Source organism: Psychrobacter sp. M4 (genome assembly GCF_055699795.1).
This window is the reverse complement of sequence record NZ_CM146740.1, coordinates 1-57,671: the sequence shown is the minus strand read 5'-3', so window position 1 is coordinate 57,671 and position 57,671 is coordinate 1. Positions and strand designations below refer to the sequence as shown.

The window sequence follows — 57,671 nt, the reverse complement described above, 5'->3', positions numbered from 1 at the left end:
CAGCAAATTTCATTCTTCTTCAGGTCGTTTTGACCATAGCTACTGATCTGATTACCGTTCTTATCAAGAGGGCGGTAGCATTCTCATTTATAATAAGCTTTTTTATTTAATCAACCAAAACCCATTTGTATGGTACAAAAGGAAAAACATTGAGCGATACCAGTACTACCAAGGATAAAGGGCGCGATCTTACCGAAGGGTCAATTGCCAAAACCATGCTCTTGTTTGCTTTGCCAACTCTTGGCTCATCAATACTACAGTCGTTAAACGGCTCGATTAATGCCGTTTGGGTCGGTCGGTTTTTGGGTGAAGAAGCGCTTGCTGCGACGGCAAACGGTAACATCTTGATGTTTATCATGATCTCCTTTGTTTTCGGATTCGGTATGGCGGCTACTATTTTGATTGGTCAGGCCATGGGCAGCCGCAATAACACTATGGTCAAAAGAACAATGGGAACGGCTCTAGGCAGTATTATTCCGATAAGTGTATTATTGTCGGCAATAGGATGGATATTTGCGCCGACGCTACTGGATTTGCTGGGTACCCCGCCAAGTGCTTTGAGCCTTGCGCTGACCTACCTGCGCATGATTTTCATTGCCATGCCCGTCACCCTAACGTTTACGCTGCTAATGATGGCGCTGCGCGGGACAGGCGATTCTACAACGCCGCTTTGGTTTATCGCTGTATCGGTCGGTATCGATCTGATTTTGACGCCGCTGCTTATTTTGGGTGTAGGACCTTTTCCCGAATGGGGTATATTCGGCTCAGCCTTTGCTACCGCCGCTGCAAACACTATAGCGCTGATTGGCATGATCGCGACCTTGTACTGGCGCGGCTCGGTACTGACCCTTAGTATGCCGGAGCTGCGCTTTTTGCGTGCTGACCTAAACATACTGAAATCGATGTTTTCAAAGGGTCTGCCGATGGGTCTACAGATGATCGTCATCTCTACGGCAGCGCTGACTATGCTCTCCTTAATAAACCGTGAGGGCGTACAGACGACTGCTGCTTATAGCGCAACTCAGCAGCTTTGGACCTACGTGCAGATGCCAGCTATGGCGCTAAGTGCCGCCGCCAGCGCAATGGTTGCCCAAAATATCGGTGCCAATCAATGGAGCCGCGTTGCCGGAATCACCCGCTGGGGGCTTATTTTTAACCTGATATTGACAGGGGTACTGATCGGGTTGTTGACCATCTTTGATAAAACCATACTAAGCCTTTTTCTGGGTAGTGACAGTCCAGCAGTACCGATCGGGCGGCATATTCAGGTCATGGCGACCTGGGGCTTTATCTTTTTTGGTATAGCGCAAGTGCTGTTCGGTACTATGCGGGCTAATGGTTATGTCATTTGGCCGCTAGTTGTTATGGCGATCTCGATGTATCCGGTGCGTCTTGGCTTTGCATTTGGGCTTTATCCTGTGCTTGGCTCTGATGCGCTTTGGCTGTCGTTTCCAGCAGGCATGGTAGCCACTGCTGTTATGGGGGCGGGGTTATATTTGCACGGCGGCTGGCGCAAAGGCAAAAACATGGTTCCAGAGGAAGCCGCGCAGGGGTGCGAGGGCTACCGTATACAGGTAGGCACCTCATCGTCATGTCGTGATATCGCACCGACGACTTCTTGGAAGCCTGTGCGTGAAAGCGCATAAACAAAGACAGCATACGCAAACATGTTAGAGTTGTTAAGAATGAGGTGCTTATTCAACTCAGCAAATTTAATGGAGTTAATCGTACTTTTTGGGTTTGCTATTACTACTAGTAAAACCTTTAGTATTTATTATTTAATAAAAATTTTACCGCTGCCTCAGCATGAATAGCGGTAGTATCAAAGACCGGAATCGGACTGTCTTCTTGCCTAATAAGCAATCCGATCTCGGTACAGCCTAAGATAACCCCTTCGCATCCTTGTTTGGCTAATTGCTCAATCACCTCTTTATAATACTGCCGTGAGCTATCAAACAACTTTCCTTGGCATAGCTCATCATAAATAATGCGATGCACCTCTGCACGCGCGCCATCTTCTGGTATTAATACTTGCAGTCCTGCATCAATAAGGCGCTGCTTATAAAAATCCTCAGTCATCGTAAACTGGGTGCCCAATAAGCCAATCTTGGTCAAACCTTGCGCTTTGACCGCTTCAGCTGTGGCATCAGCGATATGAATAAGCGGTAAGCCCGTTGTCGCTATTACGTCTCCTGCGACTTTATGCATAGTATTGGTCGCGATAAGCAAACCTTGCGCGCCTGCTGCTTGCAGACGCTTACCACTACTGGCAAGTGTCTTACCCATTTCGTCCCATGCGCCTTTAGCTTGTAGCGCCTCAATCGGAGCAAAGTCTAAACTATGGATCAATAAATCTGCTGAATGCAAGTGACCTAACTGCTCTTTTACGCCTTCGTTTATCAAGCGATAATAGCTCTCGGTACTCTCCCAGCTCATGCCACCAATGATGCCTAAGGTCTGTTGTTCAAATTCCTGTTGAATCCTACTTGATTGAAAAACTTGCGGCCGTGTTGTCATTTTAAACTCTTTTTATTATTAAGAGATACTGAACGTAATGATTGATTATAAGCATTTTACTAATCTATCAATATGTCCTATATTGAGTGTCAATAAAAACGCTAAATATAATAAAAATCACACTACCTAAGTAGGCGTTTATCGTATAATTAATTTATGCAGGATTAGATAACCTTATGGAAAACGTCTCTATTTTGAAAATACGTATTAATAAAAAGTACTATCGACTGGTCTTTACTTTTTTAATGGCGCTGATCATGTCGCTCATTATCTCAGCTGCGCTTATACTGATTAAATCCGGCTATAGTGCCAATTTCTTGTCAGAGCTGATGCACTCTTGGGGACTAGCCTTTGCCTTTGCATGGCCTAGCGCTTACATCTGCGCTTACTTTGTACAAGAGCATGTGCTTAGTCGTATTGACTTTTATTAGACTACAAGGCGTCATCAACTTTATTCTTTAAACAAGCTACCCTATGATCCAAAGTGCCTTCTAACACGGGTTCGATCCGAGCGCATTCTTCGTCAGCTAGCGGACAGCGGGTACGAAACACGCAACCGGATGGCGGATTGATGGGACTGGGCAAATCACCTTCCAACAGCTGAATGGTTTTGTTGCGTTCAGCGATAGGATCAGGCAGCGGTACCGCAGACATTAGCGCTTGGGTATAAGGATGGGTCGGATTGCTGTATACGGCCTTGTCTACTCCCAGCTCTACCGCGTGACCTAAATACATCACTAGCACCCGATCGGCAATGTGTTTGACTACCGATAAATCATGGGCGATAAAGATAAGCGCGAGGCCCATCTCTTGTTGAATGTCTTGTAGTAAATTAATGACCTGCGCCTGAATAGAGACGTCAAGAGCAGAGACGGGTTCATCGCAGATGATGATTTTGGGTCTTAATATCAATGCGCGAGCGATACCGATACGCTGACACTGACCCCCTGAGAACTCATGTGGATAGCGGTTAATTTGGTTGGATAGCAGTCCAACCTTTTTCATAATAGTGCGTACTTCATCTTGCACTTCCGTTTTTTTCATCTTGGGATAATACGTGCGTAGCGGTTCTGCGATGATATCGCCTACGGTCATGCGCGGATTTAAAGAGGCCAACGGATCTTGGAAGATCATTTGAATGTCTTTGCGTTTGAGTTTCATGGTCTTTTTAGAAGCGCCGACCATCTCCGCATCATTAAACTTGATGCTACCAGAATTGGCGCGCACCAGACCGATAATGGTTCGAGCCAGCGTAGATTTGCCGCAGCCAGATTCGCCAACCACGCCTAAAGTTTCACCAGCAAACAGCTCAAATGATACGCCATCGACCGCTTTTAGGGTGTCCGGCTTTTGCCAAAAATAGCTGCCTTTACGTTTAATATTAAAGCTCGTATGTACATCTTGCACTTGTAGTAGTGGCGCTTGCTTGGAAGCTAAATTGGAAGTTTGATTAGGAGCTTGGCTACTAGTATTAACTGATTCTACATTTGCTGTGTTCATGCCCTAGCTCTCCATTTTTGATAAATTTGCTGGCGCGTCTACTTGCATCTCAGGCTGCCAATGGCAAGCACGCTGACGCTCGTTGGGTAAAAACTCAAGCGGCGGCGGCACATCGCGGCAGATCTCCATAGCATGCGGACAGCGCTCATGAAACGGGCATCCGGTAGGCAGATTGAGCAGATTGGGCGGACTACCTGGAATAGTAGCCAGCTTACCGCCTTCATCATCCAAACGTGGAATCGCTTTGAGCAAACCGATAGTATAAGGATGGGTGGGCGTATAAAAAATCTCTTCAGTCTCCCCGTATGCCATAGTGCGACCTGCGTACATGACTAGCACCCGATCACAGATACCAGCAACCACCCCTAAATCATGGGTAATCATCACGATCGTAGTACCAAAGTCGCGCTTGAGCTCGTTGAGTAGCACCATAATCTGCGCTTGTACGGTGACATCAAGCGCAGTCGTTGGCTCATCAGCGATCAACAGCTTGGGACGACAGAGTAGCGCCATCGCGATCATTACCCGCTGGCGCATACCGCCTGAGAACTCATGCGGATACATACCGATACGCTTTTTGGCTTCGGGAATCTTTACCGCATCGAGCATTTTTACCGATTCATTCCAAGCTTCTTTTTTACTCATGCCTTTATGGAGGATGAGCACCTCGGCGAGCTGATCGCCTATTTTCATATAAGGATTGAGTGAGGTCATCGGATCTTGAAAGATCATGGCAATCTGTTCAGCGCGAATTTTGTTCAATGCTTTTTGCGATAATCCTAGCAGCTCTTTACCTTCAAAGCGTACCGAACCTTCGGTGCGGCCATTTTTGGCCAGTAGTCCCATGATAGCAAAGGCGGTTTGCGACTTGCCAGAGCCGGACTCGCCAACGATACCCAGAGTCTCACCATCATGTAGGTTAAAATTCAAACCGTTAACCGCAGTGACCAGACCATCTTCGGTAGTGAACTTTACCGATAAATCTTTGACCGCTAATAGACTGTTCTCTTGCCTAGACTGGTGATCAAGCGGCGAATCAGCGTTATTCTCATGGACAGTAGAATCTATTTTCTCTGGCGGACTGTTTTTGAGCGCCTCAGCATCTACTGCGTTTCTAGCTTTATTTTTAGCTTCTTTCTCAGCTTTGTTAGCAATGTCTTGTGCCATGATGTTCTCCTAGCGTTTTGGCCTAGCGGTCTTTAGGGTCAAACGCATCACGCAGACCATCGCCAATAAAGTTAAAACAAAATAAAGTAATGACCAAAAAGGCGGAGGGTATCAAAATCTGCCAAGGCGCGACCTGCATGGTTTGCGAGCCTTCTTGTAATAATGCGCCCCAACTGGTCATCGGCTCTTGCACGCCTAGTCCTAAAAAGCTTAAAAACGACTCAAATAAAATCATTGTCGGCACCAACAAGGAAGCGTAAACCACCACCACGCCAAGTACATTTGGCACGATATGACGCATGATGATATTAAATCCTGACACTCCGCCGACATGCGCCGCTTCGATAAACTCTTTACTCTTCAGGCTCAGCGTTTGCCCGCGGACAATACGAGCGACATCTAACCAAGAAACTAGACCAATAGCAACAAAGATCAAAATTAGATTACGACCAAATATGGTCACCAGTAAAATCACAAAGAACATAAACGGAAAAGCGCTTAGGATCTCCAAAAAGCGCATCATAATCATATCGACTCTGCCGCCAAGATAGCCTGACGTTGCACCGTACACTGTACCTACTAGTACCGCCACGGTCGCGCCAGCTATGCCCACTAGTAGTGATATGCGTCCGCCCACTGCTGTGCGCACCAGTAAATCGCGACCAAGGGAATCAGTACCAAAATAGTGCTTATTTTCAATGGAGGGCGCGGCTTGCATAAAGCTCCAATCGGTTTCAGCATAGCCAAAAGGCGCTAGCATCGGCACAAATATCACAAAAGCACCCACTAGCAATAGGATAAAAAAGCTGGTTACCGCTGCCTTGTTTTGATAAAAACGTCGCCACGCATCTTGCCAGAGGCTACGACCTTTGATCTCTTTGGCGGGCAAATCTAGCATCTCGGTTGGTTGGTCTACGATGAGGCTCATAGTCGTCCTTTTAATCATCTACAATGCAAAATATACTTTAATTAATCATGCGTTTTAGCAATATTAATACTGAATTTTGGGGTCAATAACCGCATATAAAATATCGACAATAGCGTTAAAAGCAATGGTCAATACGCCGACCAAAATCGTCAGACTTAGCACCACGCCATAATCACGGTTCAGCGCGCCATTGACGAATAGCTGCCCAATACCAGGCAAACCAAAGATGGTTTCAATAACAATAGAGCCGGTGATAATACCGACGAAAGCAGGGCCCAAATAAGAAATAACCGGTAATAATGCAGGTCTTAACGCATGTTTCATAACGATTTGACGCATAGGCAGACCTTTGGATCTAGCCGTACGAATATACTGACTGTTCATCACCTCAATCATCGAACCGCGCATGATCCGGGCAATACTGGCTACATAAGCTAGTGCCAAAGCGGTGACAGGCAAGATCAGGTTTTGCAGGGCACCATCATTCCAGCCGCCTGCTGGCAGCCACTGCAAAAAGATGGCGAAAATAAGAACCAATAGCGGCGCTTTGACAAAGCTTGGAATCACGACTCCGGTCATGGCAAAAGCCATGAGCACATAATCAAGCCATGAGTTTTGTTTAAGCGCGGCAATGATACCAAAGATTAGACCCAGTACTAATGCCAATACAAAAGCGTAAAAACCAAGCTCTATTGAGACCGGTAGTGACTGCGACAACAGCTCATTAACCGTATAGTCTTTATATTTAAATGACGGGCCAAAATCGCCAATTGCCAACTGTTTTAGGTAGTTGATATATTGTAGCCACATCGGATCGTTGAGGTTATATTTGGCTTCGATGTTCGCCATTACTGCTGGTGATAAGCTACGCTCGCCGCTAAAAGGGCTACCGGGAGCTAAACGCATCATAAAAAAAGACACGGTAATCAATACAAACATAGTCGGAATGGCTTCTAAGATGCGCCGGAAGATGAGCTTTAGCATAATGCCTCTTTATAAAAACATCTATGATAACGATACTGGTTTATAAAATATCTGTTTTAAAATCCATGCTGGTAAGTTTTTAACTCAAAACACAGTTTAAAAGAAATAGGCGCTATGAATGAGAATAATCCTTTTCATAGTGCCTATTTATAAGACTATTTACCAGCTAGTGCTTAGCAATAGAGATGTCTTTGCCCTGCCAGTTGTCCAAAGGATCGTTTTCTGAGAATCCTATAACGTAAGGCTTGACCAGACGCGGACTGACATAGTGATAGATATTTATTAAGGGCATGTCATTATCAAGCTGAACCTCGGCTTGTTGGTATAAGTCGCTACGCTGCGCATCGGTCACGCCCGGTTTTATCGTTTGCGCTATGAGATTATCAAAGTTAGCGCTTGAATATTTGCCATGGTTATTGCTGTTGCCAGATTTAACAATACTTAAGAAGCTTGATGGTTCATTGTAATCACCGCACCAGCCGGCGCGAGCCAATTGATAGTTGCCATTGCGGCGCGTATCAAGGTAGGTTTTCCACTCTTTATTGGTCAAAGTCACATCGACAAAACCAAGCGCTTGCTCCCATAATGAAGTGGCAGCAATGGCGACCTTTTTATGATTATCATTGGTGTTATATAGCAGCTCAAAGCTTAGTGGATTATTCTCATCGTAGCCCGCTTCGTTTAGCAGTTTTTTGGCCTCGGCGATGCGCTCCTCCTGACTCCAAGTTGACCACTCCGGCGTGTTTTCGACGTCACCATTAGTAGCCGGCGGCGTTAACTGATAAGCAGCAGTTTGTCCTTGGCTCATCACTTTGTCCACGATGGTATCGCGATCTAATGCCAAAGCTAAAGCCCGGCGCACTTTAGGATCATCAAAAGGCGGCTTAACGGTATTAAACTCATAATAATAAGTACAAAGTAGAGGTGAGACTCTTAGCTCCTCGCCATGATCTGCTTGCAGGGAGCCAAACTGCTCGGTTGGAATCTCGTTTGCGGTGACGTCAACCTCGCCAGCCTGATAACGCGCTACATCGGTAACGCTAGAGGGGATCGGTAGGATGGTAATCGTCTCAAGCGTGGTGTTGGCATTATCGTAATACTCAGGGTTGCGCGATAGTACCAGTTCGTCGTTGATCTGCCATTTACTGACTTTATAAGGGCCATTGACCACAATATTGGCAGGATCGGTCCACTTGTCACCAAACTCCTCAACCGTCCCTTGGTGCACCGGTTTGACTGAGGTATGAATCATCATATCTGGAAAATAAGGAACCGCATCTGTTAGAGTCACTTGCAACGTCTTATCATCAATAGCCTCTACGCCAAGGGTCTCTATACCAGCTGCACCCTCAACGATTTGATCAGCGCCAGCTACTTTGGCATCGACCAAATAGCTTGAATAGGGGGATGCGGTATTGGGATCAACTAAGCGGCGCATACTATAGACAAAATCCTGCGCCGTAACCGGATCGCCATTTGACCAATTGGCATCGCGCAGTTTAAACGTCCAAACTTTATTGTCCTCGCTTTCCCACTCTGTTGCCATTCCCGGAATGGTCTTGCCATCAGCATCGGTACTGGTCAACCCTTCAAACATCTGGCGATCAATATTAGATTCAGGTACGCCCGATACTTTATGCGGATCAAGCGATTCAGGTTCAGCACCATTATTGATGACCAGCTCTTGAGTGTCGGCAAGTACGTTAGGATCAATATCAGCAGCGGCGCTGGCATTACTGTTGCTAGTGGTGTTATCACTACAGCCCGTCATAAATATAGCAAGAGCAAGGGTAGTAGGTAGAAATAAAGCGGTACGAAAGGCGGCAGAGTGACGTGTCATATCATATCCTGACTAGTAATGTTGGCAGATTAACTAAATCTTAGTAAATCCATTTAAGTTAAATATCCATATGTCGATGCTGTGAGCGTAGTACGCGGAAAACATCGGATAAAAAATAGTAATTGAGTACCCAATAAAAACTTATAGTAATACTATACTGTAAATTCACATAAGCTCATCCTACCACTATATTAATTTTTGTAAAATTAGATGTACTAATGAATTTCTGATTTAATAAGTGTACTCCTACCTCAGAAAATTAGTTAAGATAATCTATAAACACTTGTTAGATAAAAATATTATGAGCCAAGCGCGGCATACTATCGAGCAGCTTATCGATCAAAGCATAGTTCCTATAAAACATGCAGATGCAGCATTTACTCAACTAGAAGTCTATCCTAACAGGCACACTTGGCTAGACTTTTTTGACAAAGCTTCGCTGCTTGTTGGTACCACGGCGCTAGTATCATCGCTAATTTTTTTTATCGCTTATAACTGGCTATATATAGGCAAGATGAGTAAGTTTGCCTTAGTCGAGAGCGCGCTGGTTATTACCATCGCGCTCTATGTAGCATTGTCTTTTCGGCGACGCTTTACCTTGATTCGCCAATTATTATTGCTAATTGCTAGTATGATTACTGGCAGTTTACTGGCGTTATTTGGGCAGGTCTATCAAACTGGCGCAGATACGTGGCAGCTGTTTTTTGGCTGGGCATTATTAATCATACCCTGGGTCGTTATCGCTCGCTTCCCAGCGCTATGGCTATTGTGGCTCGGACTAATTAATGCCTTTTTAATACTGTACTTAACTCTCGCAGACCTGTCATTTGTCAGCGCTTATCAAGACGTTCTTCGAGTCGCAATCCTGGCGACAATCAATTTTATAGCGTTTATTTTATGGCTAATTAGTACTGAGAAAAAACAATTTTCGATTGGCACGATAGACAAACCAAGCAATTCTAGTTGGCACTGGAGCACTTATATCGTCGGTTTGCTTAGTACTTATTTTGCTACTCATCTTGCCATCGTCACAGTGTTTGACGATAGTAATGCTCTAGCTATGCTCCTCTCCTTATTACTCTGGATAGGCTGGTGCGTATTTATATACTGGCGTTTTTATCGACGGCAAGTCGATGTGTTGATGCTGACCTATCTTTGCTTCTCTGTTATCACTGTGATTATGTTTTGGATGAGTCAGCGGTTACTAGCCTATGCTTGGGAGGCGAGCGGCTTGTTACTATTAGCGTTGTCGCTCATTGTCATGAGCTCAGCGGCTGTGGTTTGGCTACGAAAAGCGGCAAACCTTGAGCGCGTGGATGACCAAAATCATACGATGGAACAAGGCGCTCCCGCTGCGCGCATCAATAATACCCAGCAGCAGACGCTCATAGCCCTCCAACAGACCGGCTTGATAGATACCGATGCAAATTTTGATAGAGTTACACCCAGCATTGATACGCCTTGGTATTTGCAGCTGTTTTTTGGGTTTAGTGGTATGCTGGCCAGTTTGCTTTTTGTGGGCTTTTTGACCTTGATATTAGAACAAACGGGCACTCTTGATAGCTCGGTAGCCCTATTTATCACTAGTGCCATATTAAGCGCTGCTGGCTGGTTTATGTTTAGCAAAAAGCATATACACCAAAGCTCTTTTTGGAACACGCTAGCATTTACTATAAGTGCGGCGGGACAATTGTATGCAGCGTTCGCTCTGTTTAGTAGCGAGATGAATACTCCTTTGGACACTTGGCTGTGGTTACTTTTCCAAGTACTGATGACTGTTATCATGCCAAACATAGTATATCGCTTAGTAAGTACTATTATAGCCTTGGGCTGCGCTGTTTATTTGTTTAGTTATTATCAAATTCCTGAGATTATTTTGGGGTTTTTGGTCCTAATAATGACGCTAGCAAATGTGCAGCGCTATGGGATAATCCAGCGCTTGCCTGCTAGTTGGCGCTCATCGGCTCTAGATCTTGGTCAAGCGCTCACTTATGCCAGTGCAGGTTTGCTCGCTATCTTCTCAGTGTATGTGGTCAAAGCTGAATCTAGTCGCGACTTTGTCAGCTATGTGTTTATTTATAATTACCTGTTTTCGCAAGCACTACTGGTACTGACTAGCCTTTACGCTACCTATCTGATTTTACAGCGCTATAACGTCCCCTTATTCTCAAAGACCAGCTTCATTGTCATTTGTGCCGTCGTTATATTAGGCGTCATATTTTTATATGCAGCTGGGTTTTTGGCAATTAGCCTTATCATTATTATCGCCACTGCCAATAGTCAGCGCGTGCTCTTAGGTTTTGGTGTTTTTGCCTTCGTCAGCTATGTGTTTTGGTATTACTACCAGCTTGATACGTCATTATTAATAAAATCGGCCTCTATGCTTATTATTGGCACAAGCTTACTTTTAATACGTTGGTTACTCATTAAACGCTATTTTGCTGATAGTTTAAGCAACAACCCTGCCGCTACTAGTCATCAGGAGCGGCTACTATGAGCACTATAAAGGATAAATTATTAACAAAAGCTCCTTTGTCTACAGCTGTCCCTTGGTGGCAAAAACGGGCGTTTACTATCAGTGTTGCACTATTGGGTTTGGCATTAATTATAGTTACCATGACTATTAATGTCGCAACATATGAATCCCATCTTGCTACTGGCGAGACAATACTTTTAGAGCTGGCGCCCGTTGATCCGCGCGGTTTTATGCAAGGCGATTATATGGCACTACGCTATGCGCTAGAAGATGAGGTATTTGCCGCTTTAAACCAAGATCGTGGTCGCCGCCCTAACAATGCAGAGGGCTATATCATAGTGGCGCGAGATAAAAACAATGTTGGACAATTCGTGCGTTTAGCTGACCCTAAGCTCGATAGTTTGGCTACTATTAATTTAGCAGCTAACGAGATGGTGATCTATTATCGCATTCGCAATAATACGATGATGCTTGCAACCAATGCTTTCTTCTTCCAAGAAGGTCTTGCCGAGGCTTTTGAAGCGGCAGAATATGGACGGTTTCGGGTTAATGATAAAGGGGAGCCATTATTAACGAATATGGTGGATGGTGAGTTTAATATTATTAAAGGCGTAAGTATTGACGATGCAAAAAGATTAGACAACTTAGAGAATAGGGGTCGCCTAGGTAGTGGTATGTGAGAGCAGCTGTTTGGTAAAAGTAAAGATTAGTGACTGTATAATTCTATACCGCCCCCAACTAAAGCAACTCATAACATGACTTAACCAAAGTTGCCTTGTTAGTAATAAGAACAACTTGCTAAGGTAATCCTGAATTGTTTTATAAATAAAAAAATAAAGGAGATTCTTATGCAAGCCTATCTACTCCACGAAGCTGGTGGCGTTGATAATCTTATCTTGAGCGAGATTGATACCCCTACGCCCAAAGCCGATGAGGTCCTCATCGAGACCAAAGCCATCAGTATCAACCCTGTCGATGTCAAAATACGCGAGATGCCCAAACTACTTGACCAAGTCTACGGTACTGATAGACCGCTGATTTTAGGCTGGGATATCGCCGGCGTAGTCACCGCAGTAGGTCAAGAGGTCACTGATTTTAAAGAAGGCGACAAAGTATTTGGACTGATCAACTTTCCCGGTCACGGCAATGCTTACGCCGAATATCTGACGGCGCCAGCAGAGCAGCTTGCCAAGATTCCCGATAATATCTCTTTTGAAGAAGCGGGCGCGACGACGCTTGCCGCTTTGACCGCTTTGCAAGTACTGGAGCCTAGAATAAAGCCTGGCGATAAAGTGCTGATACATGCAGGCTCCGGCGGCGTTGGCCATTTTGCCGTGCAGATTGCCAAAGACATTGGTGCGTATGTTATCTCCACCTCCTCAGCTGACAATAGAGATTTTGTGTTATCACTAGGCGCGGATGAGCATATCGATTATAAAACCCAAGACTTTGAGGAGATCGTCTCCGATCTTGACTTTGTCTTGGATGCTATCGGCGGTGAGGTACTGGAGAAATCCTTGCGAGTGACTAAAGATGGCAAATCTATCATCTCTTTGCCTACCCCTGAATTCTCAGACAAAGCTAAAGAGTACGCCCAGCAGCATAATATCGATGTCTCGTTTTTCAATGTAACCTCGAATGGCGATGATATGCATACTTTAAAGAAAATGCTCGAGGAAGGCACGCTAAAAACGCATGTATCCAAGACTTTCCCCTTTACAGAATTAGCGGACGCACATCGTCAAGTGGAATCCAATCGCACGGTGGGTAAAACTATCGTTAAAGTATAAGTGTACCTATAAAGATAACCAAACTGCTACTGCCAGCCATTAAGAGAAATTGATAAGGTTGTTTTGGTTAGCTATTTTTCTAAAAAACAACTTTTCTAAAAACAACATAATAAAGGAAAAAATTATGCGCAGCGCCCTTTATCATCACTTTGGTGAACCCTCCAATGTATTAAGCCTAGGCGATAGTCCTATTCCAGAGCCTAGTATCAATGAGGTGCGAATCAAGACCATTTTAGCGCCCATTCACAATCACGATTTGTCAACCGTACGCGGCACCTACGGTTACAAGCCTAGCTTGCCTGCGATCGGCGGCTCTGAGGCGGTCGGTATTATCGATGCCGTAGGTAAAAAGGTTAAAAAGTTAAAAGTTGGCGATCGCGTCTCGGTCGCCAATGTGCACAATACGTGGGCGGATTATTTTATCGCGCCCAAGCATTTGGTCTTCCCTATTCCTGATAGCTTAGATGACGAGGTGGCGGCCCAGCTTATTGCTATGCCGCTAAGCTCTCTGATGCTCCTGGAGTTTTTGGATCTTAGGTACGGTGAATGGGTCATGCACAACGCTGCCAATGGCGCGGTGGGTAAAAACCTGGCCATCCTCGCCGCCGAGCGCGGTATCAATACCATTAGTATCGTACGCCGTAAGGACGCCAAGGCTGAGATGGAAAGGCTAGGAATCAAAAATACCGTATCGACTGACGATGACGACTGGCAAGATCAAATTAAAGATATCGTTGGCAATCAGCCCATTAAAGGCGCGATCGACTCTATCGGCGGCGAGGCTAGTGGCGAGCTGTTATCCCTGTTAGGCACGGGCGGCACTATAGTCGCGTTTAGTGCGCTATCAGGAAAGCCTATGGCGCTCAACTCAGGCCAGCTGATCTTTAAAGAAGCCGCTGCCAAAGGTTTTTGGGGCACAAAGACCAGCACTAGTATGGACGTCGATCGCAAACAGCGCTTGATCAATGAGCTTACCTCACGCGCTACGAGTGGTAAACTACAACTGCCAGTTGAGGGCATTTATGACTTGTCAGAGGTGACCAAAGCGGTCTCCAAAGAAGTGCAATCCGGTAAAAACGGCAAGGTTCTATTAAAGCTTTGATGGACTATTAAATTTTTCAAACTAAACCAATTTAAATTATTAAAAAATAACTAATAAAGGAATACCTTATGCGTAGCGCCACTTATGATCATTTTGGCAAACCTACTGAAGTATTGAGCCTTGGTGATAACCCTGTTCCAGAACCCAAAGCTAACGAAGTGCGAGTCAAAACCACCCTCGCCTCCATTCATAACCATGATTTGCTTACTATTCGTGGTCAATATGGCTTTAAACCCAAAATGCCTGCGATAGCCGGCTCTGAGGCGGTTGGCATTATTGACGCTATAGGCGATGAGGTCAAAGATTTAGAAGTCGGACAACGCGTCGCCGCTGCTAGCGTGCAGGCGACGTGGGCAGAATATTTCGTCGCCCCAAAAGATATGGTATTTGCTATTCCTGAGAGCTTAGACGACGAGATGGCCGCGCAGCTCATTGCTATGCCGCTAAGCGCGCTGATGATGATTGAGTTTTTAGAATTACAACCGGGTCAGTGGGTCATTCATAATGCCGCTAATGGCGCCGTCGGTAAATCCCTTGCCATGCTAGCAGCAGCGCGCGGTATTAAAACCATTAACGTCGTACGTAGTCAGGACGCTCTAAAAGAGCTTGCAGACTTAGGCATCAAAAACAATGTCAGTACCTCGGATGACGACTGGAAAGAGCAAGTTCGTCATATCGTTGGCGATGAAAAGATCAGTGCCGCCGTGGATTCGGTTGGCGGTGAGAACAGCGGCGAGCTGTTATCCTTGCTAGGCCACTATGGTACTTTGGCCTCTTTTGGTTTGATGTCGGGTAAACCTATGGTCATCAACCCTACCGATATGATTTTCAAACAGGCGCTGATGAAAGGCTTTTGGGGCAGCAAGCTTAGCCAAGAGATGAGCGTCGAGCACAAAAAGCGTCTGATTAATGAGCTGATTGATAGAGCCGTTAATGGTCAATTAAAACTTCCTGTCGAAGGGGTTTTTGACTTAGCGGATATTACCCAAGCGGTCTCTGGAAAGTTGCAAGCTGGTAAGAATGGCAAGGTATTACTAAAGCCTTAGTTTACTGTCAATATAGGTTATTATTAATTAGGCTATTATCAACATAGGTGATTTATTATGGCTAAAAACGCCCTACAAGCACAGCTGCTAAAAGCTGGATTGGTTGACGATAAAAAAGCCAAGAAGATAAACAAGCAAGCCAAGCACGCTAAGCGGGTTGGCGATGATACAGAAGCGCTAGCGGCCAAAGAAGCGGTAGCAAAAGCGCAAGCGGCTAGAGTAGAAAAAGACCAACAGCTTAATCAAGAAAAACAGCGGCAGCTAGAAGAAAAAACCCTAAAAGCCAATATCATTCAAATGATTAAGCAGCATCAGATTACCGATACCAAAGGCGACGTTACTTATCAGTTTGTCGATGATAGCAAGATTAAAAAAATCTACATCACCCAAAAGCTTTATGATCAAATCGTCGCCGGTCACGTGGTTATTGCACGTCTAGAAGACGGTTATGCCCTACTACCTTATCCTTTGGCAGATCGCATCAATGAAAAGCAAGAAGGCTTTATCGTTGAATCCAACGACAAATCAGAGTCGGAGCTGGCAGAGGACGACCCTTACGCCGCTTATGTGATCCCTGATGACTTGATGTGGTAGTTTGGTTTTAGTTTAGCTCCTTTTATCCACCTAAAAAATAAACAAAGGAAACTCCTATGCGTACTGCAAATTATAATAAATTCGGCAAGCCATCAGAAGTCCTCAGCGTGAGCGACACCCCTACCCCAGAACCCAAAGATAATGAAGTGCGGATAAAAACAATTCTATCTTCTATTCACAACCATGACCTAGTAACTATCAAAGGCGAATATGGCAACAAGCCTGATTTGCCCGCTACTGGCGGCTCTGAAGCTGTAGGCACGATCGACGCTTTAGGTAGTGACGTTAAAGGCTTTGAAAAAGGTCAACGCGTCGTGGTCTCAGGCGTACAAGGCACATGGGCTGAGTATTTTATCGCCCCTGCGCAAAGCCTGATTCCAATACCGGACGCTATCGACGATGAAATTGCCGCTCAGTTAATTGCTATGCCGATGAGTGCTTTACTGCTTATTGAGTTTTTAAACATTAAGCCGGGTCAATGGATCATCCAAAACGCAGCTAACGGTGCGGTCGGGGAATCGATGGCGATGCTTGCCGCTGAGCGTAATATTAATACTATTAACTTGGTGCGCAGTAAAGAGTCGGAGCAGGAGCTTATCGATCTTGGTATCACTGGAAACAACGTCATCACTGATAATGATGACTGGAAAGACCAAGTCAAAAAAATCGTTGGTGACAGCAAGATCAGCGGCGCAGTTGATGCTGTTGGCGGACGCTCGGGTGGCGATTTAGTATCACTACTAGGCAAACACGGGGTAATGGCAGCGCTTGGCAGTATGTCTGGTAAGCCGCTCACGCTCAATCCTAGCGATCTGATCTTTAATCTATCTCAGGTAAAAGGCTTTTGGGCAGGCGACATGATGCAAGATATGAGTAAGGATAAGATGCAGCGTTTGACCCAAGAATTAATTGAGAGCGCAGCTAATGGCAAGTTAAATCTTCCTACTGGTGGCGTTTACGACTTAGACGATATTCAAAAAGCGGTCTCTGATGACGTGCAGTCAGACAAAAAAGGCAAGATATTAATTAAGCCTTAAGAGGTTTGCATAAAAATAAATTTAATTAAAAGGGAATAATATAATGTCTAATGATAAAACGTTTAAAGCACTAGTGGTCGAAGAAACTAGCGACGGCGAGTTTAAGAAAAGTATTCAGGAGCGCAGCGTTAGCGATTTACCTGATAACGATCTGCTTATCGAAGTACACTACTCATCGCTGAACTACAAAGACGCAATGTCGGCATCAGGTAATAAAAGAATTACCAAAAATTACCCACATACTCCAGGTATTGATGCTGCAGGCGTCGTAGTCAGCGACAAATCTGGTACCTTTGAAAAAGGCCAAGAAGTGGTAATCTTTGGCTATGATTTGGGCATGGATACCGATGGCGGTCTGGGTCAGATGATCTCTATTCCTGCCGATTGGGCAGTAGCTCGTCCAGAAGCTTTGAGCTTAAAAGAGGCGATGATCTACGGTACAGGCGGTCTAACGGCAGCCTTAAGCGTGCAAAAGCTACAAAAAATGGGCGCAAAACCTGAAGACGGTCCGGTAGCAGTGACAGGTGCATCGGGCGGTGTGGGTAGTATAAGCATCGCAATTTTAAGTCATTTGGGTTTTGAGGTTATCGCCTTCTCAAGCAAAAGCGAGCAAGCCGATCATCTAAAGGAGCTTGGCGCAAATGAAGTACGTAACCCTGATACCATCAATGAAGTCGGCGAGAGACCCGTCGGTCGCGAGCTGTGGGCTAACGCTATTGATACGATCGGCGGCGACTATTTGGCTAACTTGCTCAAACAAACTAAAGCGGGCGGCGCGGTCACCTCTTGTGGTTTGGCGGCGTCCCCTGAGCTTTCTATGACCGTGATACCATTTATCACCCGCGCGGTGTCACTGCTTGGTATCGATTCGGTCTATATTCCACTGGAAGATAAAAAAGCGATTTGGGAGCGCGTCTCGACCGATATGAAACTGCCTAATCTTAAGCAGTACTGTGAAGAGATTACCCTTGAGCAAACGCCTGAGTACCTAGATCGTTTTATGGCAAAAAAGGCTACAGGGCGTTATGTGGTAAATGTGAAGGGTTAGGGTTTTTCGTTTAGCAGTTAGGTAATAATTAATTAGCTAAATTTAATCCTCATTTGGAATAAAGCAAATTAACGATCATTTTACGGTATAAATTAAGCTTAATGTTACGTTCTATAGTAAACAATGGAGCACTGTATGAAACCGACAGTTGATAGTTGGCCTGATATTCCTTATCAAGATTGGAAAGAGACCTGTACGCTATTGCATCTATGCTGCCAGATCGTTGGCAAATACCGATTATCGCATACCCCGTGGATTAATCATTCATGGCATACGACATTGTATGTCACGCCGCAAGGTTTATCGACAGGATCTGTTCCAGATGGTGATCGCTATGTCACTTTGACACTTGATTTTTGTGATCATACACTACGTGCGATATCTGACGATGGACGCTCAGAGGAATTTGCTCTCAAAGACATGAGCGTTGCCGACTTCTATGCGCAAACTAAAATGATTGTCGAAGCTGTAGGCGGGACTTTTGATATTCATGAACAGCCGAACGAGTTAGAAGACTCAATTCCTTTTGCTCAAGATACGAAAACTCGACCTTATAACTCTAATGCTGTTGCCAACTTTCACACAGCGCTAATCCAGATTGATCGAGTGTTTACTCAGTTTCGCTCTGCATTTATCGGTAAGGTGTCACCCTCGCATCTGTTCTGGGGATCGTTCGATCTGGCGGTCACTCGGTTTTCGGGTCGTCTTGCACCTCTGCACCCGGCAGGTATTCCGAACTTGCCAGACAAAGTTGCGCAAGAGGCTTATAGCCATGAGGTATCCTCTGCAGGATTTTGGCCAGGTGGGAGCGGTGTGGATGAGGCAATGTTCTATTCCTACACCTATCCAGGACTAGACGGTTTTGCTGATCAAAAAGTAGAACCAGCAGAAGCAAGGTTTGATAAAGACCTTGGAGAGTTTTTGCTCCCTTATGATGTTGTGAGAACGAGCGACGATCCAGATGCCACGCTTATGGCGTTTCTACAATCAACTTATGAGGCTGCTGCCAATCTCGGTGATTGGGATCGGGAGGCGCTGGAATGTGCTTTAGGCAAACCTAACACTCCTCGCAACGTTCATTAAGTTTGCGATTTGGGAGCGCGTCTCGACCGATATAAAACTGCCTAATCTTGAGCAGTACTGTGAAGAGATTACCCTTGAGCAAACGCCTGAGTACTTAGATCGCTTTATGGCGAGTCAAACGGTTGGGCGTTATGTGGTGAATGTGCGGGGTTAAATTCTGATATAAATAGGTGATGAAGTATCTATTTAATATCCCATAAGCAATGGTAGTGTTCTACATGTGTAAGACGCTATCATTGCTTTTTTCAAATTCGACTAGCGATAAAATTTCATATTTATGTGAGGTTATATGTCAGATAGAGAAAGCATTGAGTACGATACAATGCAGGAAGCTATAGCTGAAGAGTTATGGTGGGACGAAGCCAGTAAAGAGTCTGCTCTAGAGCAATGTATTTACTGGTTTGTTGAAGGCGAAAGTGAAGAAACTGCTTTCCGAATATTACTTGAGGAAGGGTTAGATATCAACTTCTTAGAATATGGGATCATAATTGCCAATTATAATGGAATAGGTAACTTGAGAAATGTGACCCGTCTCATGAACTTAACCCTAAGTCATGAGCGTCCAATAATTTTCACATACGATGATGATGATCCATCTTTAGTACCCAATTCAAGTAATTTACCAAATAATATTCACTTATTCAAAATACCTTTTCAACCGGTTGTTACATTTTCTAATGGTTATAGAGGTGGTTCATTTGAAGAGTCTTTTGAAGCAAGTACTTTTATTGATGCATGTTTTGAGACAACATTATTAAAAGCTAACCCTCAAATTATTAAACAAGATTTTATTAATATATTTGACTCAAACAAACCATTCTATTCACAAATAGTTAAATTTCTGAAGCAAAAAGGGCGTACAAGCTCAGTTCCTAAAAAAACTGAAATTGCAGAAGAAATGGCTATAACTTGCACACCTGAGCCGGAAACCTATACCAAGTTGGCGCAGTTAATTAAAGATATTCGTTCAAAGCATCCAGTAAGAGTAAAAATTTAATACACAACTCTACTTACATTAGAGATAAATATTTATTATTTAAAAAAACACCCAACCAAGTTGAGTGTTTTATAGAGCTATAGCGAGACCATTTGATTATTGATAAGTTGTATATCAATTCAAAAAATTTGAGTAGCGAGGAAAACGAATGATAGCACTATAAAAAGTAGGCTGAACGAGGTTGACGACGCTAATCAGATTTTTGGTTTGATAGCTTTTATTAAGGGCTACTCCCACTCAATAGTAGCTGGCGGCTTGCTCGACACGTCATAAGTCACGCGTGACACGTCTTTGATCTCATTCATAATACGATTACTCACCGTCTCAATCAGCTCGTAGGGCAGATGGGCAAAGCGCGCGGTCATAAAGTCCACCGTTTCAACCGCACGTAGCGCAATCACCCACGCATAGCGGCGTCCGTCCCCGACCACGCCCACCGATTTGATCGGCTGAAATACTGCAAAGGCCTGTGCGGTTTTGTCATACCAGCCTGAGCGCTCAAGCTCTTGCATAAAGATAGCATCAGCTTGGCGCAAGATATCGGCGTATTCTTTTTTGACTTCGCCTAAGATGCGCACGCCCAAACCCGGCCCTGGGAACGGATGACGATAAATCATTTTCTCTGGCAGGCCCAAAGTGATACCAAGCTTACGCACTTCATCTTTGAATAAATCCCGTAATGGCTCAATGAGCTTAAACGCTAAATCATCCGGCAGACCGCCGACGTTATGGTGGCTCTTGATCACATGGGCTTTGCCTTGATGCGACTTCGCCGATTCGATGACATCGGGATAAATCGTGCCTTGCGCTAAGAATTCGATCTCCTTACCATCGCTCTCCTTGCTCACTTGACGCGCGCTATCGGCGAAGACGTCGATAAAGGTTTTACCGATGATTTTACGTTTGGCTTCTGGATCTGACTCGCCAGCTAAAGCATCTAGGAACAAATCTTCAGCATCAACGCGAATCACTTTAACGCCCATGTTTTCCGCGAACACTTGCATGACCTGATCGCCTTCGTGCAATCGCAATAGGCCGGTATCGACAAACACGCAGGTGAGCTGATCGCCAATCGCTTTATGCAGTAGCGCTGCGACCACCGAGCTATCAACTCCGCCTGATAGCCCAAGCAAGACTTGCTTATCACCGATTTGCTCTTTTAATTGTGCCACGCGCATATCGACGATATTGTCCGGCGTCCACTCGCCGGCGCAGTCGCAGATCTGATGCACGAAGCGGCCGAGCAGCGCCTGACCTTGTAAGGTATGCGTAACCTCTGGGTGAAACTGCAGACCATAATAATGCTTATCATCGTCAGCCATAATCGCAATCGGGCAACTTGGAGTGCTGGCGATAACCTCGAAGCCTTTAGGTGCCTCAACTACCTTATCGCCGTGACTCATCCACACATTAAGGGCGGCGGTTTCATTTTCAGTAGTGCTATCTTCTATACCCTCAGTTAATTCTGAGTGCCCATTCACGTTAATCGTCGCCGCGCCAAACTCGTGTACGTCACTGGCATGTACCTTACCGCCAAAACGATCCGCCATCGCTTGCATCCCGTAGCAAATGCCTAAAACGGGTACGCCCAAATCGAACACTGCATCATTAATACGCGGACTGTCGTCAGCATGCACGCTCTCAGGACCACCCGATAAGATGATACCTTTCGCGCCAAAATCGTTGATACGATCGCTGTCGATATCATAGGGGAACATCTCACAGAATACCCCCGAATCGCGCACACGGCGTGCGATGAGCTGGCTATACTGCGAGCCAAAATCGAGGATTAGGATGCGGTCTTGTTTAATAGTAGGCGTAATAGAGGTAGTCATAATATCGTCCAATGCAGGAAGCTAAAAAATAAACGTATTTTAGCAAGAATATGCCAGTCATGGGCGACTAGATAGCATGAATTCACCGACTAGATTCGCTAACTAAAAGATAGCGATTAGACCATAAACTAGTAATCACTTTATTCAGTCAATTAACTACATAAAATCAAAAAATATTCGCTACTATAAAGTTATATTTGAAATAACAATTTTAAGATAACAATGACGGAGACAGACCATGACTGCGACAGCTAAGCCCAAATTTGACAACCCAAAGCAATATATCTTAACCAAAGCTGATATCGACGCCATTCCTGAAAGCAAGCACGTGCATCAGTTCAACGACAAGGCTATTCGCCATACCGTCTCATTGAGTGATATCGTCGGCCTCAATAAATTTGGCTTGCATCTGGTGCGCGTTGAGCCGGGCGATGAAACTACGCAGCATCATTATCATGAAGAGTCAGACGAATTTGTTTATGTGCTAGAAGGCGAGCTGACGCTACGTTATGGCGACGAGAGTTATTCGTTAAGTGCAGGAGATTTTGTTGGTTTTCCGGCACACGGCGCGGCGCATTCTATGCGTAACAATAGTGATAGCGATGCCGTCTACCTGATGGGCGGTAGCAGACCACCTATTGATATTACCAATTACCCAGATATCGAGCGCAAAATGTATACGATTCATGGTAAAAAGGAGTTTGTAGATCTAGAAGAGTTAAGCAAAGTATAAATGAGATGTTTATTCAACATTAGCTAATCATCACTTCACCACCATTCTTAGCGCTCTTATTTATTATAATGCTGGTAGATCGTTTAGCACCTGCTTTACAAGCATACATCACCTCCATCAACCCAACAATTATCAAGTAATTTTAAAAATACTGTTAAATACTACTATTTAGCAGTATTATCTATAAGCACTATTTAATAGTACGCAACCAAAACAATCCATATTAACTAAAATAATCAAAGGAGTCGTTATAGGGTAAATAAAGGCGCGTCATCAATTAGATTATAAGGATGATGTTTTAATTGACGACACGCCCACTCTTTCTGTGATTTTAGTCTTTAACTTCAAAACAGGACAATAAGATGGGTAGCTCTAATAACAATCGAGACAGTAAAAAGTCCCGTAAGAACAAAACTGGACTGTCAAAACAATACTTACCTGACTATGTAAGAGCACGATCAAAGTATTATAAACCCCCTCATTTGGGTACCTTTAATGTTGGTATGTCCATTCCGCAGTGGCGACCCGATCACGTACCCGATACGCGTATTGATAAATTTACCTTCGGTATGGTACTCGTGATACTGCTAAGTATTGCTATCCCTTTAATACTTTTTCCTGAACAAGGTAAAGAGTGGGTAGGCATAGCTCGAAACTTCGTAGGAGATAACTTCGGTTTTGCTTATCTAGGTTTTGGTGTCCTAGCGATGCTATTTGTGATTTACATTGTATTTTCTGATATTGGTAAGATCAAACTAGGCCGTCCCGAAGAAAAACCTGAATTTGCCAATGGTTCTTGGGCAGCTATGATGTTTTGCGGCGGTATTGGTGCCAGTATTCTGTACTGGGGGCTGATTGAATGGGCTTATTATTATCAAAGCCCGCCTTTTGGCATCGCAGGCGGTACGCCAGATGCCATTCGCTGGGCGACAACTTATGGTATGTTTCACTGGGGTCCTGTGGCATGGGCCATCTACCTAGTACCTGCCGTCGCTATTTCCTACTTTTATTACGTACGCCAAACGCCAGTCCTCAAAGTCAGTCAGACCTTGATGCCATTATTAGGTGAAAAGCTGGCGGGTAGCAATTGGGCCAAAATGCTCGACGTCCTGTTTGTTTTTGGGATGGTCGGCGGCGGTGCGACTACCCTAGGTCTAGCCTCTCCGCTTATCAATGAAGGGTTATATAATTTATTTGGCTTACCGCGCAACATCACTATGCAAATTGTAGTACTACTAATTACTACCATGATTTTTGCTTATAGTGCTTATCAAGGGCTCAAAGGCGGTATCCAAAAGCTCTCCAATATCAATTTTTATCTAGCAGTGGCGTTTTTATTATTTGTATTGATTGTCGGGCCTACGGTATTTATTTTAAATACCGGTCTGGAGGCTATGGGGCGCTCTATCACCGAGATGCCGCGAATGATGACTTATATCGAACCCTTTAAAGACTTTCAAGCATTTGGCTTTGAGCCGATAACCTTCCCGCAAGATTGGACGGTGTTTTATTGGGCATGGTGGTTGGTATTTGCGCCTACTATTGGGTTATTTATCGCCAAAATATCTAGAGGACGTACCATTCGCAATATGGTCGTAGGCTCGATGTTCTACGGCTCACTTGGCTGTGCGATGTTTATGATTATTCTTGGTAATTACGGATTATATTTGCAAATGACTGGCGCTTTAGATGTCATTGGTATTTTGAATAACGAGTCCCCAACTGCGGCGATTTTTGCTATCCTAAATAGTCTGCCAATGTCTTATTTAGTCGTCGCGGTATTCACCTTTTTAGCCACTATCTTTACTGCCACTACCTTTGATTCGATCTCTTATATCTTGGCGTCTGTAGTACAAATAGAGGTCGACGATGAGCCACATCGCTGGAATCGTTTATTTTGGGCCTTTACCTTGTGTTTATTGCCCGCAATCTTGATGTTTTTAGGCGATTTGCAAACCTTGCAAACCGCTTCTATTATTGCCGGCGCGCCGCTCATTATTATTTTGTCGATGATGATGGTATCAGTGATCAAAGCGGCACGCTATGATTTGGCTTATCAGCCTGATTACAGTATAAAAACCATTCATATCGAAGAGCTGCCTGCCAATGCTCCGTGGGAGGAGGGGGAAACCTCAGAATCTCTTGAAGGCTCAATAATGCAGCAAAACGAGGAGTGGGAGCAAATGCGCGAAGGTACCGATGATAAGAGATGAGATAAAACATAATTAAGGCGCTTTTACTCTAGAAAACTTAAAAAAAGGCTGGTCTGCGTTAGTAGTCCAGCCTTTTTTATAATCTATTTTGAAGTATGTTACCTATAAAGGTTACAAATCTCATCCTATGAATGACGGGACTACAGAAGATAGTTGCTTTTACTTGGCTATTGGCAAACAATTGAGATGATTGGTTTATCATTAACTCTTTATTATCCAACAGCAATCTAAATGTCTGCTATAGCGGTATAACGTTAATAAAAATTATGCCTTCATTTATCTTCCCAATGATTAGTTATTAGATCGTTTTACATTATTTAAACCCGACTCAAGCATTGATTTTGACGCTTATTTGGATAGGGTTATCATCAACGACAGGTATGTCTCTATGAGCACAATCAAATCTCTTATCCGTAGAAGTGATAAAGTCAATCACATTTCCCCAACTGCGGTAACTGCAATGACAACAAATACCGATAGTACGAACCTAGATAGCGCTGCAAAAACCAACACTCCCATAGAACAAACACGCTGGAACGGTTGGGGCAATGTCAATATCAATAAAAAAGTCTCACCGCATGGCGCAAAACTGATCAAATCGCATATCGGTAAGACTAAGAAACTCAAATCTGTCAGCTTACAGCAAGTGCTCAAAACCGTGCCCAAATCACGCTTGCCTAAAGTTATCAGTGCTCTTGATATAGTATCGACCGATCAAGAAGTCAGACTCAGACATGCCCGCGGGCAAAGCTTTCCCGACTGGATCGCGATGCACAGCGGCGACTTTGAGGTCTTCCCTGACGGCGTGGCTTTCCCTGAATCGACCAATGATGTCGAGCAATTACTCAAGCTCGCCCAAGAGCACGACTTAATCGTTATTCCTTTCGGCGGCGGTACTTCTGTAGTCGGTCATATCAATCCACAACAGGGTTCGCGACCCGTATTGACAATCGCCATGAGTAAAATGGATCGCCTTATTCATTTAGATAACGAGAGCCAAATTGCCACTTTTGGCGCGGGTACCCAAGGCCCAGCAGTCGAGGCGCAGCTGGACGAGCATGGTTATCGCTTGGGACATTATCCGCAGTCGTGGGAGCTATCAACGCTTGGCGGCTGGATTGCCGCGCGCTCTAGTGGTCAGCAGTCATTAGGCTATGGGCGTATCGAGCAGATGTTCGCTGGCGGTACTTTAGTCACTCCGCAAGGCGTGCTACAAATCGCTGATATCCCTGCATCCTCGGCAGGGCCTGATCTGCGTGAGATGATGATGGGCACTGAAGGCCGCGCAGGTATCTTTACCGAAGTTAAGATGCGCGTCCAGCCGCAACCCGAGGAAGAGCTATTTAAAGTGGCCTTTTTGCCCAATTGGCAAGCGGGCAAAACGGTACTCAAACAAGCGGTGCAACAAGATATTCGCTTGTCTATGCTACGCCTGAGCAACGCTGTCGAGACTGACGCACATTTGCATCTAGGTACTACGCCAAGTCAGTTTTTAGCGATTAGCACTTATCTAAAAGCGCGTGGACTCAGCTCAGATAAAGTCATGCTCACTTATGGCGTCTCAGGCGATAAAGCGCAGAATAAATTAGCGCTAACTCAGTTTAATAAACTGTTAAAGCAAAATGGTAGTGTCACGGGCAAAATCACCGATATTATGGGCAGCGTCTGGGCGCACGGGCGTTTTAAGTTCCCTTATCTGCGCGGTACGCTTTGGGATCGCGGCATCATGGTTGATACCTTTGAGACCGCCACCAACTGGATCCATATCGACGAGCAAATGGCGCAGATGCAAGAGGCGGTCAGAAACTCACTCGCTGATGAAGGCGAGAAAGTCATGGCCTTTACCCATATCTCGCACGTTTATAAGCAAGGCGCAAGTCTTTATACCACCTACTTTTTCCGCGCCGCCAAGGATCACGCAACCACCTTGCAGCGCTGGCAAAAAATCAAACATGCGGCGAGTACTAGCGTGGCTAATGGTAAAGCCACCATCTCACATCAACATGGCGTCGGCCGCGATCATGCCCCGTATCTCGCTGCTGAAAAAGGCAATCTGGGTCTACAAGTGACTCGTGATATGCTCAAAAGCTTAGATCCTGAGCAACGTATGAACCCGGGTGTGTTGCTTGAGGAATAGAAATTAAAAATATGAGAGAGAGGTTTTCTATCCTGTGCTACTGGTATAAATTTTCCTTGCTTGCTGTGCGGTCTCAAAACTCCAGAGGCTGCACAACTATCGCTTAAAAGAAGCATCCCAGTAGCACTGTATTTATTTTGTAGTGAACCGACTGACTTACGTCATTTAAGAAGATACCCTTATGACCCAATCTACACAACGCCAGCAAGCACTCGCGCCTTTAGCACAATCTGAACCTTGGGATATGCTCATTATCGGCGGCGGTATCACCGGTGCCGGTATTGCACGCGAGGCGGCAAGGCGTGGTCTTGCGGTACTACTTATCGAGCAAAAAGACTTTGCTTGGGGCACCTCCAGCCGCTCAAGCAAAATGGTACATGGTGGTCTGCGTTATATTGCCTCAGGCGATTATAAAACCACTTTACTAAGCGTCCGCGAGCGTGAGCGTATGCTCAGCGAAGCAGGCGGTCTGGTCAACGAGATGCACTACATCATGCCACATTATAAGGGTAAGTTTCCGCCGCCGTGGATATTTAATACCTTGCTAAGAGTCTATGACAAAATAGCGGGTAAGCGCTACTTTAAATACTTCAAAAAGGACGCTTTTTTGCGGCTAAATCCTAATATCAAGCAAGATAAATTCTTAGGAGCCAGTCAGTTTAGCGATGCGGTCACCGATGATTCGCGCTTAGTGATGCGCGTACTTGGTGAGGCCACCCATGACGGCGCGCAGGCGATTAATTATCTCAAAGCTGAGTCGCTCATCACTAATGAGCAAGGTTTAGTCGTTGGTGCAACTCTTAAAGACACGGCTTCTAAAGATAGCGATCAGACTTTTGAGGTTTATGCCAAAGTGGTGGTCAGTGCGACAGGCGCTTGGGCGGATACCTTACGTATGCAGGCCCGTGCGCAAACTGAGCAAAGCTTTCATAAGCAAATCCGTCCCTCACGCGGTAGTCACTTAGTGGTCAGTCAAGAGCGCTTGCCTATTGACCAAGCCTATACCTTTTTGCATCCTACTGATAAGCGAGCAGTGTTCGTTTTCCCGTGGGAGAACCGCACCGTGCTTGGCACCACTGATTTGGATCATCCACCTTTAGACGATCAAGAAGTCGGCATTACCAATGCAGAAGTCGATTATCTATTAGCGGCAACCAACGGTCTGTTTGCTAATGCCAAGCTCAATCGAGACGATGTCATCAGCTCATGGGCAGGCGTAAGACCGCTGATATCCGATAACGGTAATGGTAAGCGCGTTAGCCCCAGTAAAGAAAAACGCGATCATAGCGTTTGGCTCGATAACAATCTGGTGACCGTCAGTGGCGGCAAACTAACCACATTTCGCCTGATTGCTCTTGATGTCCTAAAGATCTGTCAAAAGGTGCTCGCGCTTGATGAATCTGCTACTCAAAGCCAAACGATAAATGGCAATCAGGTCTTTAGTAATCCTACGCCGACCCATCCCAAATTCGCCACTTTGCCAAAACCTTTACAACAGCGTTTACAAGGTTTTTATGGTCTACAACTTGATAACTTGTTAGAGCTCGCGCATGACGATGATCTAACTTACGTCACTGATAGCAATACCCTTTGGGCGGAGATTCGCTTTGCCGCACGCTTTGAACAAGTCATACATTTAGATGATTTGCTACTGCGGCGTACGCGCTTGGGTCTTATACTACCCAATGGCGCTTTGACGCCGCTTATTAGCGCTAGACTCAAGCAAATCTGCTGCGAGGAGCTGGGCTGGGATGAGCAAAAGTGGCAACAAGAAGTCGCTCGCTATACCGATTTATGGCAACGTTATTATCATTTGCCTGCGGCTTAGTGTTTCTTCGAATTATTATAGAAATCAATGTTCTGGATCAGTGCTACTGGTGTAAATTTTTATATAAACTATCTGTGTAACTCTACAGATAGTCAACTGATATTAAAAGTGGTACAAGGCAGACGAGCGCAAGTACTGCAGTAGTAGGCTAAGCGATTCTAACGCTGTAACACTTTAAGAGCGGTTCGACTATAGTTAAGGACGACTATGACCGATAATCCTGCAAGCCCGATTTACTTCTTAGCTATCGACAATGGCACCCAAAGCGTCAGAGCGCTTATCTTTGATCAATTTGGCAACAAGATTGCCAAAGCCCGCGTGCCTATCGAGCCGTATTTCTCTGAGCAGCCCAATTATGCTGAGCAGCACGCCGACTACTACTGGCAAAAAGTGGTTGAGGCCTGTCAAAAGCTGTGGCAAAGCTGCGATATTAAACCTGAGCAAATCGCCGGCGTCAGTCTCGCCACCCAGCGCTATACCATGATTTGCCTTGATAAAGACATGCAGCCGCTACGTCCTGCTATCGTTTGGATGGATTTGCGCCGCGCTGAGACACACGACATTGGTTTTTTAAACCCGCTGACCAAAATCATCGGTATGGGCGAATTGGTAAAAGACGCGCAGCAAAAAGCGCGTTGTAATTGGCTCGCGCAAAATGAGCCTGAGATGTGGGCAAAGACCGCGCACTACGTCAACCTTTCCGCCTACCTCACCTATCAGCTCACAGGTGAACTTATCGACTCAAATGGTCATTCGGTCGGCTACTTGCCGTATGACTACAAAGCGCAAACATGGCTCAAACCCAACACCCTGAAATGGCGACTGTTTAGCTGTACCCCCGAGCAAATGCCCAAAATTGTCCCACCAGGCCAAACCCTCGGTGAGATAAGCGCCAAAGCTGCCAAAGCCACCGGCATCCCAGAGGGCACGCCGATGATTGCCGCCGCCAGTGATAAAGCCTGCGAAGCCCTAGGCGCAGCGGGACTGGCCGCCGATACTGCGTGTCTTAGCTTTGGCACCACCGCCACCATCAACACCATCTCCCCCGACTACGTCGAGATTCTCAAACACATGCCCGCCTACACCGCCGCCGCCCCGCACTACTACAATCATGAATACATGATTTATCGCGGCTTTTGGATGGTCAGCTGGTTTAAAGAACAATTCGCCCACTACGAGCAACAACTTGCCAAAACCCAAGGCATCGACACCGAAAAGCTCCTCGATACCGCCGTCAAAGGCATTCCAGCCGGCAGCATGGGACTCATCATGCAGCCCTATTGGTCGCCGGGCGTCCGTCATCCTGGGCTTGAGGGCAAAGGCGCACTTATCGGTTTTGGTGATGTGCATACCCGCGCGCACGTGTACCGCGCTATCTTAGAGGGGCTGGCTTACGAGCTTAAGCTCGGCTTTGATACCATCGAGAAACGCACTGGCAAACCCATCAAACACCTGCGCGTCTCAGGCGGCGGCTCCCAAAGCGATGCCGCCATGCAGCTCACCGCCGACATCTTTGCCATGCCCGCCTACCGCCCGCACACTTATGAGGCCACTGGCCTCGGCGCTGCCATCAACTGCGCGGTGGGGCTCGGCGTCTATCCCGATCACGCGACAGCAAGCGACGCTATGACTCATTTAGGCGACGAATTCGTCCCTATTGAGGCCAACGTGCAACTCTACAAGCGCCTGTATAACGAGGTCTATCTGAAGATGTACGAGCGCCTAAAACCGTTGTATCAGAGCATTCAAGACATCACAGGCTACCCCGCCAAGTAGTCTGCGCGAGTTTTAGGTGTCGGCGTCTTGGGAGTGGTCAAAAGGTGGGATGATTTTAGTAAAGAGGTTATGGGAGCTAATCGCGCCTTCTGCTTGTATCTGTACACCTAAGCGTGGCGGGCACTAACGGCTGATGGCATTCCTGTATTCTCGATACTACCCTCAGCCGAGTGCCCGCAACCCGCTTAGTCGCACAGGATACCGCGTCAGTCACGGCTAAAACGCGTCTCGAGACAGATATTTGTAGAATAATATATTATTAAACCTTATATGTGTAAATTAAGAATGCTACAATTAACTCCAGTAAATTTATGACACATGAAATTGGTTAAGTAAATTATGTACTTTCAATTATAGAGCGAAAAGGTCATTAAATGTCTAGTCCAACGTCTCAGAATAAAATACAGAATATACCTGTTACTCTATTAAGGTTTGATCCACTCAATCCTCGCATACCAATTGAAATAGACGGTTCAGATGAGAATGAAGTTATTGAATACTTGCTAGCTGAGGCTAATATTGATGATTTAATGAAGTCTTTGTTATCACAAGGCTATTTTCAAGGTGAACCATTACTAGTATGTCCGTCTAACGACAATGATGACACGTATATCGTTGTCGAAGGTAATAGAAGGTTAGGAGCATTAAAACTTATAAACGGCTTTCCTCCTCCTAGAAAAGAAAATACTATAAAAGCTATCCTTAGTGAATCAACTAGAGAGATAAAGGAGATACCTTGCATAGTATATAAAGCGAGAGAAGAAATATTAGGATATCTTGGCTATCGTCATATAACAGGGATTAAAGAGTGGGATCACTTAGCTAAAGCTAGATATCTTAAACAACTCTATGATAAAACAACTGAAGAACAAAAAGATAATAATCTGAGTTCGATAGAAATTTACAAGATTTTGGCAAAAAATATAGGTAGTAAATACCCTAGTGTTGAGAACCTGCTTAGAGGGTTAGAAGTACTAAACTTTGCTGATGATGAAAGAATTTTAGAAGATATAGGGAAGAGACCTAACGATATTCATTTCTCTCTTTTAACTACTGCCTTGAATAACAGTAGTATCAAAAGCTATGTAAGTTTAGATAAGGAAAAACCTATCGATCAAAACAATGTTGATTCAGAAAATACTCGAAACCTACTTTCTTGGTTATATGGTGACAAAGAGAAAAATAAAATTGTAAGAGAATCTAGAGAAATTCAAAAATTAGCTAAAGTTATTGCAAATGATGATTCTTTGAATTATTTAATAAAGCATCAGAATGAAAATGATATTTTAGAAACCTCATTTACTTTGGCAGGAGGTTTGCTTGATGGATTTGAAGACGGTTTAAATAAAATAAACAATAACTTGACGTCACTTCAAGAATTGCTCACTTTAGTAAGTGACTATTTAAATGAATACCATATTAGTGAGCTAGACAGTATTCAGAAAAAAGCTAAGTCTCTTTACGTTTCTGCTAGAGCCCTTGTAGAAGATAAGGAGTAGTTATAATATGGTATGGGGCGAAATTGATAGACCTAGGGACTCAGATATTCATACAATTGCAGATTTTTTTGAGATATTGTGTATTACTTCTCTAGATAAAGAGGTAAGTCTTGATGACATGGAAGATCATTTAAGTGATTATTCTTGTAACTATTTAAGACTAGAAAATGATAGATTAGATGTTAGAGAACAAATTGAATGGAGAATTGAAGCTTTTTCAGATAGGTATCCGTTCGAAAAGGACAATAATACAATTACGCTTTCTACTAGCTTAGATCTTAAGCAAAAAGCATATTTATTTTTACTTTTATCAGCAAACCTACCATTCATAGAAAAAACTTATAGAAATGAATTTACAGAAATATTTGAAGACCTATCGCTTCTAAGTCTGATTCAATTCACAGGTGATAAAGCAGAAAGTAAACGTTTTGGCAAGAACAACCAAGACTTTTCAGGTACCAAGGCAGAACGTTTAAACGATCTTTTTAATAAAATAGGAAATAAAGGTCTTTGTGATGATAGTTTTTTTAGAAACAGAGATAGCGGTGACGGTGGAATCGACTTAGTATCTTGGTACAGAGCTGACAAATATGAAACTAGCAACATTATGTCGATTTTAGCTCAATGCGCTTGTTCTAGATCTGAATGGAGTAAGAAACAAAATGATGCTTCGTACGATCGAATAGGTCATCTAGGACAGAACACTAATAGATGGAATAGTATGTTATTTACACCAATATGTTTTAGAGATAATGCTGGTCGATGGTCTGTTAAAGGAGATATCCAAAATAATATTATATTCGACAGATTAAGAGTGATAAACTTCTTAAGAAACGATGACCTTGAGAATTTCTCTTTCCCAAATAATTTTGATTCAATGCTAACTTATAGTAGAACTATTACAGAATAAGTTAAAAACACGGCAATGCTTTAGCTACTACTTCAAAAAGTGGAGGTGGAACTGCATTACCGATTACTTTGTACTTATTATTCAAGGTAGCATTTTCTGTATCAGGAAAGATTATATTTTTATCAAATCCCTGAAGACAAGCGGCTTCTCTATAACTAAACCTTCTAGCTGGTCTATTATTTACAAAACGCCATTCATCTTTTTGAACCTTTTCCATTTCGGGGCTAATAGGGTGCAAAGGCATATGGCGAGCACTACTAACTATAGTTCTTGATAAGTCTTCCCAGTTCTGGCGACGATTTCTCGACATATAGTACCAATGAAAACCTTCATTATAATATTCTTCTTCTTCTGGCCACTCTGGCAAACCTGATAAAGCGTCTTTAATTGTATTAAAAGCTAGATCATCACTTCCATGAGTAGGTTTTGGAAATTCAAATTTAATGCCGAAGTCTTTTCTAATACCTACAATGAATATTCTCTTTCTATTTTGAGCTACTCCAAAGTCTGCTGCATTTAGAAGTTGATACTCAACGTTGTAGCCCGCATCGGTGAAGATTTCAATTTGATCTTTCAAAAGGTGAGTGAAAGTCTTCCTTAGCATACCTGAGACATTTTCTACTATAAAAGCTTTCGGTTTAATATAATTTAATGCTCGTGCAAACTCTTTATAGAGATAGTTAACTTTTTTATCAGCTATTCTTGCTCCTCCTTGACTAAAACCTTGACAAGGATAGCATCCTACTAGTAAGTCAGACTCTGGAAAATGTTCAATTTTTTTGATATCTTCTAACTTATAATCAGTTTCAGGTAGATTTTCGAGATATGTATCTTTAGCATATGGAATAATATCGTTTGCCATCAGAATATCAAAGCCAGCCGCATGCAAACCAGCATCTGACCCACCACATCCAGAGAATAATGAAACTGCTGTTTTCATAATTTATTATTCGTTCCAAATTAGTTCAAGAAAAGCATTTAACTCTGCTATTCTAACAGTTTAGAGTTATTATAAAGTAGTTATTTTAAGGTTAGAAGCCATATATTCTAACATCTACTGAATTTAGTTTCACGTTTCCTAACAAACCTGCATAACGCGCCTACTCAACAATCACCCTTTTCTTTTAGTATAGTTTAACCACAATAAATAAATGCAAAGAAAGCGATGTCGCCGCTAGCCCCGACTGGAGCGGTTATCCTGCTAACGACGATGGCGATGCAAGCCGTGGCTGGTAGTGGTCGCTCGTCTAGAGCAAACGCCAGCGGACACTGTGGCTTGCACGCCAGCGACTAAGCAGATAATAGCGGACGGCGGGATTGGCTACCTATTATCTTACTTTTAAAGATGTGCTATTTACCTACCGCACTACAAAATTAGCTTAAGATTAAACCCCACCACTAAACGCCGCATAAACCCGATTTAATCCCTCACGCAGCAGCGCCTCAGGACAAGCCACATTGATCCGCATTTTTAGATGTCCCTCGCGACCGTATTTAATCCCAGAATTTAGCTCAACTTTAGCAGCTCGCAGTTTGTCATAAAGCGCCTGATCATCTTGCGCGTATGCCGAGCAATCCAGCCAAATCAAATACGACGCCTCAGGGCGCATCACTTTAATATCGGGCAGATGCCCTACTAAAAAATCTATCGTGATCTCGATATTTTTTTCGATATAAGCCAGCACCTGCTCAAGCCACTCTCCGCCATGCTCATAAGCACTTTGCATCACCGTATAGGCAAATAAATTCAGCTCATATTCATCGTTCAAATTTTGCTGCTGACTGATTTTTTTCAGTAATGTCTCATCTTTAGCAAAGATCATTGAGCCTTTAATACCCGCCACGTTAAAGGTTTTGGTCATGGAGGTCAGGCTGACCACTTTATGTGCGTAGCCTTCTGCTAGCGTTAAAAAAGGCGTAAAGGTATGACCACTCAAAGTTAAATCTTGATGTATCTCATCACTGACAATCGCCACATCATGCTTTTTGCAAATCATAAGCAATGCTTCAAGCTCATCTCTCGTCCAAACGCGCCCGCCCGGATTATGCGGATTGCATAATAAATACAGCTTTACTTTATGCTCGATGATTTTGGCTTCGATATCTTTTAGATCTAGCTGATATTTACCATCGACTTCTTTTAGTGCTGACATTACCAGCGTACGCTTATTTTGCTTCACCTTAGTCATAAACGGCGTATAGATAGGATCATTGACCAGTACCGCGTCCCCTGTCTCGGTGAATATCTGCATCATCAGCGCGAGGCTTGGCACCACCCCCGGCGAAAATAAGATATTATCCTGTGTCAAATCCAAGCCATAACGATTGCTATGCCAGTTGATAATCGCATCATACAAAGCGTCGGTCGGTTTGGTATAACCCAAGATGCCGTGATCCACCACACGCTGGACACTATCCAAGATAGGCAGAGCTGCTTTAAAATCCATATCAGCGACCCACAGTGGAATGGTGTCATCGCTATAGTGCCATTTGACCGAACCCGTATCTCGTCTATCGATGGTTTCATCGAAATTATATTGCATGGGCTGCTCCTTAAAGGGTAAGTTTTATCTAACATCAACTATAATCATTTCAATTTAAAAAGAATACAGTGCTACTAGGATACTAGCTTTTGAAGTGCAAGTTTCGCAGCCTCTGGCTGCAACGACACAGCACGCAAGGAAAATTTATACCAGTAGCACGCTTAAATTACGGTCTCTTTTTAGACTTTAAATTAACTACCTCTACTCATACTTAACAAACAACTTTGATAACTCTTTGAGCACAAAAGGAATCAAGGATAATCCAAGCACAATAAGCCAATCGTGCATCTCAAGCGGCTGTAGCTTAAAGGCGTCGGCCAAGAACGGCACGCTGATTACCACAACTTGCAAGGCAAAGCCAAACACCACCGCCGCGACCAGATAAGGATTAGAGAACAGTCCCAACTGAAACACGGACTTGGAGCCATGACGCAGCGCAAACGAGTAAAACAACTGCGAGCCTGCCAGCACCACAAAGGTCATGGTACGCGCATGCGCCAGCACACTTTCAGGGATATCGCGTTGCCCCAAATGGTAGCCCTCTTCACTGAGACCAATATAAAACGCTACCAAGGCTAAAGACCCAATCAGCACCCCGCCGATAATCGCTCTAAGCCCCACGCCACCTGCAAAAAAGCTCTCGCTAGTGAACTGACCCCCTAAACTTGGACAGTTTAAGTTTACATCAAGGACTGAGTTCTGTACTTTACAGGACTCAGTCCTTTTAGTTTAAGTTGAATTCTCTCATGATTATAGTAGTGGATATACTCATGAATCTGTTGCTCTAAATCCTCAATGGTATTCGGTTTCTCAATATAAATCGTCTCACATTTGAGCGTACCAAAGAACCCTTCCATCAATGCATTGTCTAAGCAATTACCCTTACGGCTCATACTTTGATTAATATGATTCGCTCTAAGCGTACTTGCAAACGGTTTCATTTGATAGTGCCAGCCTTGATCTGAATGCAGGGTGAGCTCCTCTTTGCGCTTTGCAGGTATGTTTTTAACGGCACGCTCAAGCATCTGTTTGACTAAATCATAGACGGGTCGTCTTGAAAGCTCGTAGCTGATGATCTCATTGTTGTAGCCATCGAGTATGGGTGATAGATACAACTTATCACCGCCGACCTTAAATTCAGTGATGTCAGTAAACCATCTGCGATTAGGCGCACCTGCTCTGAACTTACGCTTGACCCTGTTCTTAGCTATAACGCCGCACTGTCCTTTGTAGGATCGATACCTTTGTCGTCTGATTCTGGCAGTCAGCTTAAGCTGTCCCATAAGCCTTGCAACCCGCTTATGGTTGACCTTTAGTCCTTCATTCTTAAGTGTCTGAGTGATTCGACGATAGCCATATCGACCTTTATGCTGGTGGTAGATATCACGGATGCGCTGTTTCAAGGGAGCGTATTTGTCTTTATCCCAAAGACTCGCTCTATGATAGTAGAAACTACTCCTTGCAAGCTTTGCTATGGTGAGTAAGTCAGATAACACGTGCTGTTGTCTTAGTCCTTCGATGAGCCTTGCTTTTTGTCTGCTTGTTCCTCCGCTCTGAGCAAGGCATCGAGCTTTTTTAAATACGCATTCTCCGCTCGTAGATACTCGTTCTCACGTTTGAGCTCTGCTAGGGTCTTGTCCTCATCAGGTTTGTCTGTGATAGGAGAGGTCATAGGATTACTACCTTTATATTTAGAGGTGAGTCCAGACATACCGTAGTGTCGATAAGCGTTGTGCCAGTGGCTAATAAGCGCAGGTGAGCTGATAGTAAACCTAAGGGCAGTTTCAGACTGACTTAGTCCTTCTGATAACATCACAGCGAGCACTTTATACTTAAAGTCGCTACTGTATTTAGTCCTATCGACCTTAGGCTTGATAGCGTCTATGCCACCATGTTGATATTGCTCGACCCATTTGCTGACAAACCGCGGATTTACAGAAAACTTCTCACTGGTAGCATGTCCGCTATGTCCTTGCTTGTAGTATGCTATGACTTTGATCTTAAAGTCTAGATCGTAACGCATAAAATAACCCCCATAAATTGTGTCCAACTTATGGGGGGCAGTTCATAGGATCACGCGGCTTTTCATTCATCACCTCCTTGTCCGGCGTATCGATGCCTAGCGCAATCGCAGGGAACGAGTCGGTAATCAGATTAATCCACAAAATTTGCGTGGCCAACAACGGCAGCGGCCACGAGAGCATAATAGCAACCAAGATGGTAATGACCTCACCCAAGTTACAGGACAATAAGAACACCACCGCTTTTTTGATATTCTTATAGATATTGCGCCCCTCTTCAATAGCATGGACGATGGTGGTAAAGTTGTCATCGGTCAAAATCATATCGCTGGCACCTTTGGATACATCGGTGCCGGTAATGCCCATCGCCACTCCAATATCAGCGGCTTTGAGCGCTGGCGCGTCATTGACCCCATCTCCCGTCATTGAGACGATATTACCATGTGACTGCAAAGCCTTCACAATGCGCACTTTATGCTCTGGGCTAACCCGCGCAAACACTCGGTAGTTTAAGACCTCTTTAGTAAAAGTGTCCTCCCCCATCTGATTAATCTCAGCACCGGACAGGGCTTGCTTGCGCTCTGCTGCCATATCCAACTGCTTAGCAATCGCAAAAGCGGTATCGGCATGATCGCCGGTAATCATAATCGGCGTAATGCCCGCGTTTTTAGCCTCATGAATAGAGTCCTTGACCTCTTCTCGCGGCGGATCCATCATTCCAACGATACCGACGAATACCAAACCCTGCTCCATCTGCTCAGGAGCGATGGCTTGATCGCCCTCTTTATAAGCCGCTGCCAATACCCGCAGCGCTTTCTCCCCCATCGCTTTTGACGCTGCAAGAAATCGCTGTTTATACGCCTCACTGATCGCTACTACCTCGCCATGATCCAAAACATGGGTACAAAGCGGTAGCACTTGATCGATCGCGCCCTTGACATTCACCCGATAGTTATTATTGCTAGTATCCGCATCCATCTGGTTTAGGGTCGACATCAATTTGCGCTCAGAGTCAAAAGGCCGCTCATCGATACGTGGATATTTGGCTTCTTGTGCTGACTTAACCAGTCCCGCCTTCTCAGCATAAGCCACCAGTGCAATCTCCGTCGGATCGCCCGTCTCTTCTTCGCCTTCGATTGAGGCATCATTACAAAGCACAAAACTACGTGCCATCAGTGTTTCATCGTCGTTTAGCTCGATATGGGCATCAGTATCAGCCTCAGCATTTTCAGCAATAGCTTTTTCACCCTGCAAAGTAAAATGCTCAACCACGGTCATGCGGTTTTGGGTGAGGGTACCAGTTTTATCCGAGCAAATGATATTCACTGACCCCAGTGTCTCCACCGCGGGCAGCTTTTTAATAATGGCGTTAATCTTTGACATCCGCGTCACGCCTAGCGCCAATACAATCGCTACAATCGCCGCCAAACCTTCTGGTATCGCCGCGACAGCCAAGCTAATAGCGGTCAAAAACATCTCAAAGGTGTCTCTACCCTGAAACAAGCTGATCGCTAAAATCAGCACTGACACTCCAATTGCCATCAGCCCGAGCGTCTTACCCAGCTCATTTAAGCGCTTTTGTAGCGGGGTCATGGTGTCGTCTTCACTATCCAAGATGCTGGCGATCTTACCCATCTCGGTCTGCATACCGGTGGCGATAACTACGCCTTCGCCGCGTCCATAAGTGGCGGTAGTCGAGCGAAACGCCATATTGCTACGGTCACCGATATTGATATCCTGATCATCGAGAACCACGCTCGCATCTTTGTTTGCTGCCACCGACTCGCCGGTCAGGGCAGACTCCTCAATTTGCAAATTGGAGGACTGAATCAAACGCAAATCCGCCGGAATAAAGCGTCCCGCATCGATAAGTACCACATCACCCGGCACTAAGTCTTCTGAATCAATCTCTTGATTGGCACCTGAGCGGCGCACCACGGTTTGAGGATTGGACATTTTTTGTAGCGCTTCAATCGCTTGCTCAGCCTTGTATTCCTGTACCACGCCAATGACGGCATTGATCAGCACTACTAGCAAAATAATAATGCCATCGACATACTCACCAATGATAAAGGTAATCACTGTCGCCGCCAGCAGCACATAAATCAGGGCGTCTTGCATTTGTGCAAAAAACATCGCTACCAGGCTTTTCTTTTTAGTGCCCGTAATTTTGTTTTTACCATACTTCTCTAGCCGCGCCGCCACTTGCTGCTCGTTTAGCCCCACAGACGGAGAAACCTCCAGCTCATCTACGACTTGTTCCTTGGTTTTGCTATGCCACATGCTTGCCTCACTTGTCTGCTGGGTCGTCACCGTATTCCACTATGATACTAAGGATAATAAAGCGGGGCTGTAACTTTCGTTAACGACTGCTTAACTGGTAGGCTGGTCATTGGCTGAAAAGGTAAATACTTGAGATAAAGTCAGCTTTTTGTAGACAAAAAAATACCACCGTAGTTGGTGGTTGTAAGGTTTGGTTTGGCTTGGTTTAGTTTGCTTGTTTTAGAGGATATGGTTTTTGGAGCTGATCCTGCCATTTGCTATTATCGTTAACAGGATAACCTTAAAAAATTCTTATCTAAAAGAGTTTCTCTTGCGAGCCTAAAATTGCAGTGCAATTTTTTCACGGCTCTCATGTCAGGGCTAAACCGCGTCTCAAGGAGACTATTGTAATCAAAGCTAAAATAGAGAAGGTTACACTGACCACGATGGCTATGATAAGTGAATTACGAGTGAAGTTTTTGCCAATACTTAATAGCACGTTTGCCAGCGACTTAGTTGAGAAAGGGTTTATCTCAGCCATATCTTATCAATTAACGCCCTTGTCTACTCTATATTTCACAGACCATCTATTTGAGTATTTTTTGACTTAGGTTATCTATCCGTTCATCGGCTTAAACGACCTTTCAAAATATAACACTATCATTATTTGAATAACGGTTGAAAATTAGTGTTACATTAATGTTGCGATTCTACATATACTCAAGTTATTTATGCCAAAGTGCGTTGATATTGTATGGATTATGATCTATAAGCACTCACTCAAACCACCTACTAAGCTATGAAGGCTTTTTTAAAATAGGATAAATTTATAATGAAAATGGACTTTCCATCAAACTTAGCACTCAAAATGAGCGTACTTACTTTAGCAATCGTAGGCGTCGCTTCATGCACGACTATGGCAACAAGTACTGAGTCTCAACCAATGAATGCAAATACTACTAGCAGTACTGCCCTCGCTCTTGGCAACACTGCTATGGCTGGCGGCACTAACGATACTGTCGCTATCGGCAGTCAAGCCAATGCAGGACTCAACTCAGCTACAGCTGTCGGCGGCCAAGCCAACGCTGCTGGTCTAGGCTCAACGTCTATTGGCTGGCAGTCTAAAGCCACTGCTGAACGTGCGCAAGCTTTTGGTCATCTAGCCAATGCGAGCGGCGTACGCTCTACCGCAGTGGGTGAGGCAGCCATGGCTGGCGGTACTAATGATACCGTTGCCATCGGTAATAAAGCCAATGCGGTTCTGAACTCAGCAACGGCCGTTGGTGGTGAAGCCAACGCTACTGGTCTTGGCTCAACGTCTATTGGCTGGCAATCCAAAGCTAGCGCCGAACGCGCGCAAGCTTTTGGGCACATAGCCAACGCTAGTGGCGTACGTTCTACCGCAGTGGGAGAGGCAGCAGCAGCACAAGGTGCAAATTCGGTCGCCGTAGGAAATAAATCTATGGCAGGCGGCATGAACAGCATCGCTATCGGTAACGGTGCAATGGCAGCTAAAAACAACCAAGTCGTCTTAGGTAATGCCGGACAAGTACAGTCTAGTACTGCGTCACAGTCAGGTACGGTCAGAATAGTCACTATCGATGACAACGGCACTTTAGGCACGATGCTCGTTGACTACTACAAGTCAGCCAAATAACCATAGTAGAGTTGCTAACGCTGTTACAGCCATTAACCCTAGACAAAATAATGAGACCCCGCTATTGCGGGGTTTTTCTTGCTTGTCATTATTTATTCATTGATTTAAGTAATATTTAGAATAAAACGCTAGCATTAGTTGAGTTATTAATATAAGTTAATAGCTTATATATTCATAAATATGAATATATATTCGTATTTTTATTATAGGAGGAATTCAACACTGCGAGCAATATAAACTCTGTTATTACCTACTTAAACCACTATTAAGCTAAGATGGCTTTTTCAAAAGGATATAGCATTATGAAAACGGATTTTCTACCATGCTCAGCGATAAAAATCAGTACCCTCGCCTTAGCAATTGCCACGGCAACACTGATGTCAGTTTCTGCCTCAGCTGATGCAACTGCAGACTGTAATGAAAATGCTGGCGATGCAACTGCTCTAGAGTGCGGTGTTAATGCTACTGCAACGGGCGTAGATGCCCTCGCTGTCGGTACAGACTCGACTGCAATTGGCAATTCCACCACTGCTGTGGGCGGTGAATCAGCTGCTACTGGTCCTGGTGCAACTGCCGTCGGTTGGCAGGCTGTCACTCAGGGAAATCGCTCAACAGCGCTAGGACACCAGACCTCTGCAATCGGTGTTCAATCAGTCGCCGTCGGTGAAGATGCAACTGCCACAGGCAACGGTGCAATCGCTATCGGCGGTAACAACGACGTAAATGATGACGGAACCTTGGACGAAGACGGTGTTGGCTCAAATGCCAATGGTAATGACGCTGTGGCAATTGGTGCTGGTACTAGTGCTCAGGGTAACTCAACCACAGCAGTTGGCGGTGAATCAGTTGCTACCGGTCCTGGCGCAACGGCTATTGGTTGGCAGTCGGGAGCAAACGCTGAGCGCGCTCAAGCATTCGGCCATTTGGCGCAGGCAAACGGCGTACGCTCTACAGCAGTCGGTGAAGCGGCAACAGCTGGCGGTGACAACGATACGGTTGCTGTCGGTAATCAAGCCAATGCGGGCAACAATTCCGCTACTGCTGTCGGTGGTCAAGCAAACGCAGCGGGTGTGGGTTCAACGTCTGTCGGTTGGCAGTCACAAGCGACCGCTGAACGCGCTCAAGCATTCGGTCATTTAGCATCAGCAACGGGTGTTCGCTCGACCGCCGTCGGTGAAGCAGCTACCGCAGGCGGCTTAAACAGTATCGCTATCGGTAACCAAGCCTCCGCGGCAAACGACAACCAGATCACGCTGGGCGGCGCAGGTCAGCTGCAAGCAAGTACAAATTCACAAACAGGTAATACCAACATCGTCACCACCGATGCCAACGGCACTTTAGGCACTAGTGTCAGCGTAGACTCACTAGCAACATCTAGACAATTTAACGATTTGCGCAACGAGTACAATCGTCAAGAAGATCGTTTAGACGAAGCAGAAGACGGCATCGCTATGGCACTGTCTCTAGAAACCCCAGTCATTCCTTCAGGTAAACGCTATGCTATGTCGTTTGGCACAGGTTATTATAGCGGCGGCTCAGCACTAAGTACGTCTTTTGCAGGAAGACTCAATGACAGCATGACCATCTCAGCAGGTGCTGGTGTTGGTCTTGATACAGGCAAAGTCGGCGCACGTGGCGGGGTCACCTTTGCTTGGTAGAATATGATTAACCTTGATTAAATTAACTAAAATTAAGAAGACCCCGCAATTGCAGGGTCTTTTCATAACTAAAAAGGCTTAATTAGTACCCAAGTTCATTTGGGATTAGCTCTATACCTTATAGCTTTAAACTTTTTAAATAATACTTAGTTACTGCTGTAAGTATAAAGATTCAACACCTTAAATTCAGTTCTCTCCTCTCAGTACCGCTATCAAGTCCTAGACTCTAAAACCCAACCGTCATCTGCCAATAAATCAACACCGCACTCATACTAAAGAACGAGCCAATGGTAGAGACGATGACGATAGCCGACATGCGATCAACCAAGCCGTAATGCTGACCGATGATAGCGATGGTCGAGAACACCGGCGCTGAGGCAAACAGCATAGCCACATATTTATCCTCTAGCGTACCGCCCGGGATGAGAGTAATAGCGAGCAAAATCATCAGCGGATGCAGTATCAGCTTACCCAAGCCGACCGTAGTGATTTTCGGCAAATCGCCTTTTAGCTCCAGCCCATATAGGCTCATACCGATGACGAACAGTGCCACCGGAGCCGCCGCGCCAGTAAGTATTTGCGCGGTTTGGGCGACCACTTGCGGTATAGGCAGACTAAAGATAGAGAAGATCACGCTGACTACTAAGGCGATGATAAGCGGGTTACGAGTGAAATTTTTGCCAATACCGAGCAGCACGCTGGCTAGAGACTTATTTGAAGTGGGATTTATATCAGCCATGATAAACAGCATCGGCAGGATGATCAGGTTTTCGATGAGGACGCCCATAGATAAATAACTGGCAGCCTTATCAGTGCCTATGACCATAGAGACCACCGCATAGCCAATAAAAGCGCTATTAGAGAACGAGAGCGCAGTAGAGTTGAGCGCCGCTGAGACGTTGTCTTGTCGCCAGATCATTTTGGTCAATACGACACCGATCATAAAAGCCATAACCGAGCCTAAAGCGTAGGTAAACAGATAATGCGGCAATATGACCTGTTGAAAAGGCATGTCTGCAATGGCATTAAACATGAGTGCTGGCAGCGCAATATTTAATACCAAACTACCCATGCCTTTGGCGTGCTTAGGATCGATAGCTCTAATGCGCACACATAAATAGCCAAGCGCGATGATGATAAAGATAGGGGCGGTGATGTTAATGATGTCTAACATAGGTGTGATTGCCCCTTGTAGGCATGGGTATAATCAAGCGATTATAATCAATCAATCTGCGGATAAATATAAAATCAAACGCTAACGCCTTTTTTAGCGACCTTTAAACTCAGCATCCCTTCTCTCGACCATCGCCATCGCGCCTTCGCGAGCGTCTTCTGAATGAAATAAATGCGGCAGATAACTGTGAATATTAGCTAATGCAGCAGCAGGACCACTACGGCTAGCATCTTGCGCTGAGGACAGCAGGCCTTGTACCCCAAGCGGTGCCGCTTGACAAATCTCTTGGGCCAGAGTTAGCGCGCGCTCGTATTCTTCACCATTGGCGACGACTTCGCTAACTAGATTTAGCCTATCTGCCGTTTGTGCGTCAAAAGGTTTGCCTGTGAGTAGATACGGCATGGCTTTTTGCCAGCCAGCTGCTGCGACAAATCTGACCGTCGCCCCACCAAACGGCATGATACCGCGCTGCACCTCCATCTGGGCAAAATTGCAATTGCTGCTGGCGATAACCACGTCGCTGTTGAGCATCAGCTCAATACCCGCGGTAAAGCAAGTGCCTTGTATCGCCACTACCACAGGTTTAGTGCGCAGTTTGCCGCCAATGCCCCAGGGATCGATCTCATCATTATCAAATTCAAACGCGCCCTTATCCCATTTATCTTGTAGCTCCATTAAATCAAGACCAGCGGTGAAATGCTCACCATGGGCAAAGATAAGTGCACAACGCAGATTATCGTCGTTTTCGTAGCGAGTCAGCGCTTCGGAGAGTTGTTTGATCATATGGCTGTCAAAGGCATTGCGTTTGTCGGCGCGATTGAGACCGATAAGGCAGATGTAGTCGTCGGTTTCAAAAGTGATGCGGTTGTTGGTCTTGTTTTGAGTGGTCATGAGTTTGTCCTTTTTAGATTTTTTGTTACGCTAAAATTGTGTGATTTAAGTTCTTTTAAGTGAGTACTACTGACTTTTAATATAGACATCCTTACCCTATAACACAAGACGAAAAGCACAGCACGCAAGCTGGCTGCATTAATAACAAATATAATTTTAATAAAATTCACTTCTAGCATGTAAGGTATATTGACGATGGTTAATTCAACTTCTACGAACTTCTACGATACTTATGATAGTACTACTCCATGTTTTGATAGCTTGCTTGAGACGGTAAACTCATTAAGTGATAGCTCTATTGACTCTTTAGATGACATAGATTGGCAGCCTGTTTCTGGTGGTGATATTAATGAGGCAAGCTTACTGACTATAGGCAATTCAGAGCGAAAAAAACATATAAGCCAGCAGATTTTTCTAAAGCAAAACACTATTGAGAAAGCGCCAGTGCTCGAGGCTGAAGTCGCAGGGTTAGCGGCTATATATGCAACAGGAGCACGTACTTGCCAGCCTTTAGCGTTTGGGGTTGATAATGAGCGCGCCCGTAGTTTTTTATTATTATCGGTGATTCACTCTTATAAAGGTTCAGCTACCAGCATGACTGAAGGCTGGCAGGATTTAGCCCTGCAGCTGGCAACTTTGCATCAGGCCATAGCGCCACAGCCTAAAACTAATCAGTCTGATAACTCTGATAAACTTGATAACAACCAACCCTCACAGTGGTACGCCGGCTGGTTTGATGATAATTTTATTGGTAGTAGTCCTCAGCGTAATAGCTGGACGGCGGACTGGCATGAATTTTTTGCCAGTCAAAGATTGGGCGTACAGTTGCAAATGGCTTTTGATAGGCAGCGAATAGACAGCCAAACTCTACAACAGATCGAGCGTATTCAGCATAAGCTAGAACAGCTTTTGCCGAATTATCCGCTTACAGACGATGCAGAACAACCCAGACCGAGCTTACTGCATGGTGACTTGTGGGCAGGTAACGCTATGCTCGGTCAAGCGGCTGATAATAATAACAATAGAAACAGTACTAAAGCGCTTGGCTATTTGATAGATCCTGCCGTTTATGTCGGTCATCCTGAGACTGATCTGGCGATGACACAGATGTTTGGCGGCTTTACGTCAGCGTTTTATGATGCGTATCTAGAGTATGGTCTAATGGAGAATGGATTTAGCGATCGGGTAGATATCTATAACCTTTATCACTACCTAAATCATCTGAATTTATTTGGCAGCGGTTATTTGAGTGCCGTACAGCGCATTGCGCAGCGCTTTGGAGGTTAAAGAGCGTTAAAGTATAAGACATTATTGAATGTGTAGATAAAATGGTGGCGCTGTGCTAATTACATTCTACGTCAAATTTACAGCCTGCTTCTAATACAGGTATATTTGAGTCTCTTTAAAAGTGTTAAAGCTTAGTGCTGCAGGGATGCTTTTTAGCATGAGTTGCGCAGCCTCTGTCAGCGTAGACACAGCACGCAAGTAAAATTCATCCCAGCAGCACGTGGTATAGAGTGTGTTAATTTTATTTAGGATTGCCTATACCATAATAACAGTTGACCTCATTTTTAATAACTGCCAAGATTATCTAATTTGCGATAATAATCAGAGTGTTTTATGGAATTTTGGCATGGATTTCTGCTGATCACTAGCGTGCATTTGCTCGCAGCTGCCTCCCCTGGCCCTGACTTTGTCTTAGTTTCACGTGAAACATTAACAAAAGGTCGGCGTACCGGACTGATTTGTAGTTTGGGGATTACCCTTGGTCTTGCCGTACATATTATCTATTCGGTACTAGGGCTGGCGGCAGTCATTGCGCATTCGCAGCCGCTACTGACCGCTATTAAATGGTTGGGCGGTGCTTATCTTATTTATCTCGGTTGGCAAGGGATTCAAGCGAGGTCGAAAGCGCCAACAAAGTTGGTAGATAACCATTCACTAGATCAATCTGCTTACTCGTTGTCGCAAACGCCATCTTCTACCGAATCTACATTCGCTACCCTGCGCCGCGGCTTCTTTTGCAATGTCTTTAATCCTAAAGCGCCAGTGTATTTTGTGGCCATATTTACCTTAGTGCTCTCACCCGACATTCCGCTTTGGCAGCTCTCCATTTATGGTGTATGGATGATGGTCTTACAGATGGCATGGTTTAGCACAGTAGTGATGCTACTGTCCATTCCTGCTATTCTTAGACGTTTTCAGCGTTTTGAGCACTGGATAGATCGCGTGCTTGGTACAGCGATGATCGTATTGGGCCTAAACCTGATTTTCCGCAGTCGATAAGCCGTTGATTAGCCGCAAAATCTGCTACACTGACGACTTATATCCATCTATCAAAGCATCATACTATGACAACCAAGCCCATCAAGAGCACCCCTTCAAGCAGTAAACCCAACACCAACCCTGGCACCAAACATAGAAACAGATCGCCTGCTACTGCCAAAAAACTCGGTCAGCTACATCCGCGCAATCCGCACCAAGGCCGTTATGATTTTGACCTATTAACGCGCGCCCTACCCGAACTTGCCGACTACACCATTACCAATCCAAAAGGCGAGCCGACGATCAATTTCTCTGATCATCAGGCCGTACGTACGCTCAATAAAGCGCTATTATTGCAGTATTACGGTATCAAGTTTTGGGACATTCCAGAGGGTTATTTGTGTCCGCCTATTCCCGGACGCGCTGATTATATTCACTACGTTGCTGATTTGCTCGCGCAAACGACTCATATTAATGAAGATAATACCCCGCCGACTGGTAAGCAAATTCATGCCCTTGATATTGGCACCGGTGCCAGCGCTATTTACCCTATTATTGGTAGTCGAAGCTATGGCTGGCGTTTTACGGCAAGCGATATTGATCCGGTTTCCGTTAATACTGCGGCGCTGATTTGTGAGGCTAATCCGAAGCTAAAAGGCGCGGTTAAAGTTAAGCTGCAACCTGAGCCCAAGCATATTTTTAAAAATATTATCGGTCGTCAGGACTACTTTGACATCGTAGTTTGTAATCCACCGTTTCATGCCTCACTTGAAGAGGCAGTAGAGGCCAATAGTCGTAAACAGCATAACCTGCAAAGACATCGTGGTAAAAATACAAGTGAACAAGTAAGCCGTAGCTCAACGAAATCGGGAAATGCGGCGCAAAACCTAAACTTTGGCGGTCAACATAAAGAATTATGGTCTGAAGGTGGTGAGATCGCCTTTTTGACCAAGATGATAAGGGAGAGCCGAGATTTTGCCGAGCACGTGGGCTGGTTTACTTCTTTGGTATCAAAGTCTGAAAATGTGAAACCATTGCAGCAATTATTAAAAGAGCTTGGTGTTGCGCAGATGCGTATTATAGAGATGAGCCAAGGCCAGAAAAGCACGCGAGTATTGGCTTGGCGCTTTACAATGGATGAAACCGAATAACTATGTAGCTTATCCTGATAGACTCTAGATGAAACAATGCTATTGATTGGTGTCTGTTAATATGTTTCATGTGAAACTAGTAATCTTCTAAAATTCAGAATTAAGTTTCACGTGAAACAACAATGTAATCAATAGTAGGTCTTTATAGCTAAAGATAATTAATGCTCCAGTCTTTCCCAAAAGCCGTACTTTTTACCATGCTTTTCTTTGAGCGCAATACTATACTCTTGATGAGTATTAAGACTACTATAACTATCAACTGATCTACTGATGACAGCGTCTAATTTAACTAAATGCTTATAATATCTAGCTGCATGTCCATAAGCTAGCGTCCGAACATTCTCTAAAATATCATTAAGTAGGCTGCGGTAAACGACGACTCGAATGAGATTAGTATCATCGGGAAGACGTTTGAGCCACTGAGTGAGCGCTGTGTAGTGTATATTATCGAACTCTTCTTGACGAGTGATAGCGACTTGATTAGCACGCGCCCTCTCCTCTATCTCAAGCCATAGCTCTATAGCCGTAAATATGTCTTGTTGCTGCTCGGCAAGTTCATAGATTTTTTTACGCAAACTGGCCTGCTCAGCTGGACTAGCCATAGTCATGATTTGCTTGAAGCGCGTAGGTGTAGGATCAAGCTCAAAAGCTGCATTTAATGTTTCTAGCTGCAATGCGCTATTGTTTTGCTGACGGTATATCTCAATGAACCAGTCTAAACGTGCCACTTCATTTAAACTGCCCTCTACTATCCTGTCCGCATTTAAATGGCGCAGTGCCACATCAAAGGCTTGATGCTTAAGTAAAAAACGTATCAACTTATCAAACTCGTATTGGGAAAAGGCTCTATGGCTGCTTAAGTATAAGTATATATCCTCAAACATTTTTATATCACTTAGTGCCCACGCCAAATCAATTAATGCAGTCTCAAGACGTCTTTTCTCAAAAGTATTGGCATTCATTGGCTGAAGAATAATAGATTCTGCTAGAGGTTCATCATCGCTAAAGGCGTCAGTAAGTAAAATTTCATAATCATAGCGATAATCTTCGATAAGTGCTTGGATCTCAGCTGGCGCTAGCAATAGATCCACGTTATGCAGTAGGTTGTCTTTGGTGCCGTAGTCGTTATCTGTCGCCATCGCTTTTACTTTATCACTCCAAGCTTGGCTTAAGATGTCTTGTTCATCAAGAGCTACCGTCTTTTTTTGGTGGGCGTAGCAAGTAGCGGCGACTTGTAACCAAGACTTAGTTAAGCTTTTATATAAGTCATTGATATCACCTTTTGTATCATCAACGCGCTCTAAACTAGAGTCTGTTGACTCTATAAATAACTCAAGTAAGTCTAAACATGCCTTCGGCAGCTCAGGATGAAGACTCATCACGTCATCAGCCAAATAATGCAGCTCAGTGACAAAATCGCTGTATTCCCAATAATTCAAGACTTTACGGCGGCGTCTTAATCCCTTTAATGTAGAGGTTAGCTTTTTAACAAGTTTGGGTTTATCAGATTGTAATAACAAACGTTCGATCTTTTTGTCTAACAATTTGTCCATACCTTGGACATCGGATATAAAATCAACTAAGGCAGTTTTAGGTAGTTTTGATAATCCTTTTTTTTGTTCATCATCTAGCATTATTATACTCCTAGCTGCGTACTTGTTAGTTTTGTAAAAAGGTTTCACATGAAACAAAAAAGCCATCTTGCTAGCAAGATGGCTTTAATTATTGACTTATTATGAGTTGAAATACAATATTTGAATCAAAAGCTTAATTTAAATATCTAGATTAGAAACTGTCAGGGCATTCTCTTCAATAAAGATACGGCGCGGCTCAACATGATCACCCATAAGACACGTAAACATATGATCCGCAGCAATGGCATCTTCAATAGTCACCCGTAGCATGCGGCGATTCTCAGGGTCCATCGTCGTATCCCAAAGCTGATCGGCATTCATCTCACCCAGCCCCTTGTAGCGCTGAACAGACAAGCCGCGGCGCGCATCAAGCATCATTTGTTGCCACAAATAATCAAAATCACGAATCGGAATGTCTTTATTAGCAGCACTACTACCCTCACGGCGAATAAAGGCGCTATCTTCTAACAAAGTATTCCATTCACTAGATAGACGCAGCAGCTTTGAGTATTCTCCTGAATTGATAAAGCTAGCATCAAGCAAATAATGATGCGCCAATTGATGCACATAAATAGTGACACGTGGTAGCCACTGCGCTTTAGTGGATAGCATCTCGCTATCCGCTAGGCTTTCTGGTTCAGGAGTCATACCTAGCAAATCAGCTGCTGCTGCATCTATATCGTCAGATTCAGAGACAGGAGCATGAATATTAACCAGCTCAATCTCAGGACTTAATTCACTACCAAAATGCTCCAGCTGAGTTTGCAACTTACCTGCCCACTCCTCCATCACTGACTTATCATAAGTCATATCCGTACTAAGCTTTGGCGTATGCGTTAGCGCATCAAGCAAGGTCGCTGGAAAACGAATTTGCAAACGCGCTTTGATCAATTGCGTTTGGTTATAATCGTTCAATAAAGTCTCAAGCGCTTGCCCAGTGATTGCAGGAGCATCCGCGCTGACATGCAGCTTAGTATTATCAATAGTTGATGACAATAAATAAGCTTTTAGCGCTTCATCATCTTTTAGATATAACTCTTGACGGCCTTTTTTAACCTTATAAAGTGGCGGCTGCGCAATATAAATATAACCGCGCTCGATCAGCTCCGGCGTTTGGCGGAAAAAGAAGGTCAGCAGCAAAGTACGAATGTGTGAACCATCCACGTCGGCATCAGTCATGATAATGATTTTATGATAGCGTACTTTATCAGGGTTATACTCATCAGGACCGATACCACAGCCAAGCGCGGTAATCAGGTTACCGACCTCAGCTGATGAGAGCATCTTGTCGAAACGCGCGCGCTCAACGTTCAGAATTTTACCTTTTAGCGGCAAAATCGCTTGCGTCTTACGGCTACGACCCTGCTTGGCAGAGCCACCAGCAGAGTCGCCCTCCACAATGTACAGCTCAGACAAAGCAGGGTCTTTTTCTTGGCAGTCAGCAAGTTTACCGGGCAGACCAGCAATATCTAAAGTAGTTTTGCGGCGCGTCATCTCCCGCGCTTTACGCGCAGCATCACGTGCGCGCGCAGCATCGATAATCTTGCCAGCGATAGCTTTACCCGCGCTTGGGTTTTCAAGCAAATAATCATTAAATCGATCATGCATCGCTGATTCAACAGCTGATCTGACTTCACTTGATACCAGCTTATCTTTGGTTTGGCTAGAGAACTTAGGATCGGGTACTTTAACTGAGACAATCGCCGTCAAACCTTCTCGAGCATCATCGCCTGTTGCCACTACTTTCTCTTTTTTGAACAAGTTCTCGCTATCCATATAGCTATTCAAAACACGAGTCAGCGCTGAACGAAAGCCTGATAAATGTGTCCCGCCATCACGCTGCGGAATATTATTAGTAAAGCATAATACTTTCTCGTTATAAGTGTCAGACCACTGCAGCGCAACCTCTACCGCAATACCGTCATCTTGTTCGCTAGTAAAATGAAAGACATCATTGATACCGTCTTTACCTGCATTAATGTAGCTCACAAACTCTGACAGACCGCCTTTGTGTTCAAACTCATGACGCTTATCGATACGCTCATCTGTCAATACAATACGTACGCCTGAGTTTAAGAATGACAATTCACGCAAACGCTTAGCTAGAATATCATATTCAAAGATAGTGCCCGTAAATACATCGTTGCTCGGATAAAAACGGATTTGCGTACCGGTTTTATCGGTGGCCTCCATTTGCTGGATTTCACTGTCTGGCACACCATCAGAATAAGTTTGCTGATAATGATAACCTTCGCGCCAGATATTCATCTCAAGCTTTTTGGACAGCGCATTGACAACTGAGACACCTACGCCATGCAAACCGCCCGAGACCTTATAGCTATTGTCATCGAATTTACCACCCGCGTGAAGGACGGTCATAATAACTTGCGCCGCAGACACCCCCTCTTCTGGATGAATATCCACAGGGACGCCGCGTCCGTTATCGCTCACGCTTACCGACTCATCTTCATGAATGATAATATCAATCTGATCGCAGTGGCCAGCGAGCGCCTCATCGATAGAGTTATCCACCACCTCAAAGACCATATGGTGCAGGCCTGTGCCATCATCAGTATCACCGATGTACATACCAGGACGCACACGCACAGCCTCAAGCCCGCGCAGTACGCGAATATCTTTGGAGCTATAATCAGAGGGTAACCCTTCAGGGGCGATATCAGTATCAATGGCTTCGACAAAGCTACCTGATGTTAATTGCTCATAGTCGATAGGTAATGAATCACTCATGTACATTCCTCAATCTAGCCGTAATCAGCCATTTATCACAAGCGCGCCACTGTGGCGTAAACTTATAACTTTGTTTTAAAATCAACTTACTAACGTTAATATCTTAAATTCATAATCAACATACGTATAAGCATACCTATATTAAATTACAGTATTAGTTTGATCATAATCTAGATTCTTACCTAAAAGTACAAGATCAGTAACTGACCATTAAAACGAAATATTGTTAATAATATAACGATTTAGAACTAGATATAAAAAATTATTAAACGATAGGATAAACTGCTGAAGATAGGGCAAAAATAAAGCCTTATTTTAACATTTTTTTGTCTCTAAGTCACTGTTTACTGGACAATTTATACCTTTTTATCAAACTATGTATGACAAAAAACTATTATCAAAATTGCAAAGAAAAAACGCCTTGTTTCACATGAAACAATTTAGGTTTTGACCAAAGTTTATTCACTAATGGAACAATATCATCGGTTAAGCTGGTCATAAATACTTGACAAGGTAGCTGAGATAATGTCGATAGCAATATATCTATTGCTCTACCATCTAACTCTGCGGTGATATCATCTAATAACACCACTGGTATAACTTTTGGTGCAATTTTGGTCTCGTTATTGGTTGTTATATCAGCTTCGTTTTGCTCGTAAGTTTGCTCATTCTTTTGTTTACTAGGCATTTCATAGTTAAGTAGCAAGGGCAACTGTGATAGACGTAGAGCGGTAATTAGTAGCTTTTTCTCACCACGCGATAAGACATTAGCAGCTTGCTCTTTTAAAACAGGTAAGGTCTTATCGGCAGTTAATTTATCTTGCTCAGCATCAGTATCAGCATTTGGATGATTGTCAGCGTCTAGATGAGTATCAGGCTTGTCACTAGCCTCTGTAGTTTTGGTATGAACAGCTTTAGAGCTAGAGCGCCAATGCACATGGACATCAGCTCGGTGGTTACCAATACGGGTATAACCCAAATGCATATCCTGCTCTAAACGTTCATTAAGCTGTATATCTAGAGCAATATCAGTATCATAACCGGCGTTGTAGCTCAAGCTTAACTGATCAGCATAAGCAGGTAATAGCTGAGTGTTAGTTTGAGCAAAATAAGGCTGCCAGGCATGAAAGACTTGCTCACGGTAGTGGTTGATTAGTGCAGCGTGACTAGCAAGCCCTTTATCCCAAGCTTTTAGTTCTGCAAGCTGGTTTTTATTTAAAGCATTAGTTTGTTTAAGCAGGCTATTACGCTGCTTAAGTAGGCGCTGGTACGCCACCCACTGTGGATGAAAGCCAGGTTTCATGTGAAACACTAACCAGTCAAGAAGTTGTCGGCGGCTGGCACTACCTTGCTCTAACATGTCCATAGTTGAGGGGTCGATAAGTAATGTCGGCAGCTGTTCTGTTAGGATACTTTGATTGTAGACCGTATTTTGATTGAGACGGAGGATGGTAGTGGCGTCGACCGCTTTTTGAATAGCCAGTGTGCTTTTGTCGCTAAGCTTAGCGTAAACTGTAGCTGCAGACTGATGATGTTGTATATAGCGCTTGGGCTGATGATGCCGAAAGCTTTTACCGCGCGATAACAAAAACACCGCTTCTAATAGCGAGGTTTTACCACTGCCATTAGCGCCGATAATGACGTTACAAGTAGCTGTGTGTAAATCAGCTTCACTAAGATTACGCAAATGCGAGACTTGCAGACGTTTAATCATAATACTGATAACAGCCCGTTTATATTATTAGTCATCGCAGCAGCGAATGTTGTAAACCTTTGATCTGCTCACTTTTCATCAATCTATATGTGCTATATACGCATAGGCATAATGACATACTGATGCAGCTCATCATTAAGCTGATTGACTAGCACGGAGGCATTTGATTGACTCATATGCATTTGTACATCGCCTTGAATAACGCTTAGTACGTCTTGCAGGTAAGCTGCATTAAAGGACAGCTCCATAGGTTCGCCTTGATATTTGGCCTGTAGCATCTCAACCGCTTCGTCTTGCTCGGCATTGTTGGCACGTACCTCAATCATACCGTCATCAGCGAAACTAAATACTACCCCGCGCGATTTTTCATTACTTAAGATTGCCACTCGGCGCAGCACATCCGTAAGCTTGTCTTGGCTAAGCAGAGCTAATTTATCGGTGTTACTTGGCATCACACGGCGATAATCAGGGAACTTACCATCGATAAGCCGTGCGGTAAAAGTCACCATCAGATTTTGATTGACCTGCCCTGCACTATCTACCTCTCCAAACGGCAGATTCACTTGTAAAAACTCGCGTCCAAAGCTTAGCGTGACCCTATTGTCCTGCTCACCTAGCATTTTACCAAGCTCAGTGGTTAAACGCTCCAGCTCAATTACCGCCTTACGCGGCAAAATAGCCTGCATACTCATCTCTGCATCCACATCGATGGCACTACGGGCCAATGCTAGTCTATGACCGTCGGTTGCCACCGTAGTCAGTTGTCGCTGAGAGACATCGAACAGCATACCCGTCAGATAGTAACGTACATCTTGGATGGCCATGGCAAACTGAGTTTTATGGATCAGATCAATGAGACGACTACGATCAATAGTAAGCGGAGTAATATTCTCAGGATTGCCTAAACTTGGATAATCCTCGCTAGGCAAAGTCCCTAAAGTAAAGCGGCTTTTACCACTGGTAAGCAGACAACGCTCATTTTCTTGAGTTGTCAGATCAATTTGCGCTTGGGCAGGGAGTGATTTACAAATTTCTCGTAATTTTGTTGCCGGTAAAGTCGTTGCACCCGCCTCAATACAAGCACCAGATGGTAGCTTTAAAGTTGAAGTCAGCTCTACTTCTAAGTCGGATGCAGTTAGGATCAATTCAGACTCAGTTAGCTGCAGCTTAATATTGCCTAAAATGACCATATTATGGCGTTTATCAGCGGCCTTAGCGATCAAATTAATGGCTTTTAATAGTGACTCTCGATTAATCGATAATTGCATACTGAATTACTCTTATTTAAATGATTATTTTTATAATAGACTATTAGCGATGGCGTATCGTCAATATAGATAATTTACGATTAAATTCTCACCATTATAAACCATATCTACAGATTAAAACCACTTGCTAGTAAGCTACTAATAGCTGCTATCTCTAAGCAGATTAAGCAGCCTGTAACATCAAAGACAACGTTTTATAATCCTTATCAAAAGCTGGATCTGCCGCGCGCAGTTGAGCCACTTTATCACAAGCGTGCATCACTGTTGTATGATCACGACCACCAAATGATTGTCCAATCTCAGGAAAGCTATCACCCGTCAACTCGCGCGCTAAAGCCATGGCTATTTGACGTGGCCTTGCGATACTGCGCGTCCGTTTGCGCCCCATGATATCTTTTACCGTCACATCGTAGTATTCGGCGACCACCTTACGAATATTATCCATATTGACCGCTTGCACGCGCATAGCAACAATATCTTTTAGCGCGTATTGCACCATCTCAAGGGTAATTGGCGCCCCTGTCAAATTAGCATTGGCAAACACTTGGTTTAGAGCGCCTTCTAAACGCCTAACGTTAGAGACTACATTTTGAGCGATAAATAGGGCGCATTCTTTAGGTAAAGTCATGCCATACCAAGCTGCCTTTTTTTGTAGAATCTGCACGCGTGTATCGATCTCAGGAGGATCAATGGCCACAGTCAAGCCCCAAGAAAAACGCGATCTAAAGCGCTCGTCAAATTCTGTCATCTGCGAGGGATGACGATCTGAAGCTAAAATTAGCTGTTTGTCACCACTAGTAAAATCAGCAAACAAAGTTAAAAACTCATTACTACTTTTAGTCTTTCCAGCTAATACATGAATATCATCTACAATTAATAAATCTACTTTTTTTATTTTCTTTTTAAAATCTTCTATTTTATTATTTCTTAATGAATAAACTAATTGATTAATAAATTTTTCAGAAGTGAAATAATAAAAACTTTGATTATTTCTTAAATAGCGATGCGCTACAGAATGCATTAAATGGGTTTTTCCCAATCCAGAATGTCCGTATATAAACAAGGGATTGTGACGATTTTTTGACTGACGCTTGCCAAGCTCATAGCAAGCTTTATAAGCTAAGTTATTTGACTTACCAGTAACGAAGGTTTCAAAAGTAAAATCAGGATTTAGATAACTTAAAGACTTAGTTTCAGTAGAGTCAATAAGGGCTGTATGCTGTCTATCAGTAAGGATATCTGCTTTGTTATTATCATCTTGCACACGGTTTTGAGCCCGATCATTCACAGGGTTTGTGAGGGGAGGGGAGGGCTTATTTTCTACAAGCTCATTTTCTACAAATAATGAGCCTGACTCTTGGTAACCGCTATCACTGGTGCTGGTTGTACTACGATTGGCATTATCAACACGGACGAGAACCTCTTCAATACTGCCTTGGCTATGTTTGGTTACCAGCTGGTGAATATCGGCTAGATGGTTTTTTCTGATATAGGTCACGAAATAATCATTGGGCGCAAGAATGATAAGTGTTTGCGCTTCTTGATGCGCTGATAGTGGTCGCAGCCACATCGTAAATACGTTATCTTTAACGTGATAACGTAAGTCGTTTAGACATCTATCCCAAACTGTTGCTGTGTCTATCAT

44 protein-coding genes and 1 pseudogene are annotated in these 57,671 nt (G+C 44.3%); 25 read left to right on the top strand and 20 right to left on the bottom strand.

The window, feature by feature from the left end; translation table 11 throughout:
• Window positions 1–149 precede the first annotated feature (149 nt).
• Window positions 150–1,646, top strand: coding sequence for an MATE family efflux transporter (locus ACR63N_RS00225; RefSeq protein WP_367104841.1), 1,497 nt, complete (start codon window positions 150–152; stop codon window positions 1,644–1,646).
• A gap of 118 nt (window positions 1,647–1,764) precedes the next feature.
• Here the strand turns inward: ACR63N_RS00225 and ACR63N_RS00220 are convergent, their stop codons facing one another.
• Window positions 1,765–2,517 carry an aspartate/glutamate racemase family protein gene (locus ACR63N_RS00220; protein ID WP_367106673.1) on the bottom strand — a complete coding sequence of 251 codons (753 nt, stop codon included), beginning with the start codon at window positions 2,515–2,517 and terminating at the stop codon, window positions 1,765–1,767.
• Window positions 2,518–2,693: 176 nt separating this feature from the next.
• Between ACR63N_RS00220 and ACR63N_RS00215 the strand changes: the two genes are divergently transcribed.
• Window positions 2,694–2,948, top strand: a complete 255-nt coding sequence (locus ACR63N_RS00215; RefSeq protein WP_367106672.1) for a DUF2798 domain-containing protein — start codon at window positions 2,694–2,696, stop codon at window positions 2,946–2,948.
• 1 nt (window position 2,949) lies between these two features.
• Here the strand turns inward: ACR63N_RS00215 and oppF are convergent, their stop codons facing one another.
• The 5 genes from oppF to ACR63N_RS00190 form a co-directional block, all read right to left on the bottom strand.
• A complete protein-coding gene (gene oppF, locus ACR63N_RS00210; RefSeq protein WP_367106671.1) occupies window positions 2,950–4,017 on the bottom strand; it encodes a murein tripeptide/oligopeptide ABC transporter ATP binding protein OppF in 1,068 nt (355 codons plus the stop codon).
• Between the two features lie 3 nt (window positions 4,018–4,020).
• Window positions 4,021–5,184 (bottom strand): oligopeptide ABC transporter ATP-binding protein OppD, encoded by a 1,164-nt coding sequence (gene oppD, locus ACR63N_RS00205; protein ID WP_367104837.1) that lies wholly within the window; start codon window positions 5,182–5,184, stop codon window positions 4,021–4,023.
• Window positions 5,185–5,206: 22 nt separating this feature from the next.
• Window positions 5,207–6,112 (bottom strand): oligopeptide ABC transporter permease OppC, encoded by a 906-nt coding sequence (gene oppC / locus ACR63N_RS00200; RefSeq protein ID WP_367104836.1) that lies wholly within the window; start codon window positions 6,110–6,112, stop codon window positions 5,207–5,209.
• Between the two features lie 63 nt (window positions 6,113–6,175).
• On the bottom strand, window positions 6,176–7,096 hold the full coding sequence (gene oppB / locus ACR63N_RS00195) for an oligopeptide ABC transporter permease OppB (protein WP_367104835.1): 921 nt from the start codon (window positions 7,094–7,096) through the stop codon (window positions 6,176–6,178).
• Window positions 7,097–7,262: 166 nt separating this feature from the next.
• Window positions 7,263–8,936 (bottom strand): ABC transporter substrate-binding protein, encoded by a 1,674-nt coding sequence (locus ACR63N_RS00190; RefSeq protein ID WP_367106670.1) that lies wholly within the window; start codon window positions 8,934–8,936, stop codon window positions 7,263–7,265.
• 301 nt (window positions 8,937–9,237) lie between these two features.
• Here ACR63N_RS00190 and ACR63N_RS00185 point away from each other — a divergent pair, with 301 nt between their 5' ends.
• The 10 genes from ACR63N_RS00185 (at window position 9,238) to ACR63N_RS00140 (ending at window position 20,109) form a co-directional block, all read left to right on the top strand.
• Entirely contained in the window at window positions 9,238–11,433 is a 2,196-nt protein-coding gene (locus ACR63N_RS00185) for a DUF4401 domain-containing protein (protein ID WP_472782299.1), read from the top strand.
• A complete protein-coding gene (locus ACR63N_RS00180) occupies window positions 11,430–12,092 on the top strand; it encodes a GDYXXLXY domain-containing protein (RefSeq protein ID WP_367104832.1) in 663 nt (220 codons plus the stop codon). Before ACR63N_RS00185 ends, ACR63N_RS00180 begins: the two co-directional genes overlap by 4 nt.
• A gap of 168 nt (window positions 12,093–12,260) precedes the next feature.
• Window positions 12,261–13,202 carry an NADP-dependent oxidoreductase gene (locus ACR63N_RS00175; RefSeq protein ID WP_367110672.1) on the top strand — a complete coding sequence of 314 codons (942 nt, stop codon included), beginning with the start codon at window positions 12,261–12,263 and terminating at the stop codon, window positions 13,200–13,202.
• 124 nt (window positions 13,203–13,326) lie between these two features.
• On the top strand, window positions 13,327–14,304 hold the full coding sequence (locus ACR63N_RS00170) for a zinc-binding dehydrogenase (protein WP_367111151.1): 978 nt from the start codon (window positions 13,327–13,329) through the stop codon (window positions 14,302–14,304).
• 68 nt (window positions 14,305–14,372) lie between these two features.
• Window positions 14,373–15,350: a zinc-binding dehydrogenase gene (locus ACR63N_RS00165; protein WP_472782298.1), complete on the top strand. Its 978-nt coding sequence runs from the start codon at window positions 14,373–14,375 to the stop codon at window positions 15,348–15,350.
• A 57-nt stretch (window positions 15,351–15,407) separates the two neighbouring features.
• Window positions 15,408–15,944, top strand: a complete 537-nt coding sequence (locus ACR63N_RS00160) for a DUF2058 domain-containing protein (protein WP_472782297.1) — start codon at window positions 15,408–15,410, stop codon at window positions 15,942–15,944.
• A 56-nt stretch (window positions 15,945–16,000) separates the two neighbouring features.
• Window positions 16,001–16,981: a zinc-binding dehydrogenase gene (locus ACR63N_RS00155; protein ID WP_472782296.1), complete on the top strand. Its 981-nt coding sequence runs from the start codon at window positions 16,001–16,003 to the stop codon at window positions 16,979–16,981.
• A 43-nt stretch (window positions 16,982–17,024) separates the two neighbouring features.
• On the top strand, window positions 17,025–18,029 hold the full coding sequence (locus ACR63N_RS00150; protein ID WP_472782295.1) for a YhdH/YhfP family quinone oxidoreductase: 1,005 nt from the start codon (window positions 17,025–17,027) through the stop codon (window positions 18,027–18,029).
• Between the two features lie 135 nt (window positions 18,030–18,164).
• Complete coding sequence (locus ACR63N_RS00145; RefSeq protein WP_472782294.1) at window positions 18,165–19,112, top strand: DUF5996 family protein; 948 nt, start codon at window positions 18,165–18,167, stop codon at window positions 19,110–19,112.
• A gap of 289 nt (window positions 19,113–19,401) precedes the next feature.
• Complete coding sequence (locus ACR63N_RS00140) at window positions 19,402–20,109, top strand: hypothetical protein (RefSeq protein WP_472782293.1); 708 nt, start codon at window positions 19,402–19,404, stop codon at window positions 20,107–20,109.
• Window positions 20,110–20,336: 227 nt separating this feature from the next.
• Here ACR63N_RS00140 and guaA read toward each other — a convergent pair whose 3' ends face one another.
• Window positions 20,337–21,944: a glutamine-hydrolyzing GMP synthase gene (gene guaA, locus ACR63N_RS00135; RefSeq protein ID WP_472782292.1), complete on the bottom strand. Its 1,608-nt coding sequence runs from the start codon at window positions 21,942–21,944 to the stop codon at window positions 20,337–20,339.
• A gap of 238 nt (window positions 21,945–22,182) precedes the next feature.
• Between guaA and ACR63N_RS00130 the strand changes: the two genes are divergently transcribed.
• From ACR63N_RS00130 to ACR63N_RS00100, 7 genes are all read left to right on the top strand, one after another.
• The gene (locus ACR63N_RS00130) at window positions 22,183–22,677 is read left to right on the top strand and encodes a cupin domain-containing protein (protein WP_472782291.1); all 495 of its coding nucleotides are present in this window, start codon (window positions 22,183–22,185) and stop codon (window positions 22,675–22,677) included.
• Window positions 22,678–23,039: 362 nt separating this feature from the next.
• Entirely contained in the window at window positions 23,040–24,890 is a 1,851-nt protein-coding gene (locus ACR63N_RS00125) for a BCCT family transporter (RefSeq protein ID WP_472782290.1), read from the top strand.
• A 460-nt stretch (window positions 24,891–25,350) separates the two neighbouring features.
• Window positions 25,351–27,027, top strand: coding sequence for an FAD-binding oxidoreductase (locus ACR63N_RS00120; protein WP_472782289.1), 1,677 nt, complete (start codon window positions 25,351–25,353; stop codon window positions 27,025–27,027).
• A gap of 181 nt (window positions 27,028–27,208) precedes the next feature.
• On the top strand, window positions 27,209–28,855 hold the full coding sequence (locus ACR63N_RS00115) for a glycerol-3-phosphate dehydrogenase/oxidase (protein WP_472782288.1): 1,647 nt from the start codon (window positions 27,209–27,211) through the stop codon (window positions 28,853–28,855).
• Between the two features lie 207 nt (window positions 28,856–29,062).
• Window positions 29,063–30,631 carry an FGGY-family carbohydrate kinase gene (locus tag ACR63N_RS00110; protein ID WP_472782287.1) on the top strand — a complete coding sequence of 523 codons (1,569 nt, stop codon included), beginning with the start codon at window positions 29,063–29,065 and terminating at the stop codon, window positions 30,629–30,631.
• A gap of 374 nt (window positions 30,632–31,005) precedes the next feature.
• Window positions 31,006–32,130 carry a hypothetical protein gene (locus tag ACR63N_RS00105; protein ID WP_472782286.1) on the top strand — a complete coding sequence of 375 codons (1,125 nt, stop codon included), beginning with the start codon at window positions 31,006–31,008 and terminating at the stop codon, window positions 32,128–32,130.
• A 7-nt stretch (window positions 32,131–32,137) separates the two neighbouring features.
• Window positions 32,138–33,040, top strand: a complete 903-nt coding sequence (locus ACR63N_RS00100) for a hypothetical protein (RefSeq protein ID WP_472782285.1) — start codon at window positions 32,138–32,140, stop codon at window positions 33,038–33,040.
• 1 nt (window position 33,041) lies between these two features.
• Here the strand turns inward: ACR63N_RS00100 and ACR63N_RS00095 are convergent, their stop codons facing one another.
• Window positions 33,042–33,980, bottom strand: a complete 939-nt coding sequence (locus ACR63N_RS00095; RefSeq protein WP_472782284.1) for a DNA cytosine methyltransferase — start codon at window positions 33,978–33,980, stop codon at window positions 33,042–33,044.
• A gap of 225 nt (window positions 33,981–34,205) precedes the next feature.
• Between ACR63N_RS00095 and ACR63N_RS00090 the strand changes: the two genes are divergently transcribed.
• A complete protein-coding gene (locus tag ACR63N_RS00090; protein ID WP_472782283.1) occupies window positions 34,206–34,334 on the top strand; it encodes a hypothetical protein in 129 nt (42 codons plus the stop codon).
• Window positions 34,335–34,425: 91 nt separating this feature from the next.
• Here the strand turns inward: ACR63N_RS00090 and ACR63N_RS00085 are convergent, their stop codons facing one another.
• The 5 genes and pseudogenes from ACR63N_RS00085 to ACR63N_RS00065 form a co-directional block, all read right to left on the bottom strand.
• A complete protein-coding gene (locus tag ACR63N_RS00085) occupies window positions 34,426–35,583 on the bottom strand; it encodes a MalY/PatB family protein (protein WP_472782282.1) in 1,158 nt (385 codons plus the stop codon).
• Between the two features lie 201 nt (window positions 35,584–35,784).
• The gene (locus ACR63N_RS00080; protein ID WP_472782281.1) at window positions 35,785–36,204 is read right to left on the bottom strand and encodes a cation transporting ATPase C-terminal domain-containing protein; all 420 of its coding nucleotides are present in this window, start codon (window positions 36,202–36,204) and stop codon (window positions 35,785–35,787) included.
• A gap of 59 nt (window positions 36,205–36,263) precedes the next feature.
• A pseudogene (locus ACR63N_RS00075) lies at window positions 36,264–37,106 on the bottom strand (IS3 family transposase); the annotation flags it as partial.
• Window positions 37,091–37,606 carry a transposase gene (locus tag ACR63N_RS00070; protein ID WP_367105913.1) on the bottom strand — a complete coding sequence of 172 codons (516 nt, stop codon included), beginning with the start codon at window positions 37,604–37,606 and terminating at the stop codon, window positions 37,091–37,093. The pseudogene ACR63N_RS00075 and the gene ACR63N_RS00070, both read right to left, overlap by 16 nt.
• 28 nt (window positions 37,607–37,634) lie before the next feature.
• Window positions 37,635–39,917: a cation-translocating P-type ATPase gene (locus tag ACR63N_RS00065; RefSeq protein WP_472782280.1), complete on the bottom strand. Its 2,283-nt coding sequence runs from the start codon at window positions 39,915–39,917 to the stop codon at window positions 37,635–37,637.
• A gap of 781 nt (window positions 39,918–40,698) precedes the next feature.
• On the opposite strand from ACR63N_RS00065, the gene ACR63N_RS00060 reads away from it, so the two are divergent.
• Window positions 40,699–41,523: a hypothetical protein gene (locus ACR63N_RS00060; protein ID WP_367111136.1), complete on the top strand. Its 825-nt coding sequence runs from the start codon at window positions 40,699–40,701 to the stop codon at window positions 41,521–41,523.
• A 302-nt stretch (window positions 41,524–41,825) separates the two neighbouring features.
• Complete coding sequence (locus tag ACR63N_RS00055) at window positions 41,826–43,181, top strand: YadA-like family protein (RefSeq protein WP_367110690.1); 1,356 nt, start codon at window positions 41,826–41,828, stop codon at window positions 43,179–43,181.
• A 226-nt stretch (window positions 43,182–43,407) separates the two neighbouring features.
• Here ACR63N_RS00055 and ACR63N_RS00050 read toward each other — a convergent pair whose 3' ends face one another.
• The gene (locus tag ACR63N_RS00050; RefSeq protein ID WP_472782279.1) at window positions 43,408–44,355 is read right to left on the bottom strand and encodes an AEC family transporter; all 948 of its coding nucleotides are present in this window, start codon (window positions 44,353–44,355) and stop codon (window positions 43,408–43,410) included.
• Between the two features lie 93 nt (window positions 44,356–44,448).
• Window positions 44,449–45,246: a crotonase/enoyl-CoA hydratase family protein gene (locus ACR63N_RS00045; RefSeq protein ID WP_367104806.1), complete on the bottom strand. Its 798-nt coding sequence runs from the start codon at window positions 45,244–45,246 to the stop codon at window positions 44,449–44,451.
• Between the two features lie 195 nt (window positions 45,247–45,441).
• Between ACR63N_RS00045 and ACR63N_RS00040 the strand changes: the two genes are divergently transcribed.
• The 3 genes from ACR63N_RS00040 to rlmF all read left to right on the top strand — a co-directional run bounded on the left by ACR63N_RS00040 (window position 45,442) and on the right by rlmF (window position 48,662).
• On the top strand, window positions 45,442–46,533 hold the full coding sequence (locus ACR63N_RS00040; RefSeq protein WP_472782278.1) for a fructosamine kinase family protein: 1,092 nt from the start codon (window positions 45,442–45,444) through the stop codon (window positions 46,531–46,533).
• Between the two features lie 333 nt (window positions 46,534–46,866).
• Entirely contained in the window at window positions 46,867–47,532 is a 666-nt protein-coding gene (locus ACR63N_RS00035) for a LysE family translocator (RefSeq protein WP_472782277.1), read from the top strand.
• A 65-nt stretch (window positions 47,533–47,597) separates the two neighbouring features.
• The gene (gene rlmF / locus ACR63N_RS00030) at window positions 47,598–48,662 is read left to right on the top strand and encodes a 23S rRNA (adenine(1618)-N(6))-methyltransferase RlmF (RefSeq protein WP_367111132.1); all 1,065 of its coding nucleotides are present in this window, start codon (window positions 47,598–47,600) and stop codon (window positions 48,660–48,662) included.
• Between the two features lie 158 nt (window positions 48,663–48,820).
• Here rlmF and ACR63N_RS00025 read toward each other — a convergent pair whose 3' ends face one another.
• From ACR63N_RS00025 to dnaA, 5 genes are all read right to left on the bottom strand, one after another.
• Complete coding sequence (locus ACR63N_RS00025) at window positions 48,821–50,296, bottom strand: DUF6880 family protein (protein WP_367111131.1); 1,476 nt, start codon at window positions 50,294–50,296, stop codon at window positions 48,821–48,823.
• A 138-nt stretch (window positions 50,297–50,434) separates the two neighbouring features.
• The gene (gyrB, locus tag ACR63N_RS00020; protein WP_472782276.1) at window positions 50,435–53,044 is read right to left on the bottom strand and encodes a DNA topoisomerase (ATP-hydrolyzing) subunit B; all 2,610 of its coding nucleotides are present in this window, start codon (window positions 53,042–53,044) and stop codon (window positions 50,435–50,437) included.
• A 397-nt stretch (window positions 53,045–53,441) separates the two neighbouring features.
• On the bottom strand, window positions 53,442–54,758 hold the full coding sequence (gene recF / locus ACR63N_RS00015; RefSeq protein WP_472782275.1) for a DNA replication/repair protein RecF: 1,317 nt from the start codon (window positions 54,756–54,758) through the stop codon (window positions 53,442–53,444).
• Window positions 54,759–54,850: 92 nt separating this feature from the next.
• Window positions 54,851–56,026, bottom strand: a complete 1,176-nt coding sequence (gene dnaN, locus ACR63N_RS00010; RefSeq protein WP_472782274.1) for a DNA polymerase III subunit beta — start codon at window positions 56,024–56,026, stop codon at window positions 54,851–54,853.
• 163 nt (window positions 56,027–56,189) lie between these two features.
• Window positions 56,190–57,671 carry a chromosomal replication initiator protein DnaA gene (gene dnaA, locus ACR63N_RS00005; RefSeq protein WP_367104798.1) on the bottom strand — a complete coding sequence of 494 codons (1,482 nt, stop codon included), beginning with the start codon at window positions 57,669–57,671 and terminating at the stop codon, window positions 56,190–56,192.

Coding starts and splice junctions, on each gene's coding strand:
- ACR63N_RS00220 (WP_367106673.1), bottom strand. CDS start 2,517: ATGACAACACGGCCGCAAGTTTTTCAATCAAGTAGGATTCAACAGGAA.
- ACR63N_RS00215 (WP_367106672.1), top strand. CDS start 2,694: ATGGAAAACGTCTCTATTTTGAAAATACGTATTAATAAAAAGTACTAT.
- oppF (WP_367106671.1), bottom strand. CDS start 4,017: ATGAACACAGCAAATGTAGAATCAGTTAATACTAGTAGCCAAGCTCCT.
- oppD (WP_367104837.1), bottom strand. CDS start 5,184: ATGGCACAAGACATTGCTAACAAAGCTGAGAAAGAAGCTAAAAATAAA.
- oppC (WP_367104836.1), bottom strand. CDS start 6,112: ATGAGCCTCATCGTAGACCAACCAACCGAGATGCTAGATTTGCCCGCC.
- oppB (WP_367104835.1), bottom strand. CDS start 7,096: ATGCTAAAGCTCATCTTCCGGCGCATCTTAGAAGCCATTCCGACTATG.
- ACR63N_RS00190 (WP_367106670.1), bottom strand. CDS start 8,936: ATGACACGTCACTCTGCCGCCTTTCGTACCGCTTTATTTCTACCTACT.
- ACR63N_RS00185 (WP_472782299.1), top strand. CDS start 9,238: ATGAGCCAAGCGCGGCATACTATCGAGCAGCTTATCGATCAAAGCATA.
- ACR63N_RS00180 (WP_367104832.1), top strand. CDS start 11,430: ATGAGCACTATAAAGGATAAATTATTAACAAAAGCTCCTTTGTCTACA.
- ACR63N_RS00175 (WP_367110672.1), top strand. CDS start 12,261: ATGCAAGCCTATCTACTCCACGAAGCTGGTGGCGTTGATAATCTTATC.
- ACR63N_RS00170 (WP_367111151.1), top strand. CDS start 13,327: ATGCGCAGCGCCCTTTATCATCACTTTGGTGAACCCTCCAATGTATTA.
- ACR63N_RS00165 (WP_472782298.1), top strand. CDS start 14,373: ATGCGTAGCGCCACTTATGATCATTTTGGCAAACCTACTGAAGTATTG.
- ACR63N_RS00160 (WP_472782297.1), top strand. CDS start 15,408: ATGGCTAAAAACGCCCTACAAGCACAGCTGCTAAAAGCTGGATTGGTT.
- ACR63N_RS00155 (WP_472782296.1), top strand. CDS start 16,001: ATGCGTACTGCAAATTATAATAAATTCGGCAAGCCATCAGAAGTCCTC.
- ACR63N_RS00150 (WP_472782295.1), top strand. CDS start 17,025: ATGTCTAATGATAAAACGTTTAAAGCACTAGTGGTCGAAGAAACTAGC.
- ACR63N_RS00145 (WP_472782294.1), top strand. CDS start 18,165: ATGAAACCGACAGTTGATAGTTGGCCTGATATTCCTTATCAAGATTGG.
- ACR63N_RS00140 (WP_472782293.1), top strand. CDS start 19,402: ATGTCAGATAGAGAAAGCATTGAGTACGATACAATGCAGGAAGCTATA.
- guaA (WP_472782292.1), bottom strand. CDS start 21,944: ATGACTACCTCTATTACGCCTACTATTAAACAAGACCGCATCCTAATC.
- ACR63N_RS00130 (WP_472782291.1), top strand. CDS start 22,183: ATGACTGCGACAGCTAAGCCCAAATTTGACAACCCAAAGCAATATATC.
- ACR63N_RS00125 (WP_472782290.1), top strand. CDS start 23,040: ATGGGTAGCTCTAATAACAATCGAGACAGTAAAAAGTCCCGTAAGAAC.
- ACR63N_RS00120 (WP_472782289.1), top strand. CDS start 25,351: ATGACAACAAATACCGATAGTACGAACCTAGATAGCGCTGCAAAAACC.
- ACR63N_RS00115 (WP_472782288.1), top strand. CDS start 27,209: ATGACCCAATCTACACAACGCCAGCAAGCACTCGCGCCTTTAGCACAA.
- ACR63N_RS00110 (WP_472782287.1), top strand. CDS start 29,063: ATGACCGATAATCCTGCAAGCCCGATTTACTTCTTAGCTATCGACAAT.
- ACR63N_RS00105 (WP_472782286.1), top strand. CDS start 31,006: ATGTCTAGTCCAACGTCTCAGAATAAAATACAGAATATACCTGTTACT.
- ACR63N_RS00100 (WP_472782285.1), top strand. CDS start 32,138: ATGGTATGGGGCGAAATTGATAGACCTAGGGACTCAGATATTCATACA.
- ACR63N_RS00095 (WP_472782284.1), bottom strand. CDS start 33,980: ATGAAAACAGCAGTTTCATTATTCTCTGGATGTGGTGGGTCAGATGCT.
- ACR63N_RS00090 (WP_472782283.1), top strand. CDS start 34,206: ATGTCGCCGCTAGCCCCGACTGGAGCGGTTATCCTGCTAACGACGATG.
- ACR63N_RS00085 (WP_472782282.1), bottom strand. CDS start 35,583: ATGCAATATAATTTCGATGAAACCATCGATAGACGAGATACGGGTTCG.
- ACR63N_RS00070 (WP_367105913.1), bottom strand. CDS start 37,606: ATGCGTTACGATCTAGACTTTAAGATCAAAGTCATAGCATACTACAAG.
- ACR63N_RS00060 (WP_367111136.1), top strand. CDS start 40,699: ATGAAAATGGACTTTCCATCAAACTTAGCACTCAAAATGAGCGTACTT.
- ACR63N_RS00055 (WP_367110690.1), top strand. CDS start 41,826: ATGAAAACGGATTTTCTACCATGCTCAGCGATAAAAATCAGTACCCTC.
- ACR63N_RS00050 (WP_472782279.1), bottom strand. CDS start 44,355: ATGTTAGACATCATTAACATCACCGCCCCTATCTTTATCATCATCGCG.
- ACR63N_RS00045 (WP_367104806.1), bottom strand. CDS start 45,246: ATGACCACTCAAAACAAGACCAACAACCGCATCACTTTTGAAACCGAC.
- ACR63N_RS00040 (WP_472782278.1), top strand. CDS start 45,442: ATGGTTAATTCAACTTCTACGAACTTCTACGATACTTATGATAGTACT.
- ACR63N_RS00035 (WP_472782277.1), top strand. CDS start 46,867: ATGGAATTTTGGCATGGATTTCTGCTGATCACTAGCGTGCATTTGCTC.
- rlmF (WP_367111132.1), top strand. CDS start 47,598: ATGACAACCAAGCCCATCAAGAGCACCCCTTCAAGCAGTAAACCCAAC.
- ACR63N_RS00025 (WP_367111131.1), bottom strand. CDS start 50,296: ATGCTAGATGATGAACAAAAAAAAGGATTATCAAAACTACCTAAAACT.
- gyrB (WP_472782276.1), bottom strand. CDS start 53,044: ATGAGTGATTCATTACCTATCGACTATGAGCAATTAACATCAGGTAGC.
- recF (WP_472782275.1), bottom strand. CDS start 54,758: ATGATTAAACGTCTGCAAGTCTCGCATTTGCGTAATCTTAGTGAAGCT.
- dnaN (WP_472782274.1), bottom strand. CDS start 56,026: ATGCAATTATCGATTAATCGAGAGTCACTATTAAAAGCCATTAATTTG.
- dnaA (WP_367104798.1), bottom strand. CDS start 57,671: ATGATAGACACAGCAACAGTTTGGGATAGATGTCTAAACGACTTACGT.